Annotated in this window: 42 protein-coding genes, 1 tRNA gene and 1 pseudogene; 30 read left to right on the forward strand and 14 right to left on the reverse strand. The window is 48.0% G+C overall.

What is annotated here, in order from left to right; translation table 11 throughout:
• The coding region (locus Q1B11_RS17505) for a hypothetical protein (RefSeq protein ID WP_299734802.1) at positions 1 to 514 on the forward strand (514 nt) is incomplete at its 5' end.
• Between the two features lie 27 nt (positions 515 to 541).
• Here the strand turns inward: Q1B11_RS17505 and xerC are convergent.
• The 5 genes from xerC to Q1B11_RS17530 form a co-directional block, all read right to left on the reverse strand.
• Complete coding sequence (gene xerC, locus Q1B11_RS17510) at positions 542 to 1,471, reverse strand: tyrosine recombinase XerC (RefSeq protein WP_299734804.1); 930 nt, start codon at positions 1,469 to 1,471, stop codon at positions 542 to 544.
• Positions 1,472 to 1,481: 10 nt separating this feature from the next.
• Complete coding sequence (locus Q1B11_RS17515) at positions 1,482 to 2,186, reverse strand: DUF484 family protein (protein ID WP_299734806.1); 705 nt, start codon at positions 2,184 to 2,186, stop codon at positions 1,482 to 1,484.
• Positions 2,187 to 2,213: 27 nt separating this feature from the next.
• Positions 2,214 to 3,044, reverse strand: a complete 831-nt coding sequence (gene dapF / locus Q1B11_RS17520; protein WP_299734808.1) for a diaminopimelate epimerase — start codon at positions 3,042 to 3,044, stop codon at positions 2,214 to 2,216.
• 204 nt (positions 3,045 to 3,248) lie between these two features.
• Positions 3,249 to 4,541, reverse strand: a complete 1,293-nt coding sequence (lysA, locus tag Q1B11_RS17525; RefSeq protein ID WP_299734809.1) for a diaminopimelate decarboxylase — start codon at positions 4,539 to 4,541, stop codon at positions 3,249 to 3,251.
• Positions 4,542 to 4,574: 33 nt separating this feature from the next.
• Positions 4,575 to 4,700: a lipoprotein gene (locus Q1B11_RS17530; RefSeq protein ID WP_157673461.1), complete on the reverse strand. Its 126-nt coding sequence runs from the start codon at positions 4,698 to 4,700 to the stop codon at positions 4,575 to 4,577.
• Between the two features lie 162 nt (positions 4,701 to 4,862).
• Between Q1B11_RS17530 and cyaY the strand changes: the two genes are divergently transcribed.
• Both cyaY and Q1B11_RS17540 read left to right on the forward strand, forming a co-directional pair.
• Positions 4,863 to 5,198, forward strand: coding sequence for an iron donor protein CyaY (gene cyaY / locus Q1B11_RS17535; RefSeq protein ID WP_299734810.1), 336 nt, complete (start codon positions 4,863 to 4,865; stop codon positions 5,196 to 5,198).
• A 182-nt stretch (positions 5,199 to 5,380) separates the two neighbouring features.
• Positions 5,381 to 5,854, forward strand: coding sequence for a DUF29 domain-containing protein (locus Q1B11_RS17540; protein WP_299734811.1), 474 nt, complete (start codon positions 5,381 to 5,383; stop codon positions 5,852 to 5,854).
• A 65-nt stretch (positions 5,855 to 5,919) separates the two neighbouring features.
• On the opposite strand, the gene Q1B11_RS17545 is transcribed toward Q1B11_RS17540, so the two are convergent.
• From Q1B11_RS17545 to gpmI, 3 genes are all read right to left on the reverse strand, one after another.
• The gene (locus Q1B11_RS17545) at positions 5,920 to 6,897 is read right to left on the reverse strand and encodes a porin (RefSeq protein WP_299734812.1); all 978 of its coding nucleotides are present in this window, start codon (positions 6,895 to 6,897) and stop codon (positions 5,920 to 5,922) included.
• A gap of 697 nt (positions 6,898 to 7,594) precedes the next feature.
• Complete coding sequence (gene tenA, locus Q1B11_RS17550) at positions 7,595 to 8,290, reverse strand: thiaminase II (RefSeq protein ID WP_299734813.1); 696 nt, start codon at positions 8,288 to 8,290, stop codon at positions 7,595 to 7,597.
• A gap of 87 nt (positions 8,291 to 8,377) precedes the next feature.
• Positions 8,378 to 9,907 carry a 2,3-bisphosphoglycerate-independent phosphoglycerate mutase gene (gpmI, locus tag Q1B11_RS17555; RefSeq protein ID WP_299734814.1) on the reverse strand — a complete coding sequence of 510 codons (1,530 nt, stop codon included), beginning with the start codon at positions 9,905 to 9,907 and terminating at the stop codon, positions 8,378 to 8,380.
• A gap of 314 nt (positions 9,908 to 10,221) precedes the next feature.
• Between gpmI and Q1B11_RS17560 the strand changes: the two genes are divergently transcribed.
• Together Q1B11_RS17560 and secB are read left to right on the forward strand one after the other, a co-directional pair.
• Positions 10,222 to 10,638: a rhodanese-like domain-containing protein gene (locus Q1B11_RS17560; RefSeq protein WP_299734815.1), complete on the forward strand. Its 417-nt coding sequence runs from the start codon at positions 10,222 to 10,224 to the stop codon at positions 10,636 to 10,638.
• 125 nt (positions 10,639 to 10,763) lie between these two features.
• Complete coding sequence (gene secB, locus Q1B11_RS17565; RefSeq protein WP_299734865.1) at positions 10,764 to 11,264, forward strand: protein-export chaperone SecB; 501 nt, start codon at positions 10,764 to 10,766, stop codon at positions 11,262 to 11,264.
• An 81-nt stretch (positions 11,265 to 11,345) separates the two neighbouring features.
• Here the strand turns inward: secB and trmL are convergent, their stop codons facing one another.
• On the reverse strand, positions 11,346 to 11,810 hold the full coding sequence (trmL, locus tag Q1B11_RS17570; RefSeq protein WP_299734817.1) for a tRNA (uridine(34)/cytosine(34)/5-carboxymethylaminomethyluridine(34)-2'-O)-methyltransferase TrmL: 465 nt from the start codon (positions 11,808 to 11,810) through the stop codon (positions 11,346 to 11,348).
• Between the two features lie 322 nt (positions 11,811 to 12,132).
• On the opposite strand from trmL, the gene Q1B11_RS17575 reads away from it, so the two are divergent.
• On the forward strand, positions 12,133 to 12,717 hold the full coding sequence (locus Q1B11_RS17575) for a TetR/AcrR family transcriptional regulator (protein ID WP_299734819.1): 585 nt from the start codon (positions 12,133 to 12,135) through the stop codon (positions 12,715 to 12,717).
• A 55-nt stretch (positions 12,718 to 12,772) separates the two neighbouring features.
• The gene (locus tag Q1B11_RS17580; RefSeq protein ID WP_299734821.1) at positions 12,773 to 13,801 is read left to right on the forward strand and encodes an NADP-dependent oxidoreductase; all 1,029 of its coding nucleotides are present in this window, start codon (positions 12,773 to 12,775) and stop codon (positions 13,799 to 13,801) included.
• A gap of 68 nt (positions 13,802 to 13,869) precedes the next feature.
• Here Q1B11_RS17580 and Q1B11_RS17585 read toward each other — a convergent pair whose 3' ends face one another.
• Positions 13,870 to 14,001 (reverse strand): hypothetical protein, encoded by a 132-nt coding sequence (locus Q1B11_RS17585; protein ID WP_281180425.1) that lies wholly within the window; start codon positions 13,999 to 14,001, stop codon positions 13,870 to 13,872.
• A 751-nt stretch (positions 14,002 to 14,752) separates the two neighbouring features.
• On the opposite strand from Q1B11_RS17585, the gene Q1B11_RS17590 reads away from it, so the two are divergent.
• The 6 genes from Q1B11_RS17590 (at position 14,753) to Q1B11_RS17615 (ending at position 22,680) form a co-directional block, all read left to right on the forward strand.
• Complete coding sequence (locus Q1B11_RS17590) at positions 14,753 to 15,310, forward strand: hypothetical protein (protein WP_299734822.1); 558 nt, start codon at positions 14,753 to 14,755, stop codon at positions 15,308 to 15,310.
• 320 nt (positions 15,311 to 15,630) lie between these two features.
• On the forward strand, positions 15,631 to 18,141 hold the full coding sequence (locus Q1B11_RS17595) for a TcfC E-set like domain-containing protein (RefSeq protein ID WP_299734824.1): 2,511 nt from the start codon (positions 15,631 to 15,633) through the stop codon (positions 18,139 to 18,141).
• Between the two features lie 136 nt (positions 18,142 to 18,277).
• Positions 18,278 to 19,252, forward strand: coding sequence for a hypothetical protein (locus Q1B11_RS17600; RefSeq protein ID WP_299734825.1), 975 nt, complete (start codon positions 18,278 to 18,280; stop codon positions 19,250 to 19,252).
• A gap of 205 nt (positions 19,253 to 19,457) precedes the next feature.
• Positions 19,458 to 20,444: a hypothetical protein gene (locus Q1B11_RS17605; protein ID WP_299734826.1), complete on the forward strand. Its 987-nt coding sequence runs from the start codon at positions 19,458 to 19,460 to the stop codon at positions 20,442 to 20,444.
• A 141-nt stretch (positions 20,445 to 20,585) separates the two neighbouring features.
• Positions 20,586 to 21,587: a hypothetical protein gene (locus Q1B11_RS17610; RefSeq protein WP_299734828.1), complete on the forward strand. Its 1,002-nt coding sequence runs from the start codon at positions 20,586 to 20,588 to the stop codon at positions 21,585 to 21,587.
• Positions 21,588 to 21,771: 184 nt separating this feature from the next.
• Positions 21,772 to 22,680, forward strand: a complete 909-nt coding sequence (locus Q1B11_RS17615; protein ID WP_299734829.1) for a hypothetical protein — start codon at positions 21,772 to 21,774, stop codon at positions 22,678 to 22,680.
• Between the two features lie 31 nt (positions 22,681 to 22,711).
• On the opposite strand, the gene Q1B11_RS17620 is transcribed toward Q1B11_RS17615, so the two are convergent.
• Positions 22,712 to 22,960: a hypothetical protein gene (locus tag Q1B11_RS17620; protein ID WP_299734831.1), complete on the reverse strand. Its 249-nt coding sequence runs from the start codon at positions 22,958 to 22,960 to the stop codon at positions 22,712 to 22,714.
• 170 nt (positions 22,961 to 23,130) lie between these two features.
• On the opposite strand from Q1B11_RS17620, the gene Q1B11_RS17625 reads away from it, so the two are divergent.
• A complete protein-coding gene (locus Q1B11_RS17625) occupies positions 23,131 to 24,096 on the forward strand; it encodes a hypothetical protein (RefSeq protein ID WP_299734832.1) in 966 nt (321 codons plus the stop codon).
• A gap of 55 nt (positions 24,097 to 24,151) precedes the next feature.
• Positions 24,152 to 25,192: a hypothetical protein gene (locus tag Q1B11_RS17630; RefSeq protein WP_299734833.1), complete on the forward strand. Its 1,041-nt coding sequence runs from the start codon at positions 24,152 to 24,154 to the stop codon at positions 25,190 to 25,192.
• Between the two features lie 49 nt (positions 25,193 to 25,241).
• On the opposite strand, the gene Q1B11_RS17635 is transcribed toward Q1B11_RS17630, so the two are convergent.
• Positions 25,242 to 26,126 (reverse strand): bile acid:sodium symporter family protein, encoded by an 885-nt coding sequence (locus Q1B11_RS17635; RefSeq protein WP_299734834.1) that lies wholly within the window; start codon positions 26,124 to 26,126, stop codon positions 25,242 to 25,244.
• A 465-nt stretch (positions 26,127 to 26,591) separates the two neighbouring features.
• Between Q1B11_RS17635 and Q1B11_RS17640 the strand changes: the two genes are divergently transcribed.
• The 14 genes and pseudogenes from Q1B11_RS17640 (at position 26,592) to Q1B11_RS17710 (ending at position 40,362) form a co-directional block, all read left to right on the forward strand.
• Complete coding sequence (locus tag Q1B11_RS17640) at positions 26,592 to 27,260, forward strand: hypothetical protein (protein ID WP_299734836.1); 669 nt, start codon at positions 26,592 to 26,594, stop codon at positions 27,258 to 27,260.
• Positions 27,167 to 28,003, forward strand: coding sequence for a tyrosine-type recombinase/integrase (locus tag Q1B11_RS17645; RefSeq protein WP_299734838.1), 837 nt, complete (start codon positions 27,167 to 27,169; stop codon positions 28,001 to 28,003). The genes Q1B11_RS17640 and Q1B11_RS17645 overlap by 94 nt, the downstream gene beginning before the upstream one ends.
• Before the next feature lie 21 nt (positions 28,004 to 28,024).
• Entirely contained in the window at positions 28,025 to 28,219 is a 195-nt protein-coding gene (locus tag Q1B11_RS17650) for a hypothetical protein (RefSeq protein WP_299734839.1), read from the forward strand.
• Positions 28,216 to 28,476, forward strand: coding sequence for a type II toxin-antitoxin system RelE/ParE family toxin (locus tag Q1B11_RS17655; protein WP_299734841.1), 261 nt, complete (start codon positions 28,216 to 28,218; stop codon positions 28,474 to 28,476). The genes Q1B11_RS17650 and Q1B11_RS17655 overlap by 4 nt, the downstream gene beginning before the upstream one ends.
• Positions 28,477 to 28,567: 91 nt before the next feature.
• Positions 28,568 to 29,152: a hypothetical protein gene (locus Q1B11_RS17660; RefSeq protein WP_299734843.1), complete on the forward strand. Its 585-nt coding sequence runs from the start codon at positions 28,568 to 28,570 to the stop codon at positions 29,150 to 29,152.
• 167 nt (positions 29,153 to 29,319) lie between these two features.
• The gene (locus Q1B11_RS17665; protein WP_299734845.1) at positions 29,320 to 29,634 is read left to right on the forward strand and encodes an AlpA family phage regulatory protein; all 315 of its coding nucleotides are present in this window, start codon (positions 29,320 to 29,322) and stop codon (positions 29,632 to 29,634) included.
• 110 nt (positions 29,635 to 29,744) lie between these two features.
• Entirely contained in the window at positions 29,745 to 30,092 is a 348-nt protein-coding gene (locus tag Q1B11_RS17670; RefSeq protein WP_299734847.1) for a hypothetical protein, read from the forward strand.
• Positions 30,089 to 31,666: a DUF3987 domain-containing protein gene (locus Q1B11_RS17675; protein ID WP_299734848.1), complete on the forward strand. Its 1,578-nt coding sequence runs from the start codon at positions 30,089 to 30,091 to the stop codon at positions 31,664 to 31,666. The genes Q1B11_RS17670 and Q1B11_RS17675 overlap by 4 nt, the downstream gene beginning before the upstream one ends.
• 304 nt (positions 31,667 to 31,970) lie before the next feature.
• Positions 31,971 to 34,387: pseudogene (gene hsdR / locus Q1B11_RS17685) on the forward strand (EcoAI/FtnUII family type I restriction enzme subunit R).
• A gap of 67 nt (positions 34,388 to 34,454) precedes the next feature.
• On the forward strand, positions 34,455 to 35,945 hold the full coding sequence (locus Q1B11_RS17690; protein WP_299734854.1) for an N-6 DNA methylase: 1,491 nt from the start codon (positions 34,455 to 34,457) through the stop codon (positions 35,943 to 35,945).
• Entirely contained in the window at positions 35,945 to 37,768 is a 1,824-nt protein-coding gene (locus Q1B11_RS17695) for a restriction endonuclease subunit S (RefSeq protein ID WP_299734856.1), read from the forward strand. Before Q1B11_RS17690 ends, Q1B11_RS17695 begins: the two co-directional genes overlap by 1 nt.
• A gap of 104 nt (positions 37,769 to 37,872) precedes the next feature.
• Positions 37,873 to 39,147: a DUF3696 domain-containing protein gene (locus tag Q1B11_RS17700; RefSeq protein WP_299734858.1), complete on the forward strand. Its 1,275-nt coding sequence runs from the start codon at positions 37,873 to 37,875 to the stop codon at positions 39,145 to 39,147.
• Complete coding sequence (locus tag Q1B11_RS17705) at positions 39,144 to 39,686, forward strand: hypothetical protein (RefSeq protein WP_299734859.1); 543 nt, start codon at positions 39,144 to 39,146, stop codon at positions 39,684 to 39,686. Before Q1B11_RS17700 ends, Q1B11_RS17705 begins: the two co-directional genes overlap by 4 nt.
• Positions 39,676 to 40,362 (forward strand): RNA ligase family protein, encoded by a 687-nt coding sequence (locus Q1B11_RS17710; protein WP_299734861.1) that lies wholly within the window; start codon positions 39,676 to 39,678, stop codon positions 40,360 to 40,362. The genes Q1B11_RS17705 and Q1B11_RS17710 overlap by 11 nt, the downstream gene beginning before the upstream one ends.
• 791 nt (positions 40,363 to 41,153) lie before the next feature.
• On the opposite strand, the gene Q1B11_RS17715 is transcribed toward Q1B11_RS17710, so the two are convergent.
• Both Q1B11_RS17715 and Q1B11_RS17720 read right to left on the reverse strand, forming a co-directional pair.
• Positions 41,154 to 41,229: transfer RNA gene (locus Q1B11_RS17715), tRNA-Thr, on the reverse strand.
• Positions 41,230 to 41,360: 131 nt separating this feature from the next.
• Complete coding sequence (locus tag Q1B11_RS17720; RefSeq protein ID WP_299734863.1) at positions 41,361 to 41,795, reverse strand: hypothetical protein; 435 nt, start codon at positions 41,793 to 41,795, stop codon at positions 41,361 to 41,363.
• A 69-nt stretch (positions 41,796 to 41,864) separates the two neighbouring features.
• Between Q1B11_RS17720 and Q1B11_RS17725 the strand changes: the two genes are divergently transcribed.
• Positions 41,865 to 42,029: a hypothetical protein gene (locus Q1B11_RS17725; RefSeq protein ID WP_299734864.1), complete on the forward strand. Its 165-nt coding sequence runs from the start codon at positions 41,865 to 41,867 to the stop codon at positions 42,027 to 42,029.
• The last annotated feature ends 294 nt before the right edge of the window (positions 42,030 to 42,323 follow it).

The raw sequence follows: 42,323 nt of genomic DNA on the forward strand, positions 1-42,323 counted from the left end.
ATTGTGCGGGCTGTGTTTTTCTACCTCCTCTGTACATCTTGCAGCTGTGAGGCTTCAGGAAAGAGCGGGAATTGCTGTGCTAAAAGCCCTTTTTGAAAAACAGTTGAAAAATTCTATCCCTGCTTGCATTAACAACCTGGGAGAAAGTGACGGTCTAGATAATTTCAATATCCTTCCGGGAGAGCGTATGTTTATATCCATTGCACTCAATGTTGATAAGCGTACATTATCGATACGCAGTCAGCACTGTTCATCCCTGAGGAATTTCCTTCCCAAATTAAGCAGCGAAGGCTATTACTATCAGCTAACCGGTTTGGTATCCCAAAGTTTGGGAGAGAAAAATGAAAAATTCTGTCTAAAATATTGCATCGGGATGAAAGCTCCCAATGTGACTATTGAATGTGACAATGCGACATCGAATTTAACAGGCTTAATCTCTGACTTCTTTAATCAACACAAACCACCTGTAAGCGGCATATCAATAACAGTCAGCAGTGAGGCAATGAACCATTAATCAAATCTATCGAATTAGTCCATCCGACTATTTCTTCTTAGCCCTTGGATGCGCCTTATCGTAAACCGCTGCCAAATGTTGAAAATCCAAATGGGTATAGATCTGGGTAGTTGAGATATCGCTGTGGCCCAACAACTCCTGAACCGCCCGTAAATCACCGCTGGACTCCAGTAAGTGACTGGCAAAGGAGTGCCGGAGCATATGGGGATGAACACTGACCGGCATTCCCGCTTCCCGGGCAAACTGTTGGATTCGATTTTGAATCTGTCGTGTACTGATCCGCTTCCCAGGCTTAGACAGAAAGACCGCTTCACCGCTATCTGCCGTCAATAAAAGAGGGCGACAGGCAAGCCAACGTTCCAGCGCTGCCCGGGCTTTGGAACCAACAGGCACCACACGTTCTTTACTGCGTTTACCGATTACTCGAACCTGACTAAAGCCGCTGGAAAAGCTATCCAGATTCAAAGCGGTCAACTCTGCAAGCCGCAGGCCGGAAGAGTAGAAAAGCTCCAGAATCGCCAGATCCCGACATTTTAATGGATCGTTATCTGATTGCCCTGCCAAATCATCCAACAGCTGGCCGACCTGATCTGCATCCAACGTAATGGGTAATGGTTTGCCCATTTTCGGAGCCCGCAATAATTGTGCAGGATTATTCGCTACTTCACCACGGGATAGCAAAAACTGATAAAAACGACGAAGTGATGATATCAAACGTTGCAAACTGCGGCTGGAAAGCCCTTCGCCGTGCCAGAGTCCTAACCAGTTTTTCAGCTGTCGCTCCTGAATCTGTTGCCAGCTTGAAACATCATCCAACACCATTTGCTTCATCACTCGGGTTAAATCCCGCTGATAGGCTGAAATAGTGTGTGGAGAATGTTGTTTTTCATGGCGCAGATAATTGATGAATGCATCCACCTGCGGCTGGAAGGCACTGCAATCCAAAGGCTCTTTCATAAAAGGCAAGTCATGAACGCATATGCCGGGCAAGCACTCTGCTGAGCACATCACCAAGGTAAGAAATAAAAACAGTTCCCATACCTGCTTTGAAGTGTTCTTTGTCACTGCTGCCCAAAGCAAGAATGCCAAGCTGTGGAGGATCAATCAGGGAGTAATTCAATGGGATGATCGCAACCGAACCCACTTTTTCCGATTGTTCCTGAAAAAGAAAATCCATCTCTGCAGGCGTCACCTGACCACTCACCGCTTTACCACTGGACAATAACGAACCCAAAGCCATATTGGCGACATCGTTATGCTCAATACGTACGGGTAAACTCATTGGCTTATCGCTGAACAGCATGAGAGAGTGAAACTCAATGCCAAACTCATGGTTCAGGCTGTCACTGATGGTATCTATCAGTTGTTCAAGGTCTTTACTTTCCAACAATGACAACACCAGCAGACGCATCTTTTCAAACAGCTGCTCATTTTCTTTGGCATTTTCTGAGAGCCGATTCAACTGATAACGATAGTCCAGCGCCCGTTCCCGCAGCAGGGCAACCTGCCGTTCCACCAGCGAGATAGTGTCGCCGCGTTTATGGGGAAGGGTTAACTCCAACAAAAGGTCATCTCGATCAACAAAGAAGTCAGGATGCGCCTGTAAATAGTCGGCGACCTGTCTGGCCGTTAAGGCTTGCGTTTCCCTTGCTTCCACAATCTCTTCTGTCATCGTTTCAAGCCTTTTGGTTTCAAGCTTTTATAACCGGGTATACCCTTCGTACACTCGGGTTGCCGGACCAGTCATCATAACCGGACTGCTCTCCCCCGCCCAGTAGATGGACAGCGACCCACCGGGCAAATTCACTTTCACATGAGCATCCAGAAGCCCACGTAATCGCCCCGCAACCACCGCTGCACAGGCGCCGGTACCACAAGCCATGGTTTCACCAACGCCTCGTTCAAACACTCGCAGGTTAATTTCTTCCCGGCTGACAATCTGCATAAAGCCCGCGTTGCATTTTCTCGGGAAGTCCGGGTGCGCTTCAATTAATGGCCCCCATTTTTCTACCGGTGCGGTTTGGGTGTCATCAACCACATAAACGCAATGGGGATTCCCCATAGAAACGGCAGACATTTCAATAATGTCATCATCAACTTCCATCAGGTAAGTCTCCTCACGTTCATCGGCAGTATAGGGAATCTGCTCCGGCTCCAGCCGTGGCAAGCCCATATCCACCGTGACGTCGCCGTTATCTTCGATAGTCAGCTCAATGTTGCCACCGGCGGTCTGCACGCGAATGAGGTCCCGACCAATCAGCCTTTTATCACGCACAAACTTGGCAAAGCAGCGGGCACCATTGCCGCACTGCTCTACTTCACTGCCATCGGCATTGAAAATCCGATAGCGAAAATCCATATCCGGATTCGTTGGCGGCTCCACCAGCAACAGTTGATCAAACCCCACGCCAAAACGACGATCAGCCAGACGGCGTATTTTCTCAGGCGGCAGGCGAACATTCTGGGCGACCATATCGATCACCATAAAATCGTTGCCCAGACCGTGCATTTTCGTAAAGTGGAGCAGCATATCAACCGTTCATTTTATCTTATGGATAACGTTTTTATGTTATCCGGTAGGTCGGTAATTCTGAAAGAATGGCCGACTCTGTTGTTAGATTGTCGGCAATTCTTTCAGAATTACCGACCTACGATCTTATTAGTGTCGTTTTCCGTGAAAAGAGTTTTGCCGGGCTTTTACGGTTAACGGACAACGGCAAACGGAATACGTTGTTCAAGCTTCCGGCAAAAGACGCTCTGAAGCAAACTGCTCTTCAATGGTCTCTCGCTGACGAACCACATAAGCCTGATCACCATCCACCATAATCTCGGCAGCCCGGTTCCGGGAGTTGTAATTGGAACTCATCACAAAACCATAGGCACCGGCAGAATACACCGCCAGCAAATCACCTTCGAGTACGGAGAGCGGGCGATCTTTACCAAGAAAATCACCACTTTCGCAGACAGGGCCAACCACATCGTATTGATGGTTTTCTACGTCAGGTCGCTCAATCGTATTCACAATGGTGTGCCACGCGCTGTAGATAGATGGGCGGAGAAGATCGTTCATCGCGGCATCCACAATGGCAAACTTTTTCTCAGCGGCCGGTTTAATCAGCTCAACGCGAGTTAGCATAATGCCAGCCTGGGCGGCGATGGATCGGCCCGGCTCAACCATCAGCGTTAAATCGCCATAGCCTCGTTGCACCAAGTGCTCTTTCACCGTCACCAGATAATCCGATGGGGAAGGAATGGTTTCATCCTGGTACTGAATGCCCAACCCGCCGCCAATATCCAAATGCTTCAGCGTGATGCCTTTGGTTTTCAGTTTGTCCATCAACATCAACAAACGATCCAGCGCATCAATAAACGGTTCGGTGGTCGTCAGCTGAGAACCGATATGGCAATCCACACCGACAATCTCAATATGACTCAGCTCTGCCGCACGGGCATACACATCTGGCGCCCGATCAATATCAATACCAAACTTATTGTCTTTCAAACCGGTGGAGATGTAAGGGTGCGTCTGGGCATCCACATCCGGGTTCACCCGCAGGGAGATACGAGCCACTTTGTTCATGCTCAGGGCTTCTTCCTGAATACGCTCAAGCTCCTGCTCCGATTCAATATTGAAACAGTGAACACCCACCTCAAGCGCACGGCGAATCTCATGACGCTGCTTAGCGACGCCGGAAAAGACCACTTTCCCAGCATCACCGCCGGCAGCAATCACTCGTTCCAGCTCACCAACAGAAACAATATCAAAACCGGCACCCTGCCTTGCCAGCACATTTAGCACTGCAAGGTTACTGTTGGCTTTGACGGCAAAACAAATCAGATGCGGCCAATCCGCCATGGCCTGATGATACGCTTGAAAATTGGTTTCCAGCGCTCTGCGGGAATAGACAAACAACGGCGTGCCAAACTGCTCCGCCAGCTGTTTCACCGGCAGCTTTTCAGCATACAGCTCATTATGATGCTTATTATTACTGCTTTCTGTCGATGACTGAAAAGTGAACCACTCCATAAGGTATCTATTCCCCGTGATTATTATAAAAGTTTACCCGGGAAGCTGAACGGCAGCTTCGCTGGTTGCCTGAGATGTTTTCGGCAGGTAGAGATCTCCTTTCTGTCCACAACCGGCCAGAAATAGAACCATAAAGGTAGCAGCAGCAAACAATCTCATCACACAGTCCTTTCCATATGAATAGCAAGCGGACAGTATAACTGTCCTGCCCATCATGCCTCTAGTTCTAAATGCTATCCGCGGCACCTGTCTCAGGTTAAAATCGACCCTGTTCTTACACATTTTTGCCATTTAGTTGCTATTTACTGCTGGAATCATCCGATGAACGAAAGCCAATACACCGAACTGCTGGACGGCCTGATGCTGGCCATTGAAGACGCCATCGATGATTCCGGGCTGGACATCGATTATGAAAACTCCGCAGGCATCATGACGCTAACCTGCCCGGATAACAGCAAAATCATTCTCAGTCGCCAAACACCACTGTTGCAACTTTGGATGGCAGCACGCAGCGGTGGCTTCCATTTTGACTACCACGTTGAAGAAGGTGCAGAACAAGGTGATTGGTTGCTGGATGGCAAAGGCGAATCATTTTTGGTGATGCTCAACCGTTGCCTGAGCGAACAATCTGGTGAGCCAGTCAACTTAACCCTTTAAATTCTTTGCTAAAAACACGGCAGACATAATTCAATCTTCTATACTCCAGTCCTGCTGTAGCACTTAATGTTGCAGCGATGGGCTCTGTCAACGTGATAACAATAATACCTAACCCACGTCTGTTATCTCTCTTTCACTACTACTAATAACAACTCTTGCAGCGTCATGGGGTCACCACCGATATGAGCAACCTGCATCAAACGGACTTTTATCAATGGACCCGGGAACAGGTCGAACTGCTTCGGCGTAACCAGTTTCGCCGGCTTGATCTACAAAATCTGATCGAGGCTGTAGACGACCTTGGTCGTGGACAACTGGAGCAGTTGGAATGCCATCTCACCCGAATACTGGTGCTGTTGCTGAAATGGCAGATACGCGCCTTTCGGGAAGATTTACGCACTATGCACCGCTGGTACCAAAGCTGGTTTATGGTGATTGAGTATGGGTTAAAAAAGGAGCGGACAGCAATTAGCCAGTTGCTAATGAAAAATCCAAGTCTGTTTAAATTGCTGGAAGAGTCGGTTCTGGAGTGCTATCCCATTGCCTGTCAGGATGCTTCCAAGGAGTTGGAAATTCCTGAGGAAGAGTTCCCGGATACAAATCCGTGGTCGTTGGAACAGATTATTCGTGATGATTTTCCGGGTAAGGGGGAATAATAAAAAAACGGATAGCTTTCGCTGTCCGTTTTTAGGTATAGATGTTCTGGAGTTAGAACAGTCTATTAGAAGGTGTAGCCAGCTTTCAGGAATACGCGAGTTTCGTCTTCCTGAGTGTTTTTAATTTCAACTTCTGGCATATTGTAGGCAACGTCCACACCAACAAAGGTGTTGCTGCTCATTTGTAAGAAGCCCGCTACGTTGATTTGCTTGTAAGACTTTTCTTTGTTGTCATGATCAAGTTCACCGTAACCAGTAGACAAAGTCAGAGTGTTGAAAGTGCTGGCAGCAGAAATATAGTAACCATCTTGCTCTTCAGATTTATTTGGAGCAATGAAGTCTTCTGCCTTCCAAACGTTTGCACCCAACTGAACAGCACCCAGATCGATGTTACCAGATACCGTGGTAACGGAGTCTTTTTCACCTTTGATCATGGCAGTTTCAGTTGCAGACTCTTTCTCTTCGTAACCGGCGTATACATTAAACATATCGCCTTCGAAGCCAACATAGCCGTTGTAACCTTTACGCTTCAGCTCGTTTTTCTTTTTATCTTCGTCAGTTTCGAAGTAAGAAACACCGTAAGCAAAGCCAGAAACACCACCTTGGAACTTAACAACGTCAAACTGGTCAGAAGCATCTGGAGCGCTCATGCCGAATTCGTATGTCATGTCGCCAGCACCGTCAACTGCGTCAAGTGCCGTATCGTTTTCCAGACCATAAGACAGAGTACCGAAGCCGAAATCGTAACCAATCCATGCTTTGTCCAGGTCGGATACTACGTCTTCGTCCATACCTGCGCCGTACTCGGCTTTGATATCAACTTCTACGTAACCTACGATACCACCGTTTTTGTAGCTGGTTTCCAGCTGCAGAACAGTTGCGCCGTCAGTTTTGAATTTTTGATCAGCATTGTCGTTGTAATACCCACCAACAGTCGCTTCACCACCAATGGTGAACTGATCAGCCGACAGTGGTTTGATTTCAGCCATTGCCTGGCCAGCGAATACGGAAGCGACTACCGCTGCGAGAATTGTCTTCTGCATGTCTCTACTCCTGAACATTTTGTGTGATGTGTTGTGTTTAGTGCGTTGTCTTTCTTCTTGTGCATGGATTGCGGTGAATGGCAATCACGATGCGGACAACTTGTTGGCTTCGATTATTCAAGAGTATTTGCACTGCGGTCACATCACTAAAACAGATTTGTGTATTCGCTTTTTAGATACAGCGAGATAACCAATGTCTTCTTATTTACTGCTATTTTTTACTCAAAACCAGAAAAAACCTTACAAAATAAGCAGAATAACGCCTTTATAGCGCCATAACGCAAAGAAATGAACGATCAGCGCAAATACGTGTTTACCGCAACAAACAAACTCAAACAGTTTCTACCAAGAATGAATCTTTCATTCTTTTGACGCACATCAAAATTTGCGTATCTTGTTATTGCATTATTGCCGAAGCCCTTTTAGCGCAACGCTAACAAGCTTTGTGAATCTATTCACATATAAGTAGCTAACCACCTGAAATCATATTTTCTGACTTATTGATCAGGCTCTCTGACTGCGTTGCAACTCTGGTCACATAGCTCGCTATGCTCCCGCCGTTGCGCCTTGCAGAAAACCTGGTCAATAAGCCAGAAATATTCGATTCCAAATGGCCAACTACTTACTGTGAACTCGTCGTATAAGAAATCCCTCATTTCCGTCTTTTACAGAAATGAGGCACAGGCAGTGGGAGAAATCAGAAAGAACAATCCAACCCCATCTGCCAGAATCCGATTTCCAGCCGGGTTGCTTCACGGAAGATTTGAGCCAGTGAATCCATACGACCAGGGTTGTATCGAGTGGTTGCCAGCTGATCCAGCTTTTCGATCTGGGCTTTAGCGCCTTCTTGAAACTCTTCGCCGCCGTAGGTTTCGATCCACTTCCAATAAGGGTTGCCTTCGCGGAGGGTGTTGGGATCATTTTTCAGGCGGAAGCCAATTTCTGCGTAACCCACAGCACAAGGGGACAACGCCATATAAAGATCAAGAATATCCCCTGCCATACCTCGTTCCAGCACATAACGGGTGTAGGCCATATTAGAGCGCGCTTCTGGAAGACTGATGACGTCTTGTTCAGATAAACCCCATTCACGGCAATAGTCCAGATGAAGTGTCATTTCACTAAGAATGCCATCGACGGATTTGGAAGCGAAGCGCATCTCTTCCAGATTATCCGCCTTATAAACCGCAAGGGAATACGCTCTGGCAAAGTGAATCAAGAACAGATAATCCTGCTGCAGATAGTGACGAAAACACGTTTCAGGCAACGTGCCATCCGCCAGCCCTTGAACAAACGGGTGATGGGTGTAATCGTGCCAGTCTTGCTGGCAAGTGGCTTTCATTTGCCCATAAAGCGTATCGGCTTCGGCAAAAAGAGGAGTGTTTGCGCTCATCACAGAATGTCCGGAACGGTTGGTGAGCGCATATCATACAGAGGAAGGCGTAGGTCGGTAACCCGAAGGGTTGCCGACCTAACGGTGTTATTTTACCAGCACAGAGTGACCAGTCATTTCTGCAGGTTGTTCCAGCCCCATCAAATCCAGCAGTGTTGGTGCCAGATCCGACAAAATGCCATTCTTCAACTGCACTTGCTGCGGGCCAAAGTAGATTAACGGCACCAGCTCGGTAGTGTGAGCAGTATGCGCCTGACCGGTAGAAGCATCCTGCATTTGTTCAGCATTACCGTGATCCGCAGTAATCAGACACTGACCGCCGACTTCATCCAGCGCTGCCACCACACGACCAATGCTTTCGTCAACGGCCTGCACCGCTTTCACGGCCGCATCAAAATCACCGGTATGACCAACCATGTCGCAGTTGGCGAAGTTACAGATAATCAGATCGTGAGCACCACTGCGAATTTCTTCAACCAGACGATCAGTGACTTCCGGCGCACTCATTTCTGGCTGCATATCGTAAGTCGCAACTTTTGGAGACGCCACCAGCACACGCTTTTCACCTTCGTACGGTTCTTCACGACCACCGCTGAAGAAGAAGGTGACGTGAGCATACTTTTCAGTTTCTGCGATACGAAGCTGGGTTTTACCCAGTTTCTCCATGTACTCACCAATGGTGTTCACAAGATCGCTGGGTGGGTACGCACAAGGGGCGTCAATGTCCGCCGCGTATTGCGTCAGCATCACAAAACCCGCCAGTGCAGGAGTGCGATCACGGGGGAAGCCATCAAAATCTTTTTGAACAAATGCTCGGGTGATTTCCCGGGCACGGTCAGCACGGAAGTTCATAAATACCAGCGCATCGCCATCGTTGAGGGTGACGGAGCCGCCAGTGGCCGTGGCTTTAACGAACTCATCGTTTTCATCACGCTCGTAAGCCGCCTTCAAACCTTCAACGGCATTCGCTGCCGTAAATTCTGCTTTGCCATCGTTAATCAAATCGTAAGCCTGCTGCACACGATCCCAACGGTTGTCACGGTCCATGGCAAAATAACGACCAATCAGGCTGGCAACACGACCAATGCCTTTTTCTTTCAGCAACTTGTCCAGCGCAGCCAATGAGGATTCGGCGCTGCGTGGTGGCGTATCACGACCATCCAGAAACGCATGAACGTAGACTTCTTTCGCACCACGGCGAGCGGCCAGTTCAACCATCGCGTGAATATGATCTTCATGACTGTGCACACCACCGGGAGAGAGCAGTCCCATCAGATGAACCGCTTTACCGGCGGATACCGCTTTATCCACAACGGAAACGAGCACTTCGTTATCGAAGAAGTCGCCATCTTTAATGGCTTTGGTGATGCGCGTTAGTTCCTGATAAACCACACGGCCAGCGCCAAGGTTCATGTGCCCAACTTCACTATTCCCCATCTGACCATCTGGCAGGCCTACGTCCATTCCGGAACCAGACACCAGACTGTGCGGACGCTCATTCCATAGCTTTTCCAGCACCGGTGTTTTTGCTGCGTGAATCGCGTTGCTGTCAGTTTCTTCACGATGGCCAAAGCCATCCATAATAATCAGGGCGGTAGGGGTACGTTTTTCAGTCATGGATCTAAACCTTGGCGAATATGTACGTAGAGTAGAATGGAATGCTTCGCATTCTACCGGCTTCGTCGCCGGTTTCCAGTGAATTGGCAGTGATTGCAAACTATCACACAGGGATACGAAAACCGCTGAAACCTTGTGTGGATATGTGCTTTTTGCTGAAATCTTGTGAGCTGCACTTTGATCTGTACATAGCTACGATCCATTCTAGTGCCAAAGTGACTTTTTAGCCTGCCAAGCCACCCTTTCCCTTACTTTCCTGCCAGCAGATCAGTATACTGCTGCGTTTTCATTATTCAGACTGACAGCTTGTCCAAATGGAACAATTCATTGAGTTTGTAATCAATCATCCACTGCACGTGGGTGCACTGGCGGCACTGGTTGGCGCACTGGCCTTCACAGAAATGCGCAAAGGCGGGCAGAGCGTTTCGACTGCCGAGCTCACCGGCCTGGTAAATAGGGACTTGGGCGTAGTGTTGGACGTTCGCGAAAAAGCCGATTTTGCCAAGGGCCATATTGTGAACGCCATCAACATTCCGTTCACCAAAATCAAGGAACGGGCCTCAGAGCTGGACAAATACCGTGAGCAAACCATCATTGTGGTGGATGCTATGGGTCAGCACAGCGGCAGTGTCGTAAAAGAACTGAAAGCGGCCGGCTTTACTCAGGTTGTGCGCTTAAGTGGTGGCATGAACTCCTGGACTTCAGACAGCCTGCCAGTGGTTAAGAAATAAGCAAAAGAAAACACTGGCTGGACAATCTGGATAGCCCGATTCACAATGCTTGAGTCGCATGTGGCCAACCATTTGAGATCACAAGATTTCACGGTTGGCTGCTTATGATTATCAAAATTAAGGAAATGACAATGGCTGAGAATCAGCAGCAGGCCTCGCAGCCGCAGGCGCCACAGTTTGCACTGCAGCGTATTTATGTGAAAGACATCTCTTTTGAATCGCCAAAAGCGCCAGAGATCTTCCAGAAGCAGTGGCAGCCAGAAGTCAAACTGGACCTGAGCACCAGCAACCGTCCGCTGGAAGAAGGTTTGTTCGAAGTGGTTCTATCCCTGACAGTGACTGTTGAGAATGGTCCTGAAGGCAGCAAAGAAACTGCATTCGTAACTGAAGTACAACAGGCAGGTGTTTTCCTGGCCAAAGGTCTGTCCGAAGACGAACAGCACCGCACTCTGGGCGCTTTCTGTCCGAACATTCTGTTCCCATACGCTCGTGAAGCCATCGACAACCTGGTACTGCGCGGCAGCTTCCCTCCGCTCATGCTGGCACCCGTAAACTTCGACGCTCTGTACATGCAAGCTCGTGAACAGCAGGCGCAGCAACAGCCAGAAGCCGAAGCGGTGAATTAAAAAGCGTAAGCCGTTTTCCGTTAGCCGTTTTCCGTAAAGCAATACACGGACAGCGGACAACGGAGAACGGACAACAAAAAATTATCGACCTCCGGCAAACCCTATCTGCCGCCAGGCTTCGTAGACAACCACGGCGACGGTATTGGACAGATTCAAGCTCCGACTCTCCGGCAACATCGGCAACCGCAGCACCTGCTCTCTCGGTAAAGACTCCAAAATATCCGCAGGCAAGCCTCGGGTCTCCGGGCCAAATATCAACGCATCGCCTTCTTTGAAATCACAATCACTGTAATTACTGGTGCCTTTTGTGCTCAAGGCAAGCACTCGACCGGGATGCACGCTCTCAAGAAACGCATCAAAACTGGCGTGAATTTTCAGCTCTGCAAACTCGTGATAATCCAACCCGGCGCGCTTTAATCGTTGATCATCCAGCTCAAACCCCAACGGCTCAATCAAATGCAAACGAAAACCGGTATTCGCACAAAGGCGGATAATATTGCCGGTGTTCGGTGGGATCTCCGGCTGATAAAGCACGACATCAAGCATGAGTCATCATCGCTGCTGAAAAACGCAATCATAGAACAATCCCCAACAACGTTTAACTATTCCTGTATTTTTTCGATCACAACGTGTTTCCATGCTTTGGGTGTCGCAAAAGATCATTAAAAGCAGATGTCGTAAGTCGGTAACCCAAAGGGTTGCCGACAATCAGCACCTACAGGCCTTCGAGATGTCGGTAATTCTTACAGAATTACCGACAGGTTTGGCGATAACGTTCTTCGTTGAAAGGACGACGTCCTGAAGGTTCTCAAATTCGATTTGAAACAACCACTAGACGACCGGTCTAATTTTAATTATAGTGCGCTGCATGACAGTAAAAACCGAAACCACAAAACAGCACATACTGAACACCGGCTACGAACTCATTCTCAGCAAAGGATTCAGTGCCATGGGCCTTGCCGAACTTTTGAAAACGGCAGAAGTACCCAAAGGCTCGTTCTACCACTACTTCAATTCAAAAGAGCATTTTGGTGAAGCGGTGATTGCAGATTACTTTTCCAACTACGTTGAACTGCTGGATACATTGTTTGTACAAACGCCAGGCTCCGGGCTTGAACGATTGATGAATTACTTCGAGCGCTGGCTGGAATTTGAAAATGGCCGCTGCAAAGCCCACAAATGCCTGATCGTAAAACTGGGTGCCGAAGTTTCCGACCTGTCTGACACCATGAGAGAAGAATTACTGAAAGGTGCAGAACTGATTACTGCAGCCATCGCTCAGTGCATCGAACTCGGTATTAAAGATGGATCAATCGATTCGCAAAATAGCCTTAGCTCAGCACACACGCTTTACCATTTGTGGCTTGGCGCAACCCTGATGAGCAAGCTGACCCAAAGCCTTGAGCCATTACAATCGGCGTTAAACGCCACACGTTCTCTACTGAAAAAATAAAACCAATAGCAACAACAACACCGAACTGACTACCCTGTCATTCCGAGGAGAAACCATGTCACAAGCACAGAATCGCCGTTTCGTTTTGGCCTCACGCCCACAAGGTGCGCCTACTCCTGAAAACTTTCGCCTGGAAACCGCAGAGATTCCTCAACCTGGTGCCGGCGAAGTACTGCTGAAAACGATTTACCTGTCCCTCGATCCGTACATGCGTGGCCGTATGAATGATGCGAAATCCTATGCCGACCCTGTGGCCATTGACGAAGTGATGGTGGGCGGTACCGTCGCCAAAGTGGTTGAATCCAACCTTGAGGGTTTTGCGGCTGGTGACTGGGTATTGTCGTTTACCGGCTGGCAGGATTACGGCATTTCTGACGGTGAAGGCTTACTCAACCTTGGTCAATCGCCAACCATGCCTTCTTACGCTCTCGGCATTATGGGCATGCCAGGCTTTACTGCTTATATGGGACTGTTGGATATTGGCGAACCAAAATCGGGCGAAACGGTTGTCGTTGCTGCAGCAACAGGCCCTGTGGGTGCAACGGTTGGGCAAATCGCCAAACTGAAAGGCTGTAAGGTGATCGGTATTGCCGGTGGCGATGAAAAATGCAGCTATGCCAAAGAAGTTCTGGGTTTTGATGCCTGCATTGATCATAAAGCAGACGACTTTGCCGCTCAGCTTAACGCCGCCTGTGACAATGGCATCGACGTGTATTTCGAAAACGTCGGCGGTAAGGTATTTGATGCCGTTATGCCACTGCTGAATACCAGCGCACGGGTTCCGGTCTGCGGCTTGATCTCACAATATAACGCAACATCCCTGCCAGAAGGGCCGGATCGCATGTCCATGCTTATGGGCATGTTACTGGTGAAGCGCATCAAAATGCAGGGCTTTATTATCTTTGATGACTACGCTGATCGTTACCCTGAGTTTGCTCAGGATATGACCACATGGCTAACAGAAGGTAAAATCAAATATAAAGAGCATCTGGTAGAAGGCTTTGAGAATACACCGGAAGCATTTATTGGCCTTCTCGAAGGAAAGAACTTTGGCAAGCTGGTGATCAAAGTTAACGACGACTGATTTTTGACGTCACCATAAAAAAGCCGCCGTTTCATTTCTGAAGCGGCGGCTTTTTAGTATCCAGCGATTTAGCTTAACGCTGTATGGGTAAACCCAAGAATCATCACCAGTGTTAAAAACAGGGTTAAATGATTACCCGCACAGCCATAGCGGGTTTGCTCTTGATCGTTACGATTTTCGTTATAGGGGGACAGATCCATTGTCTTCAGCCTCAAATCAAAAATGCCTACAAAGAGTGCTCGTTTCATCAGTCTTCTAACTACTTAAGAATAGTGACCGGAATACTCTTTCTATAATGGATGCTATGAATGGTTTCTCAGGAGGATGATCGGTCATCAACCTGTAAAAGTGCGAATGCGGCTGCATAGGTTAATGAATGACTGGTGCTCACATCAACATTGAACACATTGTTTCAACAGTCTCGCCTTCTTCACCAATAAAAAACGATGCGTCGAAACCATTGAATGCATGAGCACTCATTTTGCGAATAAACATACTGAGGTAGCGTTGCGCTATAGGCATTCGCCACAGTGAAGGTATATTTCGTGACTCAAATCACAAAAAAGCTTGAGTATTATTCCGGAATGTTGAAAAATTTAAACTCGATATAAGATCTTGCCTGATCTTGACCTTCTGATTAATGAGTAACCAGAGTTCATCGTCAGGCATACTCTGAGCATTTGGGACTGTAGCGGTCTAGCTTTACTGGTTTAACAATAACAACGGTTAACAGGCTACAGAAACCATCGTGAAGGGGAAACATATACTATCGGGTAATGGTTACATGTGTTTTGTGTTCTGAGGGAGCAGTTTTGTGTGTCATTGCGTGAGAAGAAGCGGTTAAAGCCGCCAGATGTATCTGCTCCCAACAATTCACACGACTCAAAACCACGAACCCATGCCCACTTTTAACCACAACTTGCAGAAGATAACTGCATGGGGGCAATAAGAATGAAAACGTTTAAGACTTTGGCACTGGCGACTGCGGTTTCTGCGGGGTTGTTGGGGGCTTCTGGGGTGATGGCTGCGACTGATGGGCTACTCCAGCCTAATTCTTCTCAGGGAGAGTTTGATATCACTCTGGATCTTTCAACTGTCATTCAAATTAGCAAACTAAATGATATTCCGCTTACATACACAAATGGTGATGCTACTGGTGGAATGGATTTTTGTGTATATACAAACAACACCAACAGTAAGTATCAAATTACTGCCAGCGGTAGCTACAACGACGGCTCTGCCCAAACAGGATTCTCCCTCGGTAAGGGAGATGCAGACATAATTAATTATGATCTCCACTTTACTGACGCCATTTCCGTCGACAGCAATGTTCCAAAGTTGACCAGCGGTACTGTAAGTAACAATTCTGGAAGCGGCTGGCAAGGTTCCGGTACTCTTGACTGTGGCTCATCAGAAAATGCCTCCATATTTGTAAAAACAACGACAGACTTCAACTCATTTGATGGTAGCTATTCAAGCACTGTCACACTACTTGTCGAACCTGTCTAACCTGACTCGAGCTCGTTCCCACACTTTTATGCCCTTTGGGTACCGCGTGGGAATGCATACCACTCCCTCAGCAATCCCGCTGCTGGAGAAAAGAAAAAGCCAGGTAGGTCGGTAATCCTGCAAGGATTGCCGACAATAAAACCCGCAACCACCGCGTTGCATTTGATGTAAACGTCGGCAACCCTCCGGGTTACCGACCTACAAAAATAACCAACCCGAATAACCGGGGAATACCATTTAAAAGAAATACAGTGGCCTGAAAAGCCACAACAATTCAGGATTCATTCGCCCATATGCGTCGTTGGAAGTGCAACAAAAAAATGCTTTTCGCATTTGCTGCGTCTGCTTTCAGCCACACAGCGAATGCCGAAGCCCCCATATTTCTCGCTGCTACCACAGCACCTCCGGGTTTTGAGGCTCTGAGCGGTACCCAGCAATCTCTGGTGGATATCTATTTTGGTAACCGCTACCTCACTTCTCAGTTGGTCTCTTTCAGCCCCGGTGTTATTGAACTGGCAAACGCTGCGGAAGTGGTTCGGCTTATTGGCAACCTGAACGACCCAGCCTTAATTACCGATACGCTGAGTGGCGAATTGAATACCCATGCCGACGAAGTCTGCCTGAGTGACTTTGCCACTGATTGCGGCATTCTGGAAACACCGGTTGCCGGTGTGATTTTTGACGAATCCCGCTTCCGGATTGATGTATTCGTCAACCGTCGCTTTCAGCTGACCCGTGCGGCGGATGTGATGAAATACTTACCGCCATCGGATGCGGGTTTTGCCGTTATGCAGAACTTCTCTGCTGCCGTATCCGGCTCCAGCGCAGAAGGCAGCGACAACAGCTACACCCTGAACGGCCTTACCATGGCAGCGTTTCAGGAAAACAGCCTGTACTTCAGCTGGGATTATTCCGATACCAATCACTTCTCGGTAAACCAGCTTTATGGCCAGCGGGATTTTGAAGGTCAGGAATACAACATTGGTCTGCTATCCACCCGTGGTTTTGGTTTGAACCTGACCTCTGACCAACCCATGATCGGCGTGCGCATTAACAGCTCTGACAACACCCGGGAAGATTTAGACTTCTCTGGCGGCATGCCGGTAGAAGTATTCTTGCCAACCCGTGGTCGGGTAGAGATCCGTAAAGACGACCGCTTGATCAACAGCGCCTTTTACGAAGCTGGTGCTCAACAGCTGAATACCAGCAGCTTCCCCAGTGGCGCCTACGATATTGAAATCCGCATTCTGGATGAGAGCGGCAATGTGATCGCCACCGAAACCCGTTTCTTTGCCAAACAGAACCAGATTCCGCCCATGGGTGAGTGGCTGTACTTTGCCGAAACCGGTGAACTGGTGAACCGCACCAGCGATAAAGCCCTGCCTGAAACCACCAGTCAATGGCTGGCAAGAGCCGGTGTGAGCCGCCGGATCACCGATACGCTGGCCGCCACTGGCGCCGTGGCGGTGAATAATGATGAATCGCTGATGGAATTCGGCCTGTACCATTTTGGCTACCGCTATGAGATTTCGCCTTCAGTTATGCTGTCTGATGTTGGCAGTAAAGGCTTTACGTTGAACAGTCGGCTTAGCCTGGGTGATCTGTCGCTGTCTGGCAACTATCGTCGTTTATGGCACGACGAGCCTCTGGATAATGAAATTGACGATAATGAGAATCCAATTCCTGGCCTGTTTGGCAATGCCTTTGAGCAACATTCTCTATCAGCCTCCATGCCATTATTCGGGGGTAGCCTTGGGTACCGTTACAGCTTGAACCAGAGTTACAACGACAACAATGAAGAACAGGACCCAGCTCGCACCAACAGTCTGGATTATCGTCGCACGCTCTTCCGCACCTTTGATTACGATGGCGATGTATCCATCAGCCTCAGCAAATCGGGCGACAATGAAATTGGTCTGATCAGCTTCAGCTTCCGCTATCGGACTGATCACTGGAATTTCCGGGCAACCCCTCGGGCAGAAGTCCGCAAAAATGGCGTGACAACGAATCGTTCTGAACGTCTGCGTCTTTCTACGTCGTGGGACGATGGCAACCTACTGGACAGCGATCTGCGCGTTGATGCAGGCGTTGAAGGCGGCACCGGTGAAGAGCGGATGGACGGCAGTGTCCAGTTTGCCAACCACTATGGCCGCGCCAGTTTCAGCGCCAGCCACACTCGCACTGAAACCAACAACACCACCTCCTGGGGTGGCAGCATGAGCACCAGCTTTATTACTGACGGTAATGTGGTTGCCATTGGCGGTGAAGATCGTGCTGAAAGTGCATTAGTGGTCACCATTGCAGGACGTTCCGGCGATGTGTTCGATGTGAAAGTAAACGGTCAACGTCGTGGTTACGCCATTGTTGGCTCCCCATCCATCATTTCACTTTCACCGTTTGAGCAGTATCGTGTCAGCCTCAGTCCGGCTGGTGAAACGCTTTACAGTTTTGATGAGCGGGAAAAGTCCGTCACGCTTTATCCGGGCAATGTCGTTACTCTCGATTATGAAGCAATGCCCTTGCAGCTTCTTTTTGGACGACTATTGTTTAACGGTAAACCCTTGAATGGCGCTCGTATTAATGGAGGGCTTTACCCCGGAACCACAGACGACGTCGGTATATTTCAATTGGAAACCCGCGCCGATGTAGGTAATCTTCAGATCGAGATGGATAATGGCTGGATCTGCCCGCTCCCGGTCAAACCATTAGATAGTGGATATGTACTGCGGATGGGGAATATTGATCTGGCAAATGCTCAGTGTACGCCCCTACTTGAAGGGCAGCTGGCGATCACCAGGCGTGACGACCTTAACGAAGCTCAACCCGACTAACTAAGGCGTAAACCCCATGCCCGCCTAATGCTTTGTTGGTTTATATCCTCGCTCCTAAATTTTTTGACTTTTCTTGTAAGCACTCCTGTGGCTGGTTATAGCTGTCCGGGAGTTTCTTGGTCTGGCTGATCATTATATGCGCAACGTTTTACTCTTTTTTTACTGCTCCCTCATGCTGCTACAGCCCCCTACTGTATTTGCACAAATAGAAATGATTTCTGCTGAGATGCTACCAATTGATGCAAACCAACCTGCTGTAAATGGGAAGGTAGATGGAATAGTGCAGCTTCGTTTCAAACTGACGACAGACTCTACATGCGGGGACCAGCCGACCTATTTTCGGTTAACATTTTCAGATGCCCCGGCGACTAACGGCAGCAATAGCGGCATCACACTGCTACCCAGCGGACAAGGTGGCTTAAGGGACATCATGGGCCAGGGAAGCCAGATTTCCTACACAGTTGACAATTATGGAAAAGCTGACATCAACGTAGGGAGCTGGCCTGGTAATCGACTGCAATGGCCTTCACAAGGCTCTAACTTAACCAGTGAAGTGCTGTCAGCAACATTCAACGTCAAAATTAATGCAAGCTTTATTGAAGCCAACCATAACCCTGCAGTAAAAAAAATAAGCTTTTATATTGTCGGGTGGTATGGCAACCACTGCGATTTTAATGATTCTATCAAGTTAGATACCGGAGCCGTTCAAGGGAGCAAGGTAAAAATATCTGGCTTAAAAGATGTTGCTTTAACCGACCGCAAAACCGAGTCTGACTATATGAACGTTTGCTTATACAGCAATACCATGGAGGCAAGGCTTGAGTTCTCAGGTGCCACACAGGCACATAGAAATATATTCAGCCTGTCGAATTCAGCAGGCAGTGATATACCTTACGAAGTGGAAGTACTGGATAGACAGGGCATAAAAAAAACAGTCCGTAAAAATACCCCAAATAATGGCGGCGACTGGTCTTTTTCGGAAACCGATGAAAACTGTTCTGGCTCAGGAGGCTGGAATATGCAATTAAAAATTAAAGCTTACCCGTTGTCCTCCACACATCCGCCCGGGATTTATACTGACACCATGACAGTGACCGCTTCGCCGAAATAACAAGGCCTTGAACTCTCTGAATCCCAGGGCGTTATAGTTCCCTGCACTTTCAAAAAAGGTTAAGGTAATAAAGCCTGCTGAAGTAACACCAAAATGGATATTGTGGTGCAAGCACTCCGGCAGAAACACCAAAACAAGGATGGTTACGCTTAACTCATGATGTTCTGAGCGAAAGCGATCACTAAGGATAGTGGTTAAGTTGCTTATGCTTCGTGTATTTTTTGCGGTCAGTTTTTTACTGTTTACTTCGCTTTCCCATGGAGGGCTTTTCTTTGACGATAATTATCTGGAGACCGACGATATTGACATCGACGGTAATCCCAGCTGCTGGTCTGGAGATACATCCACCTGCTGGATAGAACACTCCATCACTATTCGCTTCAAATCCAAATGCAGCCAGCGGTGTGGTGGCAGAGAATTCACTCAAAAATACCGACTGGGCTTTTCAGATACGTCACTTGGCGACAATGTACAAGACGATGGCCCTCCGGATTTAAAAGCATACACCTATGGTCTGACACCCTTCATGTACCCTTTTAGCATTGATACGGCGACATCGAACGGTTCTACCACGTTTAACCTGGGTGTATGGACATCAGAGTTTATTCCCCCGGGAATAGACTACGTTTATACAACATTCACCTTCCGATTAAAAAAAGAGGAGCTTGAGAATCGTATTAGAAACGGTGATACCAGCTTGAATTTTTATGTCGTGGGTGAAGACATTGAGTCGACCCATTTTATCGACACTTTGCTGGTTTCCATTCCAATTGGCATCGAATCGTTCGTCAGAGTTTCAGGGTTGGAAGATGTCACGCTTCATCAAAATAAGCTTGAGCACGTCTTCAACGCCTGTCTTTACAGCACTACTGGAGCAGTCACTCTCAATTTTGACGGTAATAATGCGCCTGGTGAAGAATTCCAACTGAGCAACACGTCACACTGCAATGGTGGCGCATCCTGCATTCCCTACAAGCTGTTGGTGGCTGTGCCCAATAGTGATGACTGGTTCCGGTATAGAAAACAAAATCACCGCGCTGGAAAAAGGTGGAATGCTGACTCACAACATCAGAGTTGCACCAGTGGCAATAATCTCAGTATTAAAATTGAAGTGGCGTCCAGCGAGCTCAATTCTATTCAGGCTGGTGTTTACAGCGATACCATGACAGTTACGATTGCCCCAAAACAGTAAGAGCCGGGAAGGAATTAGACGACGGCGGTTGTAGACTTGAATATCAGATAGGTTACACTGAAAGTCATAATTGATAACGAATAAAGATGATGGATATCTTTTCAATACATTCAGGGACGCCAGAGTTGTTGTGCCCTGATTATGCTTTATGCCCTTTTACGCTTTTTACCGCTTAACCTATTGGCAGCACCTTTTCTTTTCTTACCTCTATCCAGCTATGGATCACTTCAGTGCTCCAACAATCGCTGCGCCGATATCATTGGCCTTGAGAACCAAACTGTTACTCTGACCGGAGAAGATATCGTCAATGGTAATGATGTCATCTATGGCCAGCAGGAATACTGCACCCTGTCGTATACCCGCCCCTCCAGTACCAGCAATCCATCATCATGGAGCCGTAACCCCTTTGATGTTCAGATGGATGGCGACACCTTTGATAACCGCTTTGTGTTAACCAATGGCAGCAGTCGATTACCTGTGTCGTTTAAATGGCGCGGTGGCGCACCCGTTAATGGCACTTCTGCCTGGGAGGAACCTGCGCCCAATGGATTAACCGCCAGCCAACAGGGCGCAATCTCCTGCGAAGACAAACCTAACTCACAAGCCTGGGTTCGCTTTGAAGTATTGCAGTCGCAACTCAGCAGTTTACTCCCAGGAACCTACAGAGGGCTATTTAAGGTCGATATGGGTAGCGCTAACAGCCTTTACCATGCAGACGTCAACTTTACGGTCAATTTGCCAAGACTGGTGAGAATCAGTGGACTGGATGATATGAACCTCACTGAGCGGGGACGAGGCCAGTATAACGACCGGTTTCGTCAGGAAGAGCAGTTTTGCGTCTTTGTTTCTGGCGGAGGAAATTATCGAATTCGCGCCAGTGGAGGCACAGCCTCTACAACACCTTTCCTGCTGGATAATGGCGTCGACACGGTTCCTTATCGGGTCAGACTGTCTAGTGATGGCGCCAATAATCTCACCGTTGACCCAGGCCAGTGGATTACTGCCGAGAATGGCAGCACATCACTCGACTGTAATGGCAGCACAAACGCCAAATTACGAATTGTTCTTCTGGATGAATGGCTGCAGGATAAGCCCGCGGGTGTCTATAAAGGGACACTTTATTTGACCGTTGAGCCTGCGTGAAGAAAACATGAGCGGGTTATAGCGTGATGCATCACCCAGCCATGAAAATACTGCGTTTTACAGCAGTATACGTATAATCATCTTCGCAATAAAAACACTAATCAAACGACAAAAGACTTACATAGAAATGATGCAAGAATGCGGTCAGTATCGTCAGTCGTTAAAATAACAAGTAGCGAATATCATGAATTACTTTCGCAGCCTCGCTTTCATCTTACTTTTCGTTAGTGTCTCGGTCCCTGCAACCTTTGAGTTTACTGACGCCCCAACGAATAACAGTTATTACATCAATATGGGGCGTTGGAATGGGCTCGATAATATGTCATCCACCCCTCTAACAATACCGATCCGGTCATGCTTTTTTTTCTGTTTGGGTCGAGCAGAGTACTACCTCAGAGCTTATAACTTTGGTTTTACTCACGAAAACAGCGCCATCGATTCAGAGCTAGCCTTAGCAAGAATTACGTTTTCTCAGGTTAGCAGTGGAGAGGCCATCAACCTCATCGGGACTTACCCAACCAGTGGCATTATGCCCGTTGAAAGCGATGTCAGCGGTCAGCTTACTCTGCATATACTTGATAGTGCTCTGGACAGTGCCCAGCCGGGGAAATACCGCGCGCGTGTCACTCTTGATGGGTATAATAACCCTCCTTTTTGGGATGGTAGAGAGGAAGACACAAGATACTTGGATGTCGACGTTGAAGTCCCTGACCGTGTAAAGATAAGCGGCTTAAACGATGTTGTTCTCACTTCGTCATCGTCGAACGCCGTCACCAGCGCGCCAATGAATTTCTGCGTTTTTTCCCAGGGCGGCAGCGATTTTCAACTAAAAGCAAATAGCACAAATGACGCAGGTTCTTTTGTATTGCAGCAGGGCAGTAACGCGATAAATTACGATCTGTTAGTCAATCATCCGGACTATTCATCTCTTCCTCCCAATAGCTTTACAAGCCCATGGAGTGGATCCAAAACCCAAAGTTGTGCTGACGAAGGAGGAAGCAATATGTCATTAAGCGTCCATATCCCTGGCGGACAGAACGCTAATACCGGAGTCTACACTGATACGGTTACCTTAACCGTTATGCCAATGTAAAAAGCTACCCTGAACAGGCAGCTTCGGATGCTTATGAAGTGGCTGCTTTTCCGGAGACGGATTTGTCTTTCCGCAATACCAGCATGGTAAACAGAGATGCTGTCGCAAACATTAAAAGGCTATAAACGCTTGGTCCAATGGACATCGTAGAGCTCTCCAGAATCGTCACAGTGACCAGAAGTGCAAGCGTGCCGTTCTGCAAACCCACTTCCAGACAAATCGTACGAACCTGCTGGTCATTATCCACCAGCCATTTACCCACCAGATAACCCAACACCATGGTCAGCTACTCCGAACAACCATTCCTACCTTGCTTTAAATTCACGGCTGACATCAAAACACCAAGAAGCCAAAATTTTTTAGTGAACTCCACAAAAAAATAAGGTAAAACCAACACTGAAATAAGTACAACAACGTCACAAAGACGCATATCAATCAAGGAATGGCATTATGCTGTTTGCCATCATTCGCCATTGGCCTAAATGGTATCTTTCAGTGCTCCTTACCGTCACGGTAGCCACATCTGATAATGCCTATAGTTGGTTTGAGTTTTCCAGCGACCAGTACTCGGTGACTGCTGACTGGAACGATGAAAATATCGAGAAAACCATCCCATTTTCTTTACGCTCCTGCTTCGGACTCTCGGCAGATTGGTGCGATACATGGTGGCTGACAGGCAAACAGAATTACTTTTTAACCGCTTCTGATTTCAATTTAACCTATGAGGGCTCCTACGGCCCAGACCCAAAAGAGCGATCAATTGCAGAAGTAATTTTTCAACAGGGCACTAACACAAGCGTCCTTAATGATGGCGTGGAAGCGGGAAGTTTTGACCCTGACTCAACGGACTTCGTAGAGGCCGCATTGACGTTTCGAGTGTTAAACCAAGACCTTTTTGACGCACTGCCCGGCAAATATCAGGCAACAATAAACCTCTACGGCATCGAAAGAGATGATAACTCAAGTTTTGATGACACCACCCAGTTTGATGTCACCATCAAAATTCCTGAGCGGATGAAAATCAGTGGTTTAAAGGATATTGAACTCACTTCTAATGGAAACAACAACGTCAGCAGCGCATGGATAAACTTCTGCGTATTCTCTCAGGGTGGCCTGCCATTTCAGCTAAGAGCATACGGCAGTAACGCCACTGACCGCTTTGTGCTTAAGCAGTCCCCAACTTCAGGGGAAATAACTTACAGACTCTTGATAAGAGCCAGTGACGGCAGCAACAGAAAAAATATCCAACCGAATCCTGTTGACGGCTCTTCTTCTGCCTACCAATGGGCAGGCGCTACCACGCCAGATTGTTCCAATGGCAATAATATGTCCCTGCGTGTGCGGGTAAACGGCAACTCAGAACCTTCCGGCGTATATTCCGATGTTGTCACAGTTGTTGTTGAGCCCCCTGCTTAACAAACCGGAATTCGACATTATTATTAGCGAATAAAAACACCAGGAGCCCTCATTGATGATGCCCCGTACTTTTCTCCTTCTTTTCAGCCTGTTCTTTTCGGGGGCGGTATTTGCTGATAACGACTGCAACCAGTCCGACGCTGCCTGCGATAGTAGTGGTAACTCTGCAATCAAGATCAAACGCCTGTTCAATATAGATTTAGGGAAATGGGGTGGAGAGCAGGTCAGCAGCGGGCAAACAGAAGCTGCCAACGATGGTCGTCTTTTCTGTCTCATTGCCTATACAGAAAACAACCCAAGAGAGCTTGATGATTTCACCATCAGTCTCACACAAGTCACTCCTCAACCGAGGAGCACAGGATTCACTTTGCGCAATGCCAGCAGTGAAAAAAGCATTCCGGTAACACTAACCATCTCAGCAGCACCGGGCGATGCACAGGATGGAAAGATCGTCGGTAAAGATCTTTCTGAGTCGATCACCGTTGAGCAAGCCCCTGATGACAGCATCTATAGAAACTGCAAAAACAACGAATACATCATCAGTGCCAGTGTCATGAGTGATGACATTCTCAACAATGCGACCAGTGCTCAGTATTTCGGTCGATTTATTTTGACCGCTCAGCGAGACACTACTCCTCTTTTAACCGTACAAGTCCCTTTTACAGTATCTATTGAACTGACCCCCATGGTTCAGATATCTGGCCTTGAGGATATGTCGCTCTCTCATAATGACGGAGAAGATATTCAGGAAGAACAGAAATTCTGTGTTTATGGTCTCGGAACAAAACGCTTTAAAATCCGGGGTGAAAGTAAGACTGGCTCTGGTGACTTCCGACTGTCCAATGGAAACAGTGATATTCTGTATTCTTTATCCATAGGTTCCGGAAATAGTAACGGTAATGGCAACCTTATCACGCTGGAAGAAGGCGGTGATTACATCACAAAGCAATCATGGAAAGCGTCAAGTACCCAGCTGTGCGATAACGGCGCCAATGAAAATATGCGATTACGGATAACCATTAACAACGCAGAGATAAAAGGCAAAGAGGCCGGATTATACAAAGATACGGCATATTTAATCGTAGCCCCTGATTAAACACTGTTGCATCTGCTCTGGCAAAGCGACTTGTCAGAGCAGCCAGGCCTCATGAAGCGACTGTCTTTCCTTGAGAGGCTTTGTCTTTTCTCAATGTCACCATCGTGAACAGAGAAGCGGTTACAAACATCAACAAGCTATAAACACTTGGCCCAACAGACATTGGTGCGCTCTCTAGAATAGTCACCGTGACCAACAGAGCTAATGTGCCGTTCTGCAAACCCACTTCCAGACAAATCGTACGAACCTGCTGGTCATTATCCACCAGCCATTTACCCACCAGATAACCCAACACCATGGTGAGCACATTCAACGACAGTGCAGCAATACCCGCTTGAGCCAGATAATCAACAACACTCTCTCCCAGTTCAAACGCAATACTGACAATCATCAAGCCCAGTAACGCTGCAGAAAATTTGTTGACGTACGGCTCCGCTTTATTCGCAAAATTCTCCCACTGCACACGAATACCCATGCCAATCAAAATAGGAATCACCGAGATCGCCATCAATTTAATCCAGGTTTCCAGAACCGGTAATTCAAATTGAGAGTCTGCGCCCGCATAGTGATAAATAGCCCAATTGCCCAACAATGGAATGGTAAAGGTAGTGACAAACCCGGCAATCACCGTCAGTGAAATTGAAAGACCAACGTCAGCTTTTGCCAGAAGACTGTAGAGGTTAGAGGTGGTTCCGCCAGGGCATAGCGCCAGAATAAACAAACCAATCGCCACTTCACCGGTTAGCCCGGTAAGGTCAATGATGACAATCGCCACTAAAGGTAGAAGCAACATCTGGCAGACAATCCCGACCATAAACGCTTTTGGCTGCATGAAAACGCGGGTGAAATCTTTGGAGGTGAGGCTTAGCCCAACGCCGATCATGATGAGAATAAGAGCAACGGGTAGCCCTATCCCAACGAGTGCCTGATACATGGGTGAAATCCTTGTTCTACTTTGTTATTTTTCTTTGTTTTGTGATTCTGCAGCCTTTCAGCCAATAACACAATGGTGAATTTCTTTCAGATAAGGAAGTGAGAAACGGGTAGGAATATTTTTATCGGGAGGGGCATCTGCACTTTGCCGACACCTTTGCTGGATCAAAATGCCAGATAGCAAAAAGCCCGAAGTATTTACTAACACTTCGGGCTTTGCTGTATATGGTGCCGGCACCAAGAGTCGAACTCGGGACCCACTGATTACAAGTTGAAAGTATTATAGTTTCATATCATTCCGCTAAATTCCACTATACTGCCCAGAACCCTTTAATAACAGGGGGTTTATGATGTTAGACTGTTTTGTATAATTCCATTAGCTTCCACATAATTCCAATAGAAAGTGGGCACAAAAGTGGGCACAGATTATGAGCAGTCATAACAATAAAAAAAATGGTGTTAATTAATGGCAAATATTTCTGCAAATAATTTAAAGGACATCAATTCAAAACTCAGTGAGCGCATCGGTGGCCGTGGTGATGGGTCATTACTTTTTATCCGGAGAGAGAGTGGAACGATAGAAGCATACTATCGTTACAAACATCTGGGCAAAGAGGTCAAAGTTAAGCTGGGGCATTTTCAATCAAATGACGGCTCTCTTTCCAAGGTTCTGGATTACTGCCGTGAAAAGTCCCGTGACCTGTCACGCTTGCGTCGCCAGTGTGGCGGTGATCTGAAAGGGTATTTGGAAGACAAAGAACGTAAGCAGGAACAGCAGAAACTAGAAGAGCAACAACGGCTGGAAATGGAAGCCCGCAAAGGTTCATTTTCTGATCTGATGGAATCTTATGTACTGGATCAGAAAACTCAGGGTCATGAAAGTGCCCATCAGTCCCGCCAAGCATTCAGACTCAATGTGCTTGAGGCCTATCCGATGTTTGCGGCTAAAAAGGCTAAGGATGTGACGCCGGACGACATTGTCACCATCCTGGCAGCGATCCACCAGCGAGGCTCTGAAGTAGAGTCTGTTCGGGTTCGGGATTGCTTCACGCCTGCTTTAACTTTGGCATCAAGGGCGACTATGACCCGACACGGATTACCGAAAAGCGTTTCTATATCCAGCATAATCCGGTAACAGCTACCAAGAAAAACACCAAGGCCTCCCAGCCCGGTAACCGTGTGTTGAGCCATGAAGAGGTTCGGCTGTTCTGGAACAACATTGACAACACCCATCGCGTCGGTTTCGTTATGGCCTGTGCGATCCGCTTTATGCTGGCCACCGCAGGGCAGAGGCCAAAACAGTTGCTCCGGGCAACCTGGGAGGACTACGACTTTCAGCGAAACTGCGTTACCCTGATAGACCGGAAGGGACGACAGGGAACGGCAAAGATACATGTGGTACCACTAACCGGCAGGGCAATGGCGATCCTTCGAGCGGTGAGAGAAGTCTCCGCTTCATACCCCTGGCCGTTTTGTTCGGGAGTGAAAGGCCGTAGTGGAGCCAATAAGGGCGAACTGTTGCCACTTACATTGGAATCTCTGAAGAACGGTTTTATACGCTATAACAAGGCACTGGCTGAACGAGCCTCCGCTGAGGGAAAACCGGCACCAGAACCTTTCACGGCCAGGGATATTCGCCGTACGGTTAAAAACCTGATGATTGATGCCGGCATCAACCGGGAACAAAGAAATCTGCTTCAGTCCCACGCACAGAACGGTGTGGACGTGAAGCATTACGACCGGCATGAGCACCTGCCAGAGAAGCGGGAAAGCATCCGCAGATACGATGCCCTGCTGGATAAAATCCTGAAAGGGGAAGAGATCACCCTGGTGAATATGGATACCTACCGCCAACAGAAAGAACTCAGTTTTTCATAACCAACTTAAGGGAACACTGGTATGAAACCAGACAGCAACCCCCAGTACATCACCGACGATCAGGGCAACCGGGTATCTGTCGTCTTACCAGTGGACGACTACCAGGAACTACTGGATGACCTTGAAGACCTGGCCGCCATTGCCGAGCGCCGGGATGAAGAGTCCGTTTCCCACGACGATGTACTTAAGCACCTGAAGGCCAGCGGCAAGCTATGAGCCGTTATACGTTGCACTGGAAGCGTTCCGCCCTGAAGGAGCTGGAGAAGTTGCCCAGAGCCACGGTGAGCAAACTGATGGCACTGGCGGAGTCGTTGATGGATGAGCCGTTTCCCGATGGCTGTCGCAAACTGTCCGGTGCAGAACATACATGGCGAGTCAGAACAGGCAACTACCGTCTGGTGTACCAGATAGACAACGGACAGCTAATTATCGAAGTGATCAAAGTCGGTCACCGTAAGGCGGTTTACCGCTGATTTTTTCTTTGGCCAGTATAGGGTTTTACCCGAAATGACAGGTTTCCGGCTGTTTGTACTGGGTGTTTTAAACGGGTGGAGCAGTTGAAAGGTGAGTAATAGATTAAAAGACTGGCTGCTTTGTAAGGAGTATTCGTTAGACGAAGTAACAAAGCTATTAATCGGTTGTGACCCTTACGAAAGTTTATTTGACCCCTTATTAGATGTTGAAGATTACAACTACTTAGAAGCCAAAATGGCTCTGTATGAGAGGTTGATCCTAGAAGAAGCTGAGGCTGGGCGTTTAGGAAAAAAAGTACTGTCGAAAGAGCATCCAGATGAAGGCTGTTTTTCATTTGGGCAAGAAGAAATCATCGAATGGGCAACCAATTCGGGGTTGGAATTTCCTTATGGGTTCTCTCATGAGCCCACTCAAAAATCTAAAACAAATAGTCCATTGGATGAGCTCCTAGACCCAAACAATCCATATCTTAGTGACAAACTACGAGTCATTATTGATGTTTGGTTGGAGCTCGTCGAAAAAGGGACTCAAGGACAAACACCAAAACAAGCAGCCGAACGAATAATAAAGGATAAATACCCAGCAACAACCGATGTAAAGGAGCTTGTGAAGGTCATCAATTGGTATCCACAAGGACGAAAAGATTTCCCTCCATTAAAAGAATACAAAAAATAATTTCAACTAACTATAAATCATTTTTAGCCTTGATAAACAGATAGTTAGAGCTACCTACCCCCAGGTAAAACCAGCTACCTATACCACGGTAGTATATCTTTTTTAGGTTTTATGGTGGTTATAAGCTACTCCCATGCAGTTCCATAAACTACACGGGAGTCAGGGATATGACCACCAGCAACACCCCTTTCATAAAAAGCAAAACCTGCCCGGTTACTGCTGCTGACCAGACATCTGTCGTCAGCCAAAGCAGTGACGCCAGCACACCTCTACCAATGCCTGAACCGCAAAAAATTCTGCCGCAGGGTGTCATCTACCTCACCAACCAGCAAGTGCGTGAACGCTACCAGATCGGAAATACCACGCTGTACCGCTGGATAAATGATGAACAGACCAACTTCCCGAAACAACACCAGTTAGGGCCGCGCTGCGTCCGCTGGCGGCAATCGGACCTGGAAGCTTGGGAGTCACAGCGGGTCTGATGGGGCACCGTCATCTACAGCTCAAAACTGAGCCGTCAATCTGCTGAAACTGAACCACTAAAAAAACGGGTTCAGTTTGATGAAGCCCACCGGATGGAGTTCGTTGACCGATGAAAAAACTCCCCCCATACGGCAGGCAACTATTTGTCTCGCCACAAACCCGAATTCTTATGCTGTATGTCGGCACCCCACATTGCAGGCAGGCTGCGAAGCATGACCAGTCACTGGGCCAGTTTCATCATCTGGTGTTGCCCGAGATCAAGGACGCCGAACAGTACCGGTGGCCAGTTAAAGACTGCGTTATCACCGCCATCGACTTTGGAGGTTCAGAACATCCAGAAGTAGAACACCTGATCGCAGTGCTTGCTGAGGCTGGAGCCGCCGAGGTGAGTGTAAGGCAGATACATACCAACCAAATCACCGTTTACGACCGGGAAGAACAAGAGTCAGCCGCATGAAAAAAGTGAAGACGACCACCTACACCCCACCGGTGGATGAAACCCTCAGTCAAAAGCCCCGTCCGGTTTATATGGACGGTGCCATTTACAAAGAACACTTCAATGCCAATGGCACAGAACGAAATAAGCAGGCCAATAAACAAGCGATGTCTCAAAGGAATGAGCTCAATAAGGCTGCACCTGCAAAAACAAACAATCACCCTGACAACGCACCTGATATAAAACCCGCTGCTTACACTCAACCCCATGACGCCGACAATGAGGATCACTTCAACACACCACCCACAGTCCCTGACAACGCCTTCCCTCCATGCCTTCAGTCTGCGGTGGGTATAGCCTGCCATGGTACAGAAGCCCACCCAATGGCCGTAGCACTTCACTATGTCGTCTACTTTGCAGCCAATATTGGTCAGCAGCGCTATATCCGAATTGGCAATGAAAAGCACAATCTCAATTTCTACGGACTGCTGGTGGGAAAAACCGGCAAGGTGAAAGGAACCGCTGAATCTCAGGCCCGTTTCATTGAACAACTGGCGACTGCCGATCTCGTGACCAGATACAGCTATAAACCACCCCGCAAACTATCTGGCCTATCATCCGGAGAAGGATTAATCGAAGCCATTAAAGACCCCGGTGATGAGGAAGATGACAAGGCATGGGTTGATAAACGGCTACTGATCACCGAATCAGAATACGCCAACGTGCTGACTCAGGATCAGCGGGGCGGCAACACACTGTCGGTGATACTCAGGGATGCTTACGATGGCAAAACCCTGTCCAACCTCACCGTCACCTCCCGAGTAGCCACCAGCCCCCATATCAGCATTATTGGTCACATCACTCCCGGCGAACTCCTTGGCCACAAATCCTTTTTGTCGCAATCCGTTAATGGCGCCCTAAACCGAAACCTGATCTTTTTTGCCCGTCGTGAACAGACGACCCCGACACCTAGACAATACACGCCTGAAGAAGCGGAAAGTCTTTCACAGTGGTTTGCCGAAAGTATTTATCGAGCCCGGGATCAAAGTAACTCCGATAACTATCAGGTCAAACTAAAAAACAGAGAAATGGTGATGTCTGACCCTGCTAAAGACGTTATTACAAAAGAGTACCACCGCAGAGAAGCGGAACAGGATGCTATGCCTGAACTACTAGCTAACCTAGTGTCACGTCACCGGGTCTTTGTCTGGCGACTGTCGGCTATTTTGGCATTGATGGATGGCACTGATACCGTTGCGGCAGAACACGTTCAGCAGGCTTATCGCTGGCTGGATTACTCTCTGGACAGCATCCGCTATCTGCTGGGTACAGCAAGGCAGGAAGCGGAGCAGGAGGAGGTTATGAGCCTGGCCGATACCATCTACGATTTCCTGCTGAGCTATAACAACGGTGAGGGTGCATCCAGCACAGATATCAGCCGCATTCTGTTCAGCGGTAACAAAAAGGCTAAAGACATTGCTCCGGCTCTAAAGGCACTTATCGACTCCACTCCACCCAGAGTGGAACAATTTCAGCCAGAGAAAAAAGGTCGTGGGAAGAAGAAAACCATCTTCAAACCCATTACAACGAAATAAAAGAATTTACGAAAGTTTTCTACAGCCCACGAACCACGGGAGCTATAAATTACGTAGCCGATTACGAAGATAAAACGGTTTACGCAGTAAATCATTCACTATGAAAAAATGACCTGCGCTGAATTAATTCGTGACATTTATTAATTCGTAACCGGAATACGAATTAGATAATCCAGTCATCATGCCGCCTGTGTGCATAAGTTCGTAAATTCGTTATTTTCGTCAACAGCGCCAGTCACACCTATTTACCCTTTCGCCGATTATGCGACAATGACCAAATTATGCTGTGACCGGATGCACCGCCATGCCCATCGACAAATCCCGACTCACCGAATCCGACATCATTTCCAAGTTCATTCTGCCGGCCATTAAAGACGCTGGCTGGGATGACATGACCCAGATCCGTCAGGAAGTGAAACTGCGAGATGGTAAGGTGGTGGTTCGTGGTCAGGCGGCTGCCCGTAAGAAAGTGAAGTCTGCAGATATCGTACTCTACCAGAAACCCGGCTTACCGCTGGCGGTGGTAGAAGCCAAAGCGAATCAGCACGAAATCGGTAAAGGCATGCAGCAAGCGTTGGATTATGCCCGGTTGTTGGATGTGCCGTTTGCCTTTGCCTCGAACGGCGATGGTTTTATCTTCCACGACAAAACCAACCCGGCATCGCTTGAAACGGAAATCCGTCTGGAAGATTTTCCGTCACCAGAAACGCTCTGGCAGAAGCTCTGCACCTGGAAGGGATACACTGAACAACAGTTGCCCATTATTACCCAGGATTACTTCGACGACGGCAGTGGCAAATCACCTCGTTACTATCAGCTTCAGGCCATCAACAAAACCATCGAAGCCATTGCCCGGGGGCAGGATCGGGCTCTGCTGGTTATGGCCACTGGCACCGGTAAAACTTACACCGCCTTCCAAATTATCTGGCGCCTGTGGAAAGCTAAAAACAAGAAGCGCATTCTGTTTCTGGCAGACCGCAATGTACTGGTAGATCAAACCAAGAATAACGATTTCAACCCTTTGGTTCCGCTATGACCAAGGTGACGAAGCGCACCGTTGATCCGGCTTACGAAATTCATCTGGCACTGTATCAGGCACTCACCGGGCCAGAAGAACATCAAAAAGCCTACAAACAAGTGAACCCGGATTTCTTTGATCTGATCGTCATCGACGAGTGCCATCGTGGCAGTGCCGCTGAAGACAGCGCATGGCGGGAAATTCTCGAATACTTCAGCAGCGCCACCCAGATTGGCCTGACCGCCACACCAAAAGAAACCGATGAAGTCTCTAACACCGATTACTTTGGCGATCCGGTTTACACCTACTCTCTGAAAGAAGGCATAGAAGACGGTTTTCTTGCACCCTACAAAGTGGTGCGGGTTGATCTGGATATTGACCTGCAAGGCTGGCGCCCCACCAAAGGCCAGACCGATAAACACGGCGAAACCATTGAAGACCGCATCTACAACCAGAAAGATTTTGACCGCACGCTGGTGATCGATGAACGCACCCAACTGGTGGCGCAAACCATCACCAGTTATCTGAAGCGTACTGACCCAATGGCGAAAACCATCGTCTTCTGCAACGACATCAATCACGCCGAAAGAATGCGACGGGCGCTGATTAACCTGAATCCGGAGCAGGTGGCAAAAAGCGACAAGTACGTAATGAAAATCACCGGTGACGATGATCTGGGCAAAGCGCAACTGGATAACTTCATTAACCCGAAGAAACCTTATCCGGTCATCGCCACCACTTCCGAGTTGATGACCACCGGCGTAGATGCCAAAACCTGCAAACTAGTGGTGCTGGATCAATCCATCCAGTCCATGACCAAGTTCAAACAGATCATTGGCCGTGGCACCCGCATTGATGATCGCTACAACAAACTCTGGTTCACCATTCTGGATTTCAAAAAGGCCACCGAACTGTTTGCCGATGAACGATTTGATGGCATTCCGGAAAAAGTGATTGATACCAACAGCCACACCATCAACAGTGATGACGATGAGCTGAAAGCTATCCTCAATAACACTGAAGACGAAGAGAGCGAAACCGCCGTTGGTGAAGAGTCTGGCGAATACAACGTCAACAGCAGAGATGACACAGCGACCGATACAGACAACACCGGCTTTGACTACGATGACAACAAAGTCAGAAAATTTCACGTCAACGGCGTAACCGTCAAAGCCATTGCCGAACGGGTTCAGTATTACGATACCGATGGCAAACTGGTGACGGAATCCTTCCGGGATTACACCCGTAAAACCATGGCCAAACAGTTCACCACTCTGGATGAATTCATAAAAAAATGGCAGTCCGCCGAGCGCAAACAGGCCATTATTGATGAACTGGAAAACGAAGGTATTCTCTGGGAAGTGCTGGCGGATGAAGTAGGCAAAGACCTCGACCCCTTCGATCTGATTTGCCACGTTGTTTACGATCAGCCGCCATTAACCCGCAAAGAACGGGCGGAGAATGTGAAGAAGCGCAACTACTTCACCCGCTACTCCGACACAGCGCAAACCGTTCTCAGCACCCTGTTGGATAAATACGCCGATGCCGGTGTGCAGGAAATTGAGAACAAAAATGTACTGAAAGTCGCCCCGTTCACCGCCATTGGTCGCCCCATCGAAATTGTGAAAAAGGGTTTTGGCAAACCGGCAGACTACGAACAGGCCATCAGCGAACTGGAAGCGGAAATTTACCGCTCTGCCTGATACCCTTCCTATCAAATACGCTCATGCCCGTGCATGGGCGTCAGAATTCAAATTGTAAGAGATTCCCATGTCCATCAGTTCCGTAATCAAATCCATTCAGGACGTCATGCGTAAAGATGCCGGTGTCGATGGCGATGCCCAGCGTCTTGGGCAGATGTCCTGGCTGCTGTTTCTCAAAGTGTTTGATGCCCAGGAAGAAGAGCTGGAATTTGAACTGGACGACTACCGATCACCCATTCCGGACGAGTATCTGTGGCGCAACTGGGCGGCGGACAAACAGGGCATGACCGGCGATGAATTGCTGGGGTTTATTAATAACGACCTGTTTCCGGATTTGAAAAACCTGATCGCTCCGGTGGATAAAAACCCCCGTGGTTTTGTGGTGAAAGAAGCCTTCAGCGATGCCTTCAACTACATGAAAAACGGCACACTGCTGCGACAGGTGATCAACAAGCTGAACGAAATCGACTTTACCGATTCCAAAGAACGACATCTGTTTGGTGATATCTACGAACAGATTCTGCGGGATCTGCAAAGTGCCGGTAATGCCGGTGAGTTTTATACGCCCCGCGCCGTCACCCGCTTTATGGTGAACCGCATAAACCCGCAACTGGGCGAAAGCATTATGGACCCGGCCTGTGGCACCGGCGGCTTTCTGGCCTGTTCGGTGGATCATCTGAAAGATCAGGTAAAAACTGCTGCCGATCATCAGACTTTGCAAAAACAGATTCACGGCGTGGAGAAAAAGCAGCTTCCACACCTGCTTTGCACCACCAATATGCTGCTCCACGGCATTGAAGTGCCGGTGCAAATCAAACACGGCAACACCCTGAACAAACCGCTGTCCAGTTGGGATGATCAGGTGGATGTGATCGTCACCAATCCGCCTTTCGGTGGCACCGAAGAAGACGGCATTGAGAAAAACTTCCCGGCGGAACTGCAAACCCGGGAAACCGCCGATCTGTTTTTGCAGTTGATTATCGAAGTGCTAAAGGAGCCTTCAGCGGATGGAAAGTGCGGTCGTGCAGCCGTGGTACTGCCCGATGGCACTTTGTTTGGTGAAGGCGTAAAAACCAAAATCAAAAAACTGCTGACGGAAGAATGCAACCTGCACACCATTGTGCGCCTGCCCAACGGCGTGTTTAACCCGTACACCGGCATCAAAACCAATATTCTGTTCTTTACCAAAGGCACACCCACCAAGGATATCTGGTTCTACGAGCATCCTTATCCGGCGGGCGTGAAAAACTACAGCAAAACCCGGCCCATGAAGTTTGAAGAGTTCCAGCAGGAGAACGATTGGTGGGGTAATGAGGCGGACGGTTTTGCCGCACGGGTAGAGAACGAACAAGCCTGGAAGGTGAGCATCGATGAAGTGATTGCCCGCAACTTCAATCTGGATATCAAAAATCCCCATGTAGGCGAAATCATCAGCCACGATCCGGATGAACTGCTGGCCAGTTATCAGCAACAGCAGCAGGAACTGGAAGGGTTGCTGGGGCAGTTGCAGACGATTCTGGGCGATGCGCTAATGAATAAACAGCAGGAGGAAGCGTAATGTCTGCTGCGGAACAACTGCTTAGTAATAATCTTTCGACGCTGGCACTGGCGGTGCAGAAAAAATCATCTTCTGGTCTGGGTTCCAGTAAGAAGATTGATCTTTATGGCATCAAGAAAGTTCGTGAGTTGATTCTGGAATTGGCGGTGCGGGGGAAGTTGGTTCCGCAGAATTCTGATGATGAGCCTGCTGCAAAGCTGTTGGAGTGGATTGAGGCTGAGAAGGAAAAGTTAGTTAAAGAAAAAGTAATTTCACGCTCAAAGCCACTTCCTATTGTTTCAGAGGATGAAAAACCTAATGATTTACCAACGGGGTGGGAGGTTGTTCGCCTTGGTGGGATAACATCCAAGATGGGATCAGGTAGCACACCAAAGGGCGGAAAAAATGCTTATGTCACAGAAGGTATAGTTTTTCTTCGATCTCAAAATGTGCTGAATGAAGGACTTAAGCTGGATGATATTGCTTATATTCCTGTTGAGACACATCAAAAAATGGCAAACACAAAGGTGTTGCCAGGAGATATTCTTCTAAATATTACTGGAGCATCGCTCGGACGCTCAACAATCTTTCCTGAAGAACTTTGTGAAGCCAATGTCAGCCAGCACGTAACCATTATTCGACCTGTAGAAAGCCAAATGGCTCAATTTATTCACCTTGGAATTCTTTCGCCAATGGTTCAGAGGCTGGTTTGGGGGCGTCAAGTAGGTATGGCGATTGAAGGTCTTAGCAAAAAGGTATTGGAAATGTTTGAATTTCCAATACCTCCGCTGGCAGAGCAACACCGCATCGTCGCCAAAGTCGATGAACTGATGGCTCTGTGCGACCAGATTGAACAGCAGACCGAAGCCAGCCTGTCCGCTCATACGACACTGGTAGAAAACCTGCTGGCAACCCTCACCAACAGCACCAATGCCGAAGAACTGAAACAGAACTGGCAGCGCATCGCCGGCCACTTCACCACCCTGTTTACCACCGAAGCGAGCATCGACCAGCTCAAGCAGACCATCCTGCAACTGGCCGTGATGGGCAAGCTGGTCCCTCAAGACCCCAACGACGAACCCGCCGCCAAACTGCTGGAACGTATAGCTGCCGAAAAAGCCCAACTGATTAAAGAAGGTAAAATCAAAAAGCAGAAGCCGTTGCCGCCGATTGGTGAGGATGAGAAGCCGTTTGAACTGCCTCGGGGGTGGGAGTGGTGCCGATTAGATGATATTTGCCACGGAATTTCATCTGGGTCGACACCGCCTAAAGCCAATTTTCATGAGGATTCAGGAGCCCCTTACCTAAAGGTCTACAACATTCGCGATCAAAAGATAGATTTTGAATATAAGCCTCAGTATGTCGATGAAGATTGCCACTCAGTGAAGCTTAAACGATCGATTTTGTATCCCGGCGATGTTGTTATGAATATCGTAGGGCCGCCACTCGGCAAGATTGCAATTATTCCCAACACCTATCCAGAATGGAATTGCAATCAGGCTATAACTTTTTTCAGGCCCATTAAGCCCGGCTTTAACCGGTACATCTACACGTACTTAATAGCGGGTACATTTCTAGACGCAATTGAACTGATTGGCACCGCAGGACAAGACAATATATCAGTAACAAAGAGTCGGTCGATTTTACTTCCAACTCCACCACTGGAAGAACAACACCGCATCATCACCAAAGTCAGCCAACTAATAACCCTCTGCGACCAAATAAAAACCCACCTGCAACACCAGCAGCAAACCCGCCTGCATCTGGCGGATGCTATGGTAACGCAGGCACTTAACCCAGTTGATTCCATAGAGACTGATCAGTCAGCGAGAGCGAAGCTGTAACCATAGACCGTCAAGGCTACAGATAATGGACTGGACTGTCTGGTTACACGATAAATAGAATACACTGATTAGCAACGGTTGCTGGTCTGCTAAAGGAACGCAATATGCTCACCCGATTAAAACTGTCCAACTTTAAGGCCTGGCGAGAGTCAGGTGACATTCAGCTTAAACCGGTCACTTTGTTGCTGGGTGAAAACTCCACGGGTAAGTCGAGCCTGTTACAAAGCCTGTTGTTGATGAAGCAGACAGCAACATCGCCAGACCACACCATTCATCTTAATCTGGGCGATGAAGTTAATGACTATGTGGATATGGGGTCATTTGAGGATCTGCTGACCAGAAATCCGGAAAAGCGCAAAGTAGGCATTGAGCTGGATGCGGTACACAACAAAGATCACTGCTTCTTTTCAGTAGAGTACGCTCAGGATTCCAAAAAAAGCCCGGTGATTGACAGCATGAAGCTAAGCCCGGACAGCGAGCAATGGTTCCGTGTCGCCAGAACTGAACGAAGCGCATTCGGCATCTACCTGCCCGGAGAAACCCGTACCACTCTGAAGTCACGTTCCTTTGCGCCTGAGCGCGGTATTGCCTTTTCAGCAGATGCCATTGCTGCTCTGGGGGAGTCCGGGAAAACCGTGCAAAATCTTAGCCTGCAACTACGGCGTGAACTGGAAGGAATCTCTTACCTTGGGCCGCTGAGAAATAAACCAAAACGGACTTACCTCTGGAATCGTACCCGCCCCGGCATCATTGGTGATGATGGTAGTAATGCGATCCCCGCACTATTAGCCAGCGCTCAGGCTGGAAAGAGAAACGATGATGACCTTGTTGCCTCCGTTTCCCGCTGGCTGAAAAAAATGAAGATCGCAGACAGGCTGGAAGTGAAACAGCTCAGTGCCGGTCATTACAGTGTGCTGATTCACCGGGATGGTATCGTCGCCAATCTACGGGATGTGGGTATCGGCATCTCACAGGTATTACCGGTTTTGGTGTTGGCTTATTTTGCTCCGTCGTACTCTACCGTCCTTCTTGAAGAACCAGAAATCCATCTGCACCCACAGGCACAATCTTTATTGGCTGAACTGTTTCTTGAAGTCAGCAAGAAGCGTCATGTTCAATTTATCGTGGAAACCCATTCAGAGCACCTGTTCCGCCGGATGCAAACATTGGTGGCTAAAAAGAAAGCCAAACCTGAAGAGTGTGCGCTGTATTTTGTTGAGCGCCATAAGTCCGATGCGGTTTTGAAAACGCTGGAAATGGATGCCTTTGGTAGATTATCCGACTGGCCAAAGAACTTTTTTGGTGATGCAACAGGGGAAGTGCGTGAGCAGGCAAAGCAGACCATGCTCCGAATGAAAAAGGAGCGCAGCGCTTCATGAGTCGGCATGTAGTGGATACTAATGTTTTGATTGTTGCCAGCGGTGAACATCCGGAATCGCCGTTTTCGTCAGACATGCACCCAGTGGAAGATGCCAGCGAAGCTGAAAAGGTACTGGAATGGCTGGAAGATTTTGAAACTGGTAATGATCATATGGTGGTCGATGATGATTGGCAGATACTGGGTGAATATCAGAATAAGCTAACAGAGCAAGATTATGGGCACCGGGTTGTTTTTGAAAAGATGTCACGGGGAGAAATGGATTTTGTCCACATTGAGTGGGTAGAGGACAACTCCCACCCTGATAAGGTTGCAGTGCTGAACGAGCCACTTAATAGTGTCATACATGATCTGGCAGATACCAAAATTGTTGCGGCCTGCCTGAAATCTATAGAACACAATATGCCCTGCACGATTATCAATGCGTGTGATACAGACTGGTATGACTGGCAGGTCCATTTAGAGGCCGCAGGTGTTCAGGTTGAACAGTTGATTGAATCTTGGTCCCGTAAAAAATGGAAAGAACACCATGAACGATGATTTTTTCCGCTTCCCCCACACCCCACATATTCAATGGCTGGGTTCTGGCGAACCTCGCGGCGACAAGTTGCTATCTGGCAACGAGGTCAATGAACTTCTGTCGGCAGAACTTACGGTGGAAGAAAAGATTGATGGTGCGAATGTCGGTTTCTCTGTTGGCTCTGATGGAAAACTCAGAGCACAAAACCGTGGTGCCTGGATTGAACGGGATGCGGGCGGTCAGTTTAAACATCTCTGGCGTTGGATCAAACGGTACGAACCCGATCTGATCAGTCTTCTGGACAACAACCTGATTCTGTTTGGCGAATGGTGCTATGCCTTCCATTCGCTGGCTTATCAGTCTCTGCCTGACTGGTTTGTTGGATTTGATCTCTATGATCGCAAAGCTGGCAGATTTTATTCTGTTCCACGAAGGGATGAGCTGCTAACCCTACTCGATCTAAAACCGATCGAGTCACTGACCAGCGGTACATTCTCAATAGAGCAACTATTAGCATTACTGAATAAACCATCCCGTTACGGTTCAGACAAAATTGAAGGCATCTATCTGAGGCAAGACCAGGGTGAATGGCTTAAGCAAAGAGCAAAGCTGGTAAGAAGCGACTTTACTCAAAGTATTGGCGAACACTGGTCTAAAAAGGGCATCGTACCGAATCAGGTTTTCAACCAGATATAGCCCCATAACTACTGGCAGAAACGAAAGAACTAATATCTATTTTGCTGCGGATGCTTACTGCCTGTGGCATCATCCAAATGCCGAGATACCGTAGCATTGACAGCATACGCCACTCGTCCCAGAAGTTTGTCATCAAATTTACTGGCAATGGTTAGCTTTTCAAATAGCACCCAGATCAGCCTTATTGAGAAGCCAGACTTTGTCCTGCATATTTTTATGCCGGAATACCGTGATCTTCACTGCCACCTTCGTGACTAAGAGTGTAAAGCCTTACCGGAAAGCCTTGAGGTTTTAGCATATTGGTTTTCCATAATGTTCTCTGTTTGCGAACAGCGAACGTGGTAGCTCATTCATACCGATACCCGTCAATACCTTATTTTACCCACCAGCGCGGAACATCTAGTCGATGCTTAGGAAGCGACCTGCTCAAATAAGATGACCCCACAGCATCGTTGCTTTTCTTTGTAGAGGCTTTGGCAGGATAGATGGAAAATACCTCCTTGAACGTTGCCATCAAACTTGATGACTTTTCCGCTAACTTACAGCGTTGTGTAGGCTCAAGGTATACCACTATAAAAAGGGGGATATAGCTACAGGTTCTACGTTAAGAATTTACGTATTGAGCACAACACGTGATGAGGTATTGATATTTAAAAAATATGCGCAGATTAGAAGAGGATCGCCGTGTAGTCCCATAACACCCCAAAGGAAAGTGGGCGCAATAGTGGGCACAAACTAGCAGATAGCAAAAAGCCCGAAGTATTTACTAACACTTCGGGCTTTGCTGTATATGGTGCCGGCACCAAGAGTCGAACTCGGGACCCACTGATTACAAGTCAGTTGCTCTACCAACTGAGCTATACCGGCGAGGAACGAGGTGAATAATATTTACACCCGAAGGGTTTGTCAACTTCAAATGTTAAGGTAATTAACACAACGCCTTGAGGCACTCTAATCTACTTGCCTGAATCCACTGATTATCAGTCGTTTGCTCTTATTTAGTGGAAGCTTCGAGCGTTAAGCCCATAAAAAAGTGCATTGCCTGCCACACTGCTAGTAAAAACGTTCAGCAGAATAACTAGCACATTCACATAGCTTTCTGATCGCTCAGGATTAGGCAAAAGCTCTTGCACCACGGCACTGTCCATCTCAAGCAGCGCCTGGATAATACTCTCTCTGGAAAGCACTATATCCAATGAGGCAATCGCACCAAAAATAATCAGCGTTGCACCAATCGTGATGTAATGCCACTTCTCCTGTGCCTTTGACAGCGCCGTCAGGAGGAGCAGTAACAACACTGGATAACCAATAAATCCAATAGCGGGAAAGCGCTGATAAATTTCAAAACTCAATGACAACGAGCCAAGAAGAATGAACAGCATTACAGCCGCCAGCCACCAGCACAGGTAACGTTTATTTGATTCCGAAAGCATAAGCCACCCCAGATTCCAAGTAGCCAGTGTATCGGCTGAAAAAGTCCGGGACTAAATAAGGAGGGGGGAATGGTGAAAATAGCAGGAAAGCTAAATCAGGCTTCCTGCCTGATCATTGCCTTTCTTCCTGAAAGAGATTTGGACATCCTGTCCTGTGGCTTCCTGCCTGGTGTCATCCTTGATAATACGTCAGCTGTCTGCCTCCGTGGCTTTGAGACTTCCTGTCTCAGCTGACGGTTACCATTATGCAATGTGATCCCTGTCACGAATAGTCAGGAAAACCCCACAATATTTGTGAGATATTCGCCATAGATGACAGTCGTCTTTTACTTAAGGTTTTCAAACAGCGAGAATTAAAGAAGGATTGTGTGATGGTGTTATTTACGACGATTGCCGTTAATTTTTTTAGATGCAAAAAAGCCAGACGTTTCCGTCTGGCTTTTTTGTCGAATTGGTGCCCAGGAGAAGACTCGAACTTCCACGCCCTTTCGGACACTAGCACCTGAAGCTAGCGCGTCTACCAATTCC

Origin of the sequence: uncultured Endozoicomonas sp. (assembly GCF_947495845.1) — a bacterium.
Classification (GTDB): Bacteria; Pseudomonadota; Gammaproteobacteria; order Pseudomonadales; family Endozoicomonadaceae; genus Endozoicomonas.

Excerpts from the sequence above, each read along its gene's own strand:
- xerC (WP_299734804.1), bottom strand. The coding sequence starts at position 1,471 with ATGAAAGAGCCTTTGGATTGCAGTGCCTTCCAGCCGCAGGTGGATGCA.
- Q1B11_RS17515 (WP_299734806.1), bottom strand. The coding sequence starts at position 2,186 with ATGACAGAAGAGATTGTGGAAGCAAGGGAAACGCAAGCCTTAACGGCC.
- dapF (WP_299734808.1), bottom strand. The coding sequence starts at position 3,044 with ATGCTGCTCCACTTTACGAAAATGCACGGTCTGGGCAACGATTTTATG.
- lysA (WP_299734809.1), bottom strand. The coding sequence starts at position 4,541 with ATGGAGTGGTTCACTTTTCAGTCATCGACAGAAAGCAGTAATAATAAG.
- Q1B11_RS17530 (WP_157673461.1), bottom strand. The coding sequence starts at position 4,700 with ATGAGATTGTTTGCTGCTGCTACCTTTATGGTTCTATTTCTGGCCGGT.
- cyaY (WP_299734810.1), top strand. The coding sequence starts at position 4,863 with ATGAACGAAAGCCAATACACCGAACTGCTGGACGGCCTGATGCTGGCC.
- Q1B11_RS17540 (WP_299734811.1), top strand. The coding sequence starts at position 5,381 with ATGAGCAACCTGCATCAAACGGACTTTTATCAATGGACCCGGGAACAG.
- Q1B11_RS17545 (WP_299734812.1), bottom strand. The coding sequence starts at position 6,897 with ATGCAGAAGACAATTCTCGCAGCGGTAGTCGCTTCCGTATTCGCTGGC.
- tenA (WP_299734813.1), bottom strand. The coding sequence starts at position 8,290 with ATGAGCGCAAACACTCCTCTTTTTGCCGAAGCCGATACGCTTTATGGG.
- gpmI (WP_299734814.1), bottom strand. The coding sequence starts at position 9,907 with ATGACTGAAAAACGTACCCCTACCGCCCTGATTATTATGGATGGCTTT.
- Q1B11_RS17560 (WP_299734815.1), top strand. The coding sequence starts at position 10,222 with ATGGAACAATTCATTGAGTTTGTAATCAATCATCCACTGCACGTGGGT.
- secB (WP_299734865.1), top strand. The coding sequence starts at position 10,764 with ATGACAATGGCTGAGAATCAGCAGCAGGCCTCGCAGCCGCAGGCGCCA.
- trmL (WP_299734817.1), bottom strand. The coding sequence starts at position 11,810 with ATGCTTGATGTCGTGCTTTATCAGCCGGAGATCCCACCGAACACCGGC.
- Q1B11_RS17575 (WP_299734819.1), top strand. The coding sequence starts at position 12,133 with ATGACAGTAAAAACCGAAACCACAAAACAGCACATACTGAACACCGGC.
- Q1B11_RS17580 (WP_299734821.1), top strand. The coding sequence starts at position 12,773 with ATGTCACAAGCACAGAATCGCCGTTTCGTTTTGGCCTCACGCCCACAA.
- Q1B11_RS17585 (WP_281180425.1), bottom strand. The coding sequence starts at position 14,001 with ATGGATCTGTCCCCCTATAACGAAAATCGTAACGATCAAGAGCAAACC.
- Q1B11_RS17590 (WP_299734822.1), top strand. The coding sequence starts at position 14,753 with ATGAAAACGTTTAAGACTTTGGCACTGGCGACTGCGGTTTCTGCGGGG.
- Q1B11_RS17595 (WP_299734824.1), top strand. The coding sequence starts at position 15,631 with ATGCTTTTCGCATTTGCTGCGTCTGCTTTCAGCCACACAGCGAATGCC.
- Q1B11_RS17600 (WP_299734825.1), top strand. The coding sequence starts at position 18,278 with ATGCGCAACGTTTTACTCTTTTTTTACTGCTCCCTCATGCTGCTACAG.
- Q1B11_RS17605 (WP_299734826.1), top strand. The coding sequence starts at position 19,458 with ATGCTTCGTGTATTTTTTGCGGTCAGTTTTTTACTGTTTACTTCGCTT.
- Q1B11_RS17610 (WP_299734828.1), top strand. The coding sequence starts at position 20,586 with ATGCTTTATGCCCTTTTACGCTTTTTACCGCTTAACCTATTGGCAGCA.
- Q1B11_RS17615 (WP_299734829.1), top strand. The coding sequence starts at position 21,772 with ATGAATTACTTTCGCAGCCTCGCTTTCATCTTACTTTTCGTTAGTGTC.
- Q1B11_RS17620 (WP_299734831.1), bottom strand. The coding sequence starts at position 22,960 with ATGGTGTTGGGTTATCTGGTGGGTAAATGGCTGGTGGATAATGACCAG.
- Q1B11_RS17625 (WP_299734832.1), top strand. The coding sequence starts at position 23,131 with ATGCTGTTTGCCATCATTCGCCATTGGCCTAAATGGTATCTTTCAGTG.
- Q1B11_RS17630 (WP_299734833.1), top strand. The coding sequence starts at position 24,152 with ATGATGCCCCGTACTTTTCTCCTTCTTTTCAGCCTGTTCTTTTCGGGG.
- Q1B11_RS17635 (WP_299734834.1), bottom strand. The coding sequence starts at position 26,126 with ATGTATCAGGCACTCGTTGGGATAGGGCTACCCGTTGCTCTTATTCTC.
- Q1B11_RS17640 (WP_299734836.1), top strand. The coding sequence starts at position 26,592 with ATGGCAAATATTTCTGCAAATAATTTAAAGGACATCAATTCAAAACTC.
- Q1B11_RS17650 (WP_299734839.1), top strand. The coding sequence starts at position 28,025 with ATGAAACCAGACAGCAACCCCCAGTACATCACCGACGATCAGGGCAAC.
- Q1B11_RS17655 (WP_299734841.1), top strand. The coding sequence starts at position 28,216 with ATGAGCCGTTATACGTTGCACTGGAAGCGTTCCGCCCTGAAGGAGCTG.
- Q1B11_RS17665 (WP_299734845.1), top strand. The coding sequence starts at position 29,320 with ATGACCACCAGCAACACCCCTTTCATAAAAAGCAAAACCTGCCCGGTT.
- Q1B11_RS17670 (WP_299734847.1), top strand. The coding sequence starts at position 29,745 with ATGAAAAAACTCCCCCCATACGGCAGGCAACTATTTGTCTCGCCACAA.
- Q1B11_RS17675 (WP_299734848.1), top strand. The coding sequence starts at position 30,089 with ATGAAAAAAGTGAAGACGACCACCTACACCCCACCGGTGGATGAAACC.
- Q1B11_RS17690 (WP_299734854.1), top strand. The coding sequence starts at position 34,455 with ATGTCCATCAGTTCCGTAATCAAATCCATTCAGGACGTCATGCGTAAA.
- Q1B11_RS17695 (WP_299734856.1), top strand. The coding sequence starts at position 35,945 with ATGTCTGCTGCGGAACAACTGCTTAGTAATAATCTTTCGACGCTGGCA.
- Q1B11_RS17700 (WP_299734858.1), top strand. The coding sequence starts at position 37,873 with ATGCTCACCCGATTAAAACTGTCCAACTTTAAGGCCTGGCGAGAGTCA.
- Q1B11_RS17705 (WP_299734859.1), top strand. The coding sequence starts at position 39,144 with ATGAGTCGGCATGTAGTGGATACTAATGTTTTGATTGTTGCCAGCGGT.
- Q1B11_RS17710 (WP_299734861.1), top strand. The coding sequence starts at position 39,676 with ATGAACGATGATTTTTTCCGCTTCCCCCACACCCCACATATTCAATGG.
- Q1B11_RS17720 (WP_299734863.1), bottom strand. The coding sequence starts at position 41,795 with ATGCTTTCGGAATCAAATAAACGTTACCTGTGCTGGTGGCTGGCGGCT.
- Q1B11_RS17725 (WP_299734864.1), top strand. The coding sequence starts at position 41,865 with ATGGTGAAAATAGCAGGAAAGCTAAATCAGGCTTCCTGCCTGATCATT.